The sequence below is a fragment of the Kordia sp. genome, assembly GCF_022447245.1.
In the GTDB taxonomy this organism is placed as follows: Bacteria; Bacteroidota; Bacteroidia; order Flavobacteriales; family Flavobacteriaceae; genus Kordia.
In genome coordinates, this window is sequence record NZ_JAKVBC010000035.1 from 1 (window position 1) to 57,447 (window position 57,447).

The following is a 57,447-nucleotide window of genomic DNA, read 5'->3' on the forward strand; positions in this document are numbered from 1 at the left end:
CACTACGTAACTTAGGTTCTATATATGTACTTTTTGGAGGCATAGTTAAACCTTCGTCAGCAATTTGTTTCATTTCGTCAACGTTCACAGGAACGAGTCCAAAACCAACGGCAAATTCACCAGAATCAATTCGGTTTTTCATTTCAATGACATTGTGTTTGTCATATCCGTAATCAATTCTGCTATCATTTCGTAAGTCAGTAATGCCCAAAATAGGTTTTAAGATAGTAATGAAGAGAATATGAGTGTCAAGCCTACTTAATGAATCTGTAAATTTATAATCTGTTTTTCGTAAGTATAGTGAGTAAAATTCACCATCTAAATACATGCTAAAATGATGTTTTTTAGAAGGTTTATAAAGCTCATGTCCTCGGTTTTCAATACGATATACTTGATCGAGTTTTAATAGAAACTGTTCTTTTGATAAACCATTCAGGTCTTTAATCAATCGGTTAAACTCATAAATACGTAATTCAGATTCAGGAATTAAGTAACTCATAAATGAATTGTAGCTTTCCGTTCCTGAATGTGCATTATTTTCACTTTTAGAATCTACACTTAGTAAATATGAAGAAGCTGAACGATGATGTCCGTCCGCAATATAAATATCGCCCATGCGCGTAAATTCTTCTTGAATCACTTCAATGTCAGATGCATCATTTACCAACCACAAATAGTGTGTATCTCTATAGGTAGTAGTAAATTCAAATTCGGCGCGTGTTTCTGTATATTTTTGTAAAATGGAACGAATAGTATCAGAATCTGGATAGGTTAGGAGTACAGGTTCAGCATTGAAACCTACCGTTTTTAGGTATTCTTTAAAAATTTGTTCCCTGTATTCTATTGTATCTTCATGTTTCTTGATGACATTATTTTTATAGTCTTCGGTACTGGCCGCAGCCACAATTCCTGTAAATACTTGCTGCTCACGATTTACAACTCTATAAATATAGAAGCATGGTGATTCATCTTGGACAAAAATACCATCTTCTCTAAATTCCAAATAACGATTGCGCACTAAGCCATAACGCTCTTTTCCAGAAATTTCTTTGTGGTATTTGTAACCAGGATTCACAATGTGTAAAAACGAAAACGGATTGTAATCCAAACGTGCTTCGCGTTCGTCTTGTGTATAACTTTGGTACGAACGTGCCGCCACAAGACTTACTTTATCGCGTGTTGGTCGTACTGCTTTGAATGGTTGTATTTTTGCCACGTTACTTTCTGTTAGATTTGATAAATTTAGTAGGATCTAGAAACCCTTTCGTATTCTTACTATATCCGCCTCCGATTTCCATAAAAATATCATCGCGAATTTCTAAGTGTAAATGCGCATAATAGACGCCATCGGCATTACCGATAGTTCCAATTTGCATACCTTTTGTCACAAAGCTACCTTTTTTTACAGAAATTTTGTCACAATGCGCATATAAGGATTCGTAATAATTGCCCTTGTATTTGTGAACCACACGAATCACATTTCCCCAACCACCGCCATAGTCTTCAGCAAAAGTTACATATCCATTTCCAATTACGTAAATAGGATCTCCTAAAATCGGAATTTCCGCCACCTGTTCCGTTCCAATCGTCTCCTAAATGATTGTTTACCGTAAATTTTTGCGCATTGTAATAGCCTTTTGCATCTGGTTTCCCAACTGGAAAGTCAAAACCTTTGACAATATAGTTAGGATTTTTTTTGAATAGGGAATCAAAAAAGACAAACGAATCTTTCGATACATTTGTCTTTTCTTTGTGATTTTTGGACACGCTTTTTTGCTCAGTTTGTTTACAACCAAGCAAACATAAACATAGTATTAGTATAAGTTGCTTCAAGCGTTTATATACGTTTTGAATTTTTTGAAATCGTCTTCCGAATAAAAAATATTATGAGGAATATATGTGTATTTTATTTTTGTCACATATACCAACCAATAATCTTCTTTGATAATTACATTCTTTAGTTCGCCCATTCTCCAAGAGGAACTTTTACCATTGCTAGTAAGTTGTAATGTTTCGTCATTAAACTGTACTTGTGTTTCTGAAAAAAACGGTTCTAAGTTTTTTACAAACGTTAGAATTAAATAACTAAAACCAAGTATAACAAGTGCAATCAAGCTATATAAAGCTATCAAACGCCCAAGTTGCCAACCTAATAATAAGGTCCACACAATTAAAAATGGTGATAGTTGTAATAAGCTTCTTCCAAAAATAAAAAAGAAGATTTTTCGATACTTTTTACTCGTCAGTTGATACGTTTTGGTATCAATCATTAGCTAAACATTTTTGCGACTTTCTCCGCTTTTCTACTTTCTGCATAATCATAAAATCCTTCTCCAGATTTTACTCCCAATTTACCTGCCATTACCATATTTACTAATAATGGACACGGTGCATATTTTGGATTTTTGAAACCTTCGTACATTACATTTAAGATAGATAAACATACATCTAATCCGATGAAATCTGCCAATTGTAAAGGTCCCATTGGATGTGCCATTCCTAATTTCATTACGGTATCAATTTCTTGAACACCAGCAACGCCATTGTAAAGAGTTTCAATAGATTCGTTGATCATTGGCATTAAAATACGGTTTGCCACAAATCCTGGATAATCATTTACTTCTGTTGGTACTTTATTCAATTGCTTTGAAAGTTCCATGATCGTATTTGTTACTTCATCAGAAGTATTGTAACCACGAATAATTTCAACTAATTTCATGATCGGTACAGGATTCATAAAGTGCATTCCAATCACCATCTCAGGGCGAGAAGTCACGGCAGCAATTTGTGTAATAGAGATCGAAGAAGTATTGGTTGCCAAAATGGTGTCCTCTGGACATAATTCGTCTAAGTCTCTAAAAATTTTCAGTTTTAAATCTACATTTTCCGTAGCAGCTTCTACGACCAAACCTGCATATTCTACACCATCTTTTAAACTTGTAAATGTGGTAATATTGCTTAATGTATTTTGTTTGTCTTCTTCGGAAATTTTTTCTTTAGCGACCATACGATCTAAGTTTTTCGTAATGGTTGCTATTCCTTTGTCTAAAGAAGATTGAGAGATATCTATTAGTTGAACTTTAAAGCCAAATTGAGCGAATGTATGCGCAATTCCATTGCCCATAGTTCCAGCTCCGATAACAGCTACATTTTTCATATTTTATAGTTTATTTAGTCTGTAATTTTAGTTTTTTACCATCTGTTGGACAGTAATTCCAGGTCCCGTTGTATAGTTTTTTGTCTTTAGGACATATTTTCTTTTCTACCATTGAACTTAAAGGAAGCGGAAAATCAAATTCTTCTGTATTTAGGATTACGGTAAATTTTCCTCTACTTAAGGGATTGGCAATCAGTGAGCCGTCTTTAGCTTTTTTGGGAAAAACATGAAATTCCATTTGTTCTCCAAATTGTCCAAACATGTCAGCCATCATTGGTTTCATCATTGATAATACAGCTCCATATTCTTCGGGTATAAGACTTTCATCAACAGTGTTATACGTGTTTCCGTTATTATCTTTGATTTGAATTTTAGATGTTTTCCTAGCCTCAAAACCTCCGAATGGAAGCATTTCAGTATTGATAATACAGACTAAGGTAAAAGCTTCAAAAGTGGCAATCATCTCATCAGCGTAACTAGAGTTTGCCATGCTACTATTTTCTAGTGAGAGCTTCCAATATTCGGTAGGAATCCACCAAATTATTTTAAAAGTTTCTTTATCCTTTTTAATGATCTGTACATTTTTTATCAGTGCAGATAAATTTACTTTTTCAGCAGGAACTATTTTTTCTTCCTGAGAAAACGCAAACGTTATCGTAAATAGACAAAGACACAGGAATGTATTTTTTAGTGTTGTCATTGCAAATTATTTCTTGAATGTATCTATAATTTGAATTGCAACACGTAAGGCTTCTGTTCCTTGTTCTAAAGAAACAATTGGTGAAGTATCATTATGAATGGCGTCAGCAAATGTTTCCAATTCGTCTAAAATGGCGTTGTTGCTATCAATATCAGGGTTTTCAAAATAGATTTGCTTTTTAACACCTTCTGCATTTTGAAGAATCAATGCAAATTCATCTGCTTCTTTTGGCGCATCTTTCATTTTTACAACTTCAACTTTCTTCTCTAAGAAATCTACTGAAATGTATGCATCACGTTGAAAGAAACGACTTTTTCGCATGTTTTTCATGGATATTCGACTTGACGTCAAATTGGCAACACAGCCATTTTCAAATTCCAAACGCGCATTGGCAATGTCAGGTGAGTTGCTAATCACAGAAACACCACTAGCATTGATTTGTTTCACTTTAGAATCTACCACGCTTAATATGGCATCAATATCATGAATCATTAAATCTAAAACCACAGGAACATCTGTACCACGCGGATTAAATTCAGCTAAACGATGCGTTTCAATAAACATAGGCGAGTTGATCTTATCTTTTACCGCCGTAAATGCAGGATTGAAACGTTCTACATGTCCTACTTGCCCTTTTACATTGTATTTTTTTGATAATACAATTAACTCTTCAGCTTCAGCAACTGTGTTGGTAATTGGTTTTTCAATAAAAACATGTTTCCCTTTCGTAATGGCTTTTTTTGCACATTCGTGATGCGAAAGCGTAGGAGTTACAATATCAATTACATCTACAGCATCAATTAAGGCATCAATAGTTTCAAAATAGGTATATCCAAATTCGGCAGCAATTTGCTTTGCATATTCAGGATTTGCATCATAAAAACCGACTAGTTCGTATTTGGAAGATTGTTGTAATAAACGAAGATGAATTTTCCCTAAGTGTCCAGCACCTAAAACTCCAGCTTTAAGCATAAAAAAAGTGTTTTGCACAAAAATAATTTATTTTTCTAAAACGCTTAGATTTATGACAAACAAATCTGTTGGAATATTGCTTTTTTTAGTAAAAACGTCTGTGATTTTTTATTTTGACTAAAAAGGTATTCGTAATCAATTAGTTGTATTTTTAGTGAATTATTTGTGTTGATAGATAAAAAATACTGTTATTTTTGCGACAAGATGAAGGATACGTTTAAACATAAAGGCATGCGAAATCAGTTAGCACAAGTGGTTGCTAACAAAGGAATTACTGATGAGAAAGTATTGAATGGAATTCGAAATATTCCACGTCATTTGTTTATGGATTCAAGTTTTGAAGATCATGCGTATCAGGATAAAGCTTTTCCAATTGGTGCCGATCAAACCATTTCACAACCGTATACAGTAGCTTTTCAAACACAATTGCTAAATAGAAAAAGGTGCAAAAATTTTGGAAATTGGTACAGGAAGTGGTTATCAAACAGCTATGTTACTCGAATTAGGTGCAAAAGTCTACAGTATTGAGCGCCAAAAAGAACTGTTTAAACGTACCAGCTTATTTTTACCAAAATTAGGATATAGAGCGAAACGACTCATTTTTGGAGATGGTTATAAAGGATTGCCAGAAGAAGTGCCTTTTGATGGCATTGTGGTCACCGCTGGCGCGCCATTTGTTCCAAAACCTTTATTAGCACAGTTGAAAGTAGGAGGAAAGCTTGTGATTCCTGTTGGTGAAAACAATAAGGTACAAATCATGACTTTATTCATTAGAACTTCAGAAAAGTCATTTACCAAAAAAGAATTTGGAGAGTTTCGTTTTGTGCCGATGTTAGAAGATAAAAACTAAAATCTATTGTGTATTTTTGAAGTATGCATGACAAAACTGATATACCATACTTCAACGCCATGACTATAACAAAGCAAAAGCAACGATTATTTTTTTATTTTTTTCTACTGTGTGTAAGTCAAGTTTTTGCGCAAACTCATAGAGCTAGAGATTTAGGAATTCCTTTTGATGGAACTCCAGGAGCTTACAATGCTATTACAGATGTTAAGGGTGTTTTGGTAGGGCATTCTACGATTATATCTGGAAAAGGAAAAATTAGCTTAGGCAACGGTCCTGTAAGAACTGGTGTTACAGCAATTTTTCCTGCTGGAAAGAAAAAAAAGCCTGTATATGCTAATTGGTATGCGCTCAATGGGAATGGAGAAATGACAGGAACTACGTGGTTGACAGAATCTGGTTTTTTGGAAACTCCAATTATGTTAACCAATACATTTAGTGTAGGAACAGTGCAAAAAGCAACTTTGCAATGGATGGTAGATTCCTCGTGGAGTTCAGAGGATTGGTGGTGGGCATTTCCTGTGGTAGCCGAAACTTATGATGGATTCTTAAATGATATTTATGGATTTCAGGTAAAAGATACACATGTATTAGAAGCAATTAAAAATGCTTCTTCAGGTGTTATTGCTGAAGGAAATGTTGGTGGCGGTACAGGAATGATGAGTTTTGATTTTAAAAGCGGAATTGGGACTTCGTCAAGAATATTAAAATTTCCAGATACTACTTATACTGTTGGAGTTTTGGTTCAGTCAAATTTTGGACATAGACCACGATTTAAAATCGCGGGTGTTCCAGTTGGAGAAGAATTAAAAGATACATTACGTGTAGACTATAAAGCTCCGCCACAATTTAGAAGACAGAGCGGCGATGGTTCTATTATTGTTGTTGTAGCTACAGATGCTCCCTTGTTACCACATCAGTTAAAAAGAGTTGCACAACGAGTTCCACTTGGAATTGGACGTTTAGGAGGAATAGGTGCAAATGGTTCTGGAGATATCTTTATCGCGTTTTCTACAGCAAATCAAAATGCGTATATACGAAAAGGAAAAACAGAAGTAGAAGTTCTTTCAAACGATTGGATGAATGATATTTTTGATGCAACAATTCAAGCTGTTGAAGAAGCTGTAATTAATTCAATGATTGCAGCTGAAACAATGGAAGGAGTGAATGGAAATAAAGTGTATAAACTACCGCACGAGGAAGTCATTAAGATATTAAAGAAGTACAATCGTTTACAGATTGAATCAAAAAAGAATTAATTAAAACTCTTTTTAATACGCTCTAAGTTACGCTTGTTATCTCTATCCTTGATCGTTTCACGTTTGTCATGAACCTTTTTACCTTTAGCTAAAGCAATGGATAGTTTTGCCAAGCCTTTTTCGTTTAAAAATAAACGCAACGGAACTATGGTTAGTCCTGCATTTTTGACACTTTTGTGCAGACTTCTCAATTCTTTTTTATTCAAGAGAAGTTTACGAGTGCTTCTTGGCTTGTGATTGTAGTGTGTACCAAAAGCATATTCTTCAATATACATATTTACCACAAAAAGTTCGCCGCGCTCATTGAATTCACAGAAACTTTCGGCAATAGAAGCTTTACTCAATCGAATGGATTTAATTTCCGTTCCTGTGAGTACAATTCCAGCCGTATACTTATCTATGATTTCGTATTGAAAACGCGCTTTTTTGTTTTGTATGTTGATGTTTTTTTGCATGAATTGCCAAAGTTACTAACATTTCTTAGAATCACAAGTATATCTATAGCTAAGCTTTAGCAATTCCAAAAAATATCTTTCAATATACTATGACTTTTGTCATTTTTATCCGAGAAAGTCGCACATACATTTGTACTATAATTATTAAATAATAGACTTATGAAAAAAGCAGTATTCGGTGTTTTTTTATTGTTAGGAATTGTTCAACTAACAGCACAGGAAGATGTTCAACCACAAGATAAAAATACGTTTAAAAAATGGCAAGTGCGCGCACGTGTGATTTCTATCATACCAAATGAAAGTGCTTCTATAGAAGCTATTGGAGGCGATGTTTCTATTTCTACTGCCTATGTTCCTGAATTGGATTTTACTTATTTCTTTACGGAAAATTGGGCGGCTGAATTAATCTTAGGAACGGCAAATCATGATGTTGAAGCTATCAATACTGCTGGAGGGACAATTGATTTGGGTGATGTTTGGTTATTACCTCCAACTTTAACGTTTCAATATCATTATCCGATAGGCGATTTTAAGCCTTACGTAGGAGCTGGGGTGAACTATACCATTTTTTATGGTGCTTATGAAGGTCCTATATTAGATAATATTGATTATGATAATAGTTTCGGATTCGCTTTTCAAGCAGGATTTGATTATGCACTAAATGATACATGGTTTTTAAATTTAGATATGAAAAAGATATTCATTCAAACAGATGCTACTGTTAATCCAAATGCAGCACTAGGAGCAGATATCGATATCAATCCTTTGGTCATAGGATTCGGTATTGGAATGAAATTTTAATTGTTTGCACATAGTTTGGGAAATGAAAACGCCGCTTTATAGCGGCGTTTTTTATAGTAGTTTTTAAAGACAAGGATTAATTTACTGTCAATAATTGTACTGTTTTTGAATCTCCAGAAATGGTAACTATGTACAAATTACCGTTGTTATCATCTTTAATAGGTTCATAATTTTCTCGTTGAATCAAGCGATTTACAAAGTTTGGTGTTGTATTGCTATGTCCAACAATTAGCACGGTTTGTCCTTTGGTTTCTTTTAAAAAGTCATCCATTTTTATTCCAAAAGGATTATACGTTTTTATTTCTAACTCGTGTGCTTTTGCTGTTGGTTTTGCCGTTTGTTTTGTTCTATTATAATTTGTAGAATACACAGCATCAAAAGGTACTTTTTTAAAGACAGAAGCCCAATATTCAGCTCTGTTGTGTCCTTGTTTTGTTAAATCAGGATTTTTATTGCTTTTATCAGAACGATCTTTCTCTGCATGGCGAATTAGATAGTATACGGAAGTTCCCGTTTCTCTCTCTTTTTTACTTTCTTTTCCTTCTTGAGCAAAACAGTTTACTACTAAGAATAAACTCAGTACAAATAGAATATTTTTTTTCATTAGGTATTTGTGTTTTTTGATTAACTAATAGCAAGCGCAATTTCGATCATTTCTTTGAACGTTTGCGCTCGTTCATCTGAAGTTGTGGTTTCATGTGTTACCAAACTGTCAGATATTGTGAGTAAAGATAATGCTTTTACTTGAAAACGCGCTGCTATGGTATATAAAGCTGAAGTTTCCATTTCTACACATAAAACGCCATATTTTGCCCATTTTTTATAATAGTCAGGATCTTCTTGATAAAAAATATCACTTGTTAAAATATTTCCAGCTTTTACAGGAATGTTTTTGTCTTTTGCAGTAGCAATGGCATCTAAGAACAATTCGACATTTGCAGTAGGAGCAAAATTTTCACCTTGAAACGGTAAATGGTTGGTGCAACTATTGGAAGAAGCAGACATTGCCACAATAATATCACGAATTTCTACATCTTTTTGATACGAACCAGCACTTCCTACACGAATGAGTTTTTGAACATCATATTCGTTGATAAGTTCATGTACATAGATAGAAATTGATGGCGCTCCCATTCCTGTTCCTTGTACAGAAACCGGTTTCCCTTGAAAAGTTCCTGTATATCCAAACATACCGCGAACGTCATTGTATAAAACTGGATTTTCTAAAAATGTTTCTGCAATCCACTTGGCACGAACTGGATCTCCTGGAAGTAAAACTGTTGGCGCAATATCGCCTTTTTTTGCATTGATATGTATGCTCATAATTAGTAGCTGTTTTGTGATGGAGTTCTTGTAACAATAGCAATTCCATTGGAAGTTCCAATACGAGAAACGCCTGCATTAATATATTTTTGAGCTGTTTCATAATCGCGAATACCGCCAGAAGCTTTGAGTTTTGCTTTTCCGTTTACGGTATCTTTCATAAGCTTGATAGCTTCTAAAGTAGCACCGCCCGTTCCAAAACCAGTAGATGTTTTTACAAAATCGGCTCCTGCATTTACGGCAAGTTTAGATGCTTTTACAATTTCTTCATCCGATAGGTAGCAGGTTTCTATAATCACTTTTAAAGTCAAATTTCCAGCAGCTTTTTTTAGTTGTCTGATTTCGTCTTCGACTAAATTTTCTTTCCCAGATTTTAGCCAGCCCAAATTGATCACCATATCAAACTCGTCAGCCCCATCGTGTTTGGCTTGTTGTAATTCAGCTATTTTGGCTTCAGTACTCATCGCACCAAGCGGAAAACCTATTACGCTACATACGCTTACGGTATCACTTTTGGATAGAAAATCTTTTACCAATGCTACATGACAACTATTTACACAAACAGAAAAAAAGTTATGTTCCAACGCTTCTTCACAGAGTTTTTCTATATCAGGAATTGTTGCAGTTGGTTTTAACAATGTATGATCTATGTGACGGCTAATGTTCATGAACTTTCAATTTTAGGTAAAGATACTTAAAAAGCAAACTTTGAAAACTGATAATTATCAAGAAATACTCACCATTCGTAAACTTTTTACACGTTCGTCAAAATGCGACTCTGTTACAGGAAGTTGTACTTGTTCAAATAAAGATAAAAACTGTTCATTGTGTTCATGCGCTTTTCCTTTTAATACATTAAAATGCACAAAAGAACTCCACATAACAGCTTTCAATTCAGTTTTGGCTTCACTATACATACGAATTTCTACCAATAGTTGTTTCTTTCCGTATTGCAATAATTGTGATTCAATAGTTACAGTTTCCATCACATTGGCAGGACGTATATAAGCAATTTGATGCGAACCAACTACCCATGTTGTACCTGTTTTTTTAGCATTTTCGAAGATATTTAAATTGTAATGTTCTATTAATTGATCTTCTCTTGCGTTAATCAAGTAATCTAAATATTTACTATTGTTAAGGTGATTTAACGGATCACAATCTTGGAATCTGATTTTGGTTTTGCTGGTTAAAATTTTTGGTAATTCGGTCATAATTCATGTTGTTTTTAAAATATACCAATCGGTATATTTATAGTTAAAAAAATAGTTTTATGCTCTTAGTTCTTTTTCAATCATGTTATCAATTTGATCCATGGTGTCTTTAATATAAAAATCATCATCCATGGTATATGCCATAAAAATGGCGCCTTGAATCATTGTTTCCATACGTTTTGCCGTATGCATAGCATTCACTTTAGTACTGATTTCTCCGAGTTCTATTCCTTCTTCTATAATTGTAGCTAATTGATCTTGAATGCGTTGAATAATGGTTCGTACCTTCTGTAATAGTAACGTATTTTGGTTATTCGCGTCCACGCCTACATTTAAAATTGGACAACCACCCATTTTGTTCGTGTATAAGTAATAGTTGCGATAAAAATCGGTCATTAAAAATAATTTTCTAATAGGAGAATCACTTTTGTCCATGTGCTTTACAATTTCTTTCAATAAAAGCTTTACCATAAACTTAAACGAAGCAATTGCGAGTTCTTCTTTATTTTTAAAATTCCCGTAAATCGCACCTTTTGTCAAACCAGTGGCTTTGGTAATATCAGAAATGCTTGTTGCAGCATATCCATTTTGATTAAAAATAGGTGCAACAGTTTCTATAATAAAAGCGGCGGTTTTTTCAGCTTTTGTGATCATACTTCAAAGGTATATAAAAAAATATACCGATCGGTATAAAATATGTTTTTATTGTAAAAACGTAGCCGAAGTGTAGTTTCTGTGTGTAGGTAAGTGTTTGGTTTTTAGCGGGTTTATATGTAATTAACTTAAGTTATATATCATGAGAAAAAGAAATTTAACAAATAGATTGGAGTTAAAAAAGAAAGTAATTGCTGCTTTAGATGCTACAAAACTCACAGGAGGCTTAGTGAATGTGAATACAGAGGAACCAGATCCATTAACACATAACAGTTTGTGCCCAATTTAAACATGTTCGTGTACAGATCCAAAATTTGATAATTGTAAGCCTGTAAGTGTTTAACGTATTTCATTGTTAAATGCTAAATCTATCAATATCAAAAAAAAGAATTTACATGTAAAGTTGCGTTTTAAAAAGCATAAGATTACTTCATTTAACTCCAAAACAGTCATAGAGGAATAGCCTATATTCCACCAATCACAGTAGAGAAGGATGTTTGCCAACCTTCGGATATATGTTCTGATAAAGAAACCTGTCCTTATCATTGTATCATTATGCGAGAAGATGCTTGCTATACATATCCGATTATAAGTTGTACTCCTGATGGTTGTGGATCGATGGTTAATTGTCAAATCTAAAAAAGGACACCATGAAGAAAAAGAATTTTGATACAAAGTTGTATTTGGGAAAGCGTAATGTTGCTTCTTTTTATAGGAAAACATTAAAAGGAGGAACTGCAAACGCAGCAGATTGTGCGCCACCTTCCCATCAATGTGGAACAAATAATTGCGGATCAAATAATTGCGATACTAATAGTTGTCCAACCGTAGCAACTTGTTTTGCAGATGCCGCTTTGAGTTGTACGCCGAGAGGTTGTGGAAACACACTTTTTAATTGTTAAAACTGAATTATATCCTACTATAATTAAATATTTTGAGTTAGTTAAGGAAGAGATAGAAGTATGTATTAGTTCATGCTTCTATCTTTTTTGCTTTATTATTGATACATTCAAATTTGCAAAACACACTTTATTTAAGCTTCCATTCTACAAGTACTAATGATAATATAACATCATTCCAAAATTCAAAACTAGCAAGCCTTGGTCTTACAGGAATAATACTTGTTGGAATCCATTCAGATCCTCCGTTTATGTTTATTAAAGCCTCATAGGTTAATTGCTTCTCAAAAGGATTTTTTACCGTCAACATCATATTAGTATGTTTTTTGCCTTCAACGTTTTGGATAAATTCTAGTGTAATTGTTTTTTCAGGGTTAACATTCTCTGTAACTACTTTCATAGTGTGAATAGAATCTCCCTTAATTTCTGTTTCAATAAAAAGCTTTTCAGAAGGATATATTTGAAGGATTTTATCTCTGACAAAGTATGGAGACTTTGGTACTTCTTGTTGATAGAAATTTATAGTATCTATGGCTACTTTTAAAGTGAAAGCTTCTCTATCTGGCTTTTCGTTTTGAGCTTTTGCGAATACGCTGAAAATTAGAAATAGACTGAAAATTATTTTTTGCTGCATGGTTTGGTTATTAATGTTTAGTAATAAACTTCTTAAAGTTATGGTTATTGTTGTAGATAGAAAAATTACTCTTAATCAAAATAGCTTATAAAAATGTAGGTTTTTTTATGCTCTTTGTCATGCCATATATAGCATTCACTGTAAGTATGGTTTAGGAATTTAATTTGGAATACATAGTTTGTATGTTGTTAGAAGGCTTTTTAAACCAACTAGGAGTACCGAACATTTCCTTAATAGATTTTATACCATAATAAAATTGGTTGTTTTCTTTTCTGATTGATTTTAATAGGGAATCTTTAGCAATTATTTTATTTAAAAAGTGTTGATCACTTTCACACATCATTCATAAGCTTTCGGTATAAAATATTGCTTTTTTTTTTGCATTTTTAATTGAATCTGGAGGAATGAATCCAAAAAAATATTCAAAATTAGAAACGAATTGTTTCTTGTCTTCAGGATTATAAGAGTAAAGCAACTAGAGAGTGTTGCTGTTAAACAAATTACAAAGATATTTAATAGTATTTTAAATCTTTTCATCACATTAATTTATTAAAAAATAATATAAACGATAAATAGAATTAATGAAGAAACTTTTTTAACAAAAAAAAAAGAACGGATACGATTTTAGCACTAATACTGAACAATTTCTTTTACAAATTTTAACTTTTTCCATTAAAATAAAGCCTTTCCTACGACGTTTTAGTATTGAATCTTGTAGTTCAGGAGATATGAATATTTCCTGTCTTTGTCAGTAAACATCAAGAGCAGCTTTTTTGCGAGCTGCTCTTGATTACTTTAATTGAATTTTATGTAAACTTCTTATTAGTTTTCAATCAAATTAGTCTGATTTCTAAATACCAACTCATCGTTGAATTCATCTAGTAAAATGATACTCTCAGCAGACACTTTTCCACTTAGAATTTCTTTAGATAATTCATTCAACACTTTTCTTTGAATGACACGTTTTACAGGTCTAGCTCCAAATTGTGGGTCAAATCCTTGTTGTGCTAAGTATTGAATGGCTTCTTCAGTAGCATCTAAAGTAATTTGCTGTTTAGAAAGTCTTTTTGTCACGCTTTTTAATTGCAAACGCACAATTTCTTTGATGTCGCTTTGCGTTAATGGTGTAAACATGACCATATCATCAATACGATTAAGAAACTCTGGTCGTATTGTTTTTTTTAATAAGCCTAAGACTTCTACCTTGGCAGCTTCTGTAGCACTAAACATGTCTTGCATTGCCTTGAATTTTTCTTCGATGATATGACTTCCCATGTTAGATGTCATAATAATGATTGCATTCTTAAAATCGGCAACTCTTCCTTTGTTATCTGTCAAACGACCTTCATCTAATACTTGTAATAGAATATTGAAGGTATCTGGATGTGCTTTTTCTATTTCGTCAAGTAAAACAACCGAATATGGTCTGCGTCGGACAGCTTCCGTCAGTTGTCCACCTTCATCATATCCCACATATCCTGGAGGCGCACCAACTAGTCTGCTTACAGAATGTGATTCTTGATATTCGCTCATGTCAATTCGTGTCATGGCGTTTTCATCATCAAACAAATAAGAGGCAAGAGCTTTTGCCAATTCCGTTTTTCCAACACCTGTCATTCCTAAGAAAAGGAACGAACCAATTGGACGATTGACATCTTGCAATCCTGCACGACTTCTACGAACTGCATCAGAAACTGCAATAATGGCTTCTTCTTGCCCAACTACACGTTTGTGTAATTCTTTTTCGAGTTGCAATAGTTTTTCGCGTTCACTTTGCAACATTTTAGTTACTGGAATTCCTGTCCATTTGGCTACAACTTCAGCAATATCTTCGTTGGTTACTTCTTCTTTAATGAGTGCGTTTTCTTCTTGTGTTTCTAATTCTTTTTGCAACACATCTAATTGTTGTTGCGCTTCTTTAATTTTCCCATAACGCAATTCTGCTACTTTTCCATAGTTTCCTTCGCGTTCGGCACGTTCGGCTTCTGCACGATAATTTTCTATGGCTTCTTTCGTTGCTTGTACTTGATCTACTACATCTTTTTCAGATTGCCATTTGGAGAAAATTTCATCGCGTTCCTCTTTCAAATTTGCCAATTCTGCATTTAATGATTTCAATTTTGCCTCATCGTTTTCACGTTTGATCGCTTCAATCTCAATTTCTAACTGCATGATACGTCTGTCTAACACGTCCAATTCTTCAGGTTTTGAATTGATTTCCATACGTAATTTAGAAGCAGCTTCATCGATCAAGTCAATGGCTTTATCTGGTAAAAATCTATTGGTAATATAACGTTGCGACAACTCAACGGCTGCTATAATTGCTTCGTCTTTGATACGTACTTTATGATGTGTTTCGTATTTTTCTTTGATTCCTCTCAGAATAGAAATTGCACTTTCCGTATCTGGTTCGCTTACGGTAATTTTTTGGAAACGACGCTCTAAGGCTTTGTCTTGTTCAAAGTATTTTTGATATTCATCCAATGTAGTTGCTCCAATGGCTCTTAGTTCTCCACGAGCTAAGGCAGGTTTTAAGATGTTTGCTGCATCCATAGCACCTTGTCCGCCGCCAGCACCAACTAGTGTGTGTATTTCATCAATAAATAAGACAATATCACCATCTGCCGAAGTTACTTCTTTAATCACTGCTTTTAAGCGTTCTTCAAATTCACCTTTAAATTTGGCTCCAGCGATTAATGCTCCCATGTCAAGCGAATAAATTTGTTTGTCTTTTAAGTTTTCAGGGACGTCGCCTTGTATGATTCTATGTGCCATTCCTTCCGCAATAGCTGTTTTACCAACACCAGGTTCACCAACCAAGATCGGATTGTTTTTCGTTCTACGCGAAAGAATTTGTAAAACTCTGCGGATTTCTTCATCTCTACCAATCACTGGATCGAGTTTTCCGTCGTTTGCCAATTGGTTCAAGTTATTGGCGTATTTATTCAGCGAGTTATAGGTGTCTTCCGCCGTAGCAGAAGTTACACGTTCACCTTTGCGAAGCTCTTGAATGGCAGTTTTTAATGCTTTTTCAGTAACACCTTGATCTTTTAAAATCTGTGCTATTTTACTATTCGATTTAAAAAGAGCTAATACCAAATGCGAAGTTGATACAAATTCGTCATTCATTTCTTTGGCAACAATACTAGCATCTGTCAAGGTTTTTCCAGTAGCAGGAGATAGCATAATATTTCCGCCACTGACTTTTGAAAAACTATTGAGTGTACTTTCTAATATTTGAGAAAGTAGTGTAACATTTACATTGAGTTTCTTTAATAAAAAAGGCAATACATTATCATCAACATCCATGATGGCTTTGAAAAGATGTTCATTTTCAATTTGTTGATGACCGTATGTTTGCGTAATAAGCTGTGCTTGTTGTACAGCTTCTTGTGATTTTAAAGTATAATTGTTAAAATTCATAGCGTTCGGTTCTGTAATTTTATAGTAATTTTGCAATTGTTATTCCAATTGAGAATACAAGACAAAATGGCGGTTAATGCTAGTATTTGTAAGACATTTTGACATTTTTGCAAGTTTTAATAAAAGCATACGACCGATACTTTAAATTTACAGATACTTATGGGAATATTCAATAAATTATTTGGTAGTTCTAAACCTTCAGAAGCTCAAGAACCTTCAAAACTACAATGGGCACGATTGACAGATATGTCACAGTTAGACACTATTGTTGAGGAATCGAAAACAATGCCAGTTGCTATTTTTAAGCATAGTACACGTTGTGGAATTAGTAGAATGGTGATTAATCAGTTTCAAAGTACTTATGATTTAGAAGAAAATCAAATGAAAGTATATTATTTGGATTTATTGAGTTTCCGTCCAATTTCACAAGAGATTGCAGCGCGTTTCCAAGTATGGCATGAGAGTCCACAATTAATTGTAATAAAAAATGGAATTACGGTAGCACATGCTTCTCACAGTCAAATTAACGCAATTCCACTAGAGCAATTTGTGTGATTTTTCTTTTTTAACTTTTTAAAATTAAGAATTAAGAGTTTTTAAGACAGATTTTAGGGGCTGTTTTGTGCATTTAATTTACATCATTCAATCAATCAAAATTCGTTCTTAAAAATTACTGCCGATGGAAACTACCATTAATATAAGGATAATGCTTTTTTTTGGCATTTGCCATACAAGCCTTTGCACTCGGAATTTTATTTTTCTTAAAGCGTAAAGGTGATCGCGTTGCCAATAGTATATTTGGCGTTTTTTCGTTACTATTTTCTTATAATCAGTTTTTTAACTGTCCATTTTGGTCTGCTTACGACGGTTATTATATAGGGACATGTCGTTTACCAATTTTATTACTTGGGTTTGTTATGGTCCTTTGATGTATATATATTTAAAACGAGTACTTAATAAAAGCCCGTTTACTAGGCGTGATTTATGGCATGTAATTCCTTTAGTTTGGATCTTTTTTGTCTTTGGAAGCTATTATTTTTACTGATAGAATTGAAACATGAAATTGATAGTGCAAATTCACATGCAGATTATGTGAATTGGTGGCTAATTCCGAGACGATATTTGGTAGATGTTTTCACACTTTTAATGCTGGTATATGCAGCCAAGTATTTTTTCTGGAACTTTAAAGATTCCTTTTATAAAGTATCAAAATAACGGTTTGTCTTCTTCGATTGCTGCAGAAATGAAAGAAAAGTTGATTTCTTTAATGGAATCTGATAAATTATTTTTTGACAGTTTGCTTATGCTGGATGTATTATCGTCACATTTGAATTTGTCACGACATCATACGTCACGATTGATTAACGAACATTTTCAGGTAAACTTCTTTGGGTTTGTCAATAATTGTCGGATTGATGAAGCAATTCGACTTTTGCAGGATAAACAAAACGATTTGAATATCAACGAAATCATCTATGCCACCGGATTTAACAATCGGACTTTGTTTTATAACGCATTCCGAAAGAAAACGAGCATTTCACCTAAATCGTATTGGAGTCAGAATAGGCTAGCCTAGATTGTTTTTTTACACAGTATTTAACTATAAAAACACAGATACAAACTATTGATAGAGTTTGTATCTGTGTTTCTACTTTAATGACAATCACATTTTACTTTGATGACAGCAGCGGCACATTTCCATTCGGGATAGCCAGAACAAACTTTGATATAATAACACCTTGGATTATTGTTGCTTGGTAGATTTACTCCATTTAGAATTTCTCCTTGCCTTGTTTGATCAGTTCCTAAAAAGTCATTTCCATAACTGTAAGTTGCCGAAAGTTGTTGGAGATTTAATTCCTGTGGCGCTTCTACTTGAAACCATTTTCCTCATTCATATTTTTGAGGTCTATCCCAATTAGTGTAATCAAATTCCTAAACATCCATATAATAATTTTCTTCACACGAAGTATCACTTGGGTTTATAAGTATTTTTGCTGGACAAACTTCTGTAGGAATTTCAGGATTAGGGATAATTCCGTTAATTGTAAAAGAAGGTGTAGCCTCTTGTCTGGTGACATTTATAATACCAGCATTTTCAGAAGCTTGAATACTCCAACTCCAAAAGAAGCCTCTTACATCAAGTTGTATATGTGCTCTGTAAACTACTGATGATACTTGAAAATTATCATAAAATTTATTGAACCAACAACTACTAGAAGTGAATCTTCTTGTAGAGATTACATTATTGTCTTTGAATATTTTCACAGTCCATCGATATCGATTTCTTCCCCAACTTCTTTATGGACAATTGGGATCATTATTTCATGATACTCCAAGTCTTACAGTTCTGCTGGCTCCACAAACATCTATATTTGCGTTGCTAAAAGAATTTGTGCCAGGTTCGGACCAATTAAAACTAAGGTTTTGTGCATGTGAAGTAGTTGTAATCGAAAAAAGTAATGCTATTGTTATAAGTTGTATATATCTCATAATTGATTATTTAAAAGTTATTATTTAAAACTGAATTTTCAATTTGCATGCTTGTTAAGTGTAAAATTCTGATTCAAATATATTTGAGATATATAGCCAACATAAGAGTGACTTGATTCTGCGTTGACTTCAATTGATGAACGGTTGAATAAAGGAATGAAAGCAAGTTTTATAGAATGATGTGTGAACTAAAAAAGGCAAAAGTGAGTAAAACATACTCACTTTTGCCTTTTTGGTTGAAGTTAAAATATATGGTTAACGCCTAAATTTATTCCGTGTAAGAATTGCTTTGAGTCTTGCTTTTATATCTTCTCCAGAATCATAAATCATTTGCTCATTGCTTGGAAATGGTACAGCTCTCACAGAAATTAAATCGCGATAACTATCATCTAAAGCCCTTCTATCTCCGTCAAAATCTGCATAAGCATGTTCAAAAATAAACTCTGTACTAATAGGAAAGGCTTCAATTAATTGTTTTGTTCTGTAATCAACATAACGAACTTGTCCATTGACTTGTGCAGCTTTGAATTGTGTAAACTCATAGAGTTCGCAACGAATGGTTTTGAATTTATCAACTTTGATATCATTTCCAAGACTATCTTTTCGCACATTTCCATTAGCATCAAGTGCATATTTCCAACCATCTTTGATTTCTTTTTCTTTGATGATTTGTTTTTCTCTGATTTGCTCAGGTGATACTTGAATGTCTCTAAAATCAAGTATCAATCCAAAATCATAGCTGATTTTTGCAATTTCTGTTCCATGATATACCGTCCACAGATCATTCAAACCATACGTATTAAAGTTCAATAAATCATCTTCTAAACGTCTAGGAATTACTTTATCAGTTGCATTATTGAGTGTTACGAGTACAAAATCGGTTCCTTTTGCATGCGCTTCTTGTATGAGTTGGCGCACATTTTTATAGTTTGGTGAAATTTCATCAATATATTGCAAATCTTCAAAAGCTTTGCGGTATGCAAATTTGTTACTTCCGCTTTCAAACATTAATGAAGAAACTTTGTTGTATAAGTGTTCAGCCAGTTTGTTTTTGGTGCTGATGATTTCTTTAGAATAATTGTTCATTTTAAAACGAGCATTTCTTCCTTCTTCCAAAATAGGTAGTGGAAGTAATGGTTTTATCAATTCTTGTCTGTTATCCAACCCGATATAAATGTTATAGAGGATTTCTAATTTTTCTGGATTTCCTTCTTTTTCTAAGAATTTGATTTCCTCCAAATCGCGGGCCACAGCTTTTGAATATGCCGTTTCTAATAAATGCACAAATTGCTGTTTACGCTTTCGCGTTTTATTCTTCTTAAGCTGATTGATAGCATTATTGATTACTAAGTCATAATTCCCGGTATTTAATGCTTCCTGTGTTTTTTTTACACCGCCTCAGGCGATTAGCAATAAGGCGATACAAGTGGTAAGTAGTAATTTTTTCATACGCTATATGTTAGGTTTTATAGGTATATACAATATGAATACCAAACTCTCAAAAATACATTGATTTTTTAAAAAATAACTATATAACGTATAAAACCCACGGTATAAAACAAATAGAAAAAATACAGAAAAAAGACCGAATATAAATTTGTCAACCTTTATCGGTTGGGATGTTTTTACAGACTTTTATGATTTGCTTTATGAAAGAAATAAACGGCCATTTATATCGAATAGGGGAAGCTGAAAAACTAATAGGGTATTCATTATTAAAGTATTACATCATGAAAAAACAAGAGTTTAAGTCAAATTTTACTTTAAATAAGTCTGTGATTTCAAATTTCGAAACTTCGCAAGTAAAAGGAAGAACTATAGGAATTGAATCTGTTGACAGATTGAATTGTGAAACAGAAGATTGTGTGACGCAGGATTGTATTACCATTTTACAAACCAATTATTATCAATGTCCAAAAACAACATGTTAACATAAAAAATATCAAGTAAATAAATTTTAAAGCTAACCATCATCAAGAAAAAAAGATAGAAAAAACGTTAAAGATTAATAAATCTAATATTACAAGTTTATCAGACAAAAAAATGGATATGTTAAAAGGAGCATCTGCAGTACCACAATTGTGTCCAACATTCATCCCACACCTTTATTTAATTACCTATCGTTCTTGCACCTATTCGGAAACGTATCGTACGTGTCCAGCATAAAAAAAGTAATTTAAAAATCATTATAACCGAAACATTATGAAAAAACAAATCAGAAAATCGTCATTGCAAATAAATAAATCAACTGTAGCTCATTTAATACAAGGTCAACTTCGAGTAGGAGGAACATATACTTGTCACGGGCATTCATGTTGTCCAGAACCAACACAGGATCCGACATATGCTAATACTTGTGCAAATACCTGTGCATACACTTGCGGATTTGTATGTGGTGAAGAAACTATAGATCCAAGAAGATGTCTTGAGACTATTAGAACTTGTCCAGCATAATGAAATGTTTGTTCCGCCATAGTTAAGTATTAGATTCATAACATTATAGAAGAAAATTACTAAACTCATCATGGTAAATTAAGAAAGCTGTGATAGTCAAACTATACTAAGAAGCTAGTAGATTCATACAAAGGCGAATCTACATTTTCCACCTCAGTATTGGCAGGATTGTATGCTACTATTAATCCCTCAGAGTATACGACGAATGCTTTATTACATGTATTATTTTAATTAATTTAACTATAGTTGAACAGCATCAGGCTTCGGTCTGGAGCTGTTTTTTGTTACAATATTATTCGAAACTAAACTTTTAGAGTAAATTGCAGTCAAATTTTTATTGCATGTGTGATCCACTTATTTATGTACTTCTTGGTTTAGTTGTTGGTTATATTGGAGGTTTTGCAGGAATTGGCGGTGGTCCGTTTTTGGTATCTTTTTTAGTTTTATACTGTGGAATGTCACAATTAGCGGCGCAAGGTAATGTACTTACGATGATGTTGGGACCTATGAGTTTATTAGGTGTGATGTCACTGTATGGATATGTAAAACAACAATGGCTCAATATTGCTATCGGCGTTATTTCCTATTGTGTATTCTCGTATTTTGGAGCGGTGTTCGCCTTTTATATTGGGGAAACGGACTTAAAATATTACTTCACAGTATTATTAATTTTTATCGCATTATTGCAATTTAGATCTTACTTAAAGAAAAATTCTAAAGCAGCACATAAAGATCATATTTCTGTTTATTGGATTGCGCTTTTAGCAGCTATTACAGGAATTTTAGGAGGCATGTTTGGTATTGGAGCAGGTGTACTGATGGTGCCAATTTTGATAGGAGTTTTTAAATTTAAAAAAGAATATGCACGTGCTTTGAGTTTGGCAATTTTGATTCCACCTGTGAGCTATGGAGCATTTTTAAAATATAATTTTGAAAATCCTGTAGATTGGCAATTGGTAGGTATTCTTTTTGGAACCTATTTTATTGCTAATTTTTTTGGAGCCAAAATGGGAAGCAAGATTTCAGGAAAAGCTTTTACACTTATTTATGGCATTATTTTACTTTCGATAGCTATCATTTATTTGGTATAATTACTGCTATGAATAAATTTTACGGATCTCAATACTATAAATAGTTTTAACTACTATAAAAAACAGCAGTTTTTTCTGATAATTACTATTTTTTTTCACACATGGTTTTGAATTATTTTAGATTGATGACCATTACTTGCGATTATATTATTGGTTATTGTATTGCTTGTTGGTGTTGTTACATGTTTTAGTTTTATGCAACCAGATATTTTTTCAGGAAAAAAATCATTCCGTATTTTAAATACCGCAAAAATGGAATGTTAGAATCTTTTACACTTGAAATGAAACAACAGCTAGAAAGTTTAATGGAAACTGAAAAGGTATATCTAGATCATACACTTGCACTTAATACACTTGCAGATTTGCTGTACCTTTCCAAGCATCACACTTCGCAAATTATCAATAAATATTTTCAATCAAATTTCTTCGAATTTATTAATAATTATAGTAAGAAAGAAGCTATTGCATTAATTTCTGATACTGCGAATAACATGAATATTAATGAAATTATTGATGCAACAGCATTTAACAATTATTCTTAATTTTATAAAGCTTTCAAAAAGAAATCTGGCATGACTCCAACTTCATACGTAAAAAAGATTTCCGAAGATTTATAGTATTTTTTTAAACGCTTTGTCAATCCTTGTCGGCTCATGTGTCATTTCTTAGACTTTTAACTTCCTTTGATCGGCATTTGTTAATGGACAAAAACATTCGCAATAGCGGAACCCGAAAAGCTGATCGAGTAGGGAATTTACTTTAATCTTTTATTATTATGAAAAAAAAAGTATCTCAAACAATTTAGCATTTAATAAATCAGTAATAGCTGAATTAAGCGATAAGACACAGTAAAAAATTGTAGGAGGATCAACAGTTTTAACTTCAGTTTTAGTCGCAGCTTGTGGAACTATCAATCCATTAAATTGTAAAATGAGCGCATATTGTGCTCACTAGTTTTAATTATTTTAATTACTATGTAAACGATTCTAAACTGTAGTTTGGAGTTGTTTTTTTAGTAAAATTCATTATCAAAAAATCGCAAGAAATAAGAAAGCAAATTCTTTAAAAGAAATTATTTAATTTTAAAAACAAACCATTATGAAAACTCAAAAATCATTCAAATCATTAGGACTTAAAAAATCACAAGTAGCAACCTTAAATGCAAAAGCTGTAAATGAGGAAGAACAATTCCACATTCATCTAGAGGTTCATTAAATCCCTTAAACTATACAAATAGTGCATTTTGTTATTAAATAATTATGATTAAATAGATATATAATTTAATTATAAAAAAGGTTGTCTAAAAACAATAATTAGACAACCTTATTTATGTAGTAATAGTTTTTTGTTACTTTTTCTTTGGTTCAAAAACGGGTAGTAATTTTGAGCTTACTTCTCCAAAACCAATACGAACATGATCATTTTTACAATGCCCACGCATAGTTACCGTATCGCCATCGTTAATAAATGTGCGTTCAGAACCATCATTTAATTTCAAAGGATTTTTTCCAGCCCAAGTCAATTCTAGCATAGAACCATAAGAATCTGGTGTTTTACCAGAAAGTGTTCCACTTCCCATCATATCTCCAGAATTTACAGGACAACCGTTTACCGTATGATGTGTTAACTGTTGTGCCATGTTCCAGTACATATATTTAAAATTAGAACGAGAAACAATCGTTTCTTCACCGTTTTCAGGTGTAATTCCAACTTCTAAATGTACATCATAACTTTTCTTTCCTGTGTACTGTAAATATTCTAATTGTGGTTTTAATGGCTTTGGTGTTTCTACTCTAAATGGTTCTAATGCGTCCATGGTTACAATCCAAGGAGAGATTGACGAAGCAAAACTCTTTCCTAGGAAAGGTCCTAATGGTACATATTCCCATTTCTGAATATCACGTGCACTCCAATCGTTGAATAGTACGACACCAAAAATATAATCTTCTGCTTCTTCAATAGGAATTGGTTCTCCCAAATGATTAGCATCTGTTGTGATGAACGCCATTTCCAATTCGAAATCTACACGCTTTGAAGGTCCAAATACTGGTGTATCTGCTCCAGCAGGTAATGTTTGTCCTTGTGGACGGTGAATTGGAATTCCAGAAGGAATAATAGATGAGCTTCTTCCGTGATATCCAACAGGCACATGAAGCCAGTTTGGCATCAATGCGTTTTCTTTTCCTCTAAACATTACACCAACATTTGTTGCATGTTCTATACTTGAATAAAAATCTGTGTAATCACCAATTTGTACAGGCAATTGCATTTCTATTTCATCTAAAGTGAAAATAACGGTGTTTCTATGTTCTGCATTGTCGCGTAAACTTGCATTGTCTGCATCAAAAATGTCTCCAATACGGTTACGTACCAAACGCCATGTTTTCTTTCCGTCAGAGATAAAATCATTTAAACTATCTTGAAGGAAAATATCATCAGTTAAGGGAATTCCATCAAAATATCCTAATTGATGTAATGCGCCTAAATCAATGGCGAAGTCTCCAATTCTAGTTCCAATCGTAATTACGTCATCTCTTGTAAGAAAAACTCCAAAAGGTATATTTTGAACAGGGAAATCACTATTCTCAGGAACTTCTAGCCAAGTTCTTCGGTTGGGATTATTGGTTGTATCTGGCATAGTTGTGTGGAATATTTATAATTTTAAGGTTTTTTGTTATTTCTAGTCAAATATATGAGTTTTCTATATGAGTTATGGAATCTAAATCATATTTTTGGTTTTTATTAACATAGAGTCAAAACAATGCAACGCGACGAACAAATTTTTGAATTAATTCAAGCAGAAAAAGAAAGACAAATTGAAGGGTTAGAGTTAATCGCTTCTGAGAATTTTACAAGTGAGCAAGTAATGGAAGCAGTAGGTTCTGTATTAACAAATAAGTATGCAGAAGGGTATCCAGGAAAGCGTTATTATGGTGGCTGTGAAGTCGTTGATGAGGTAGAAACTATTGCTATTGAACGTGCGAAAGCATTGTTTGGAGCTGCTTATGCAAATGTACAACCACATAGTGGAAGTCAAGCAAATACCGCAGTTTTTGCAGCATGTTTAAAACCTGGAGATAAAATTTTAGGATTCGATTTGTCGCACGGAGGTCACTTAACACATGGTTCTCCTGTGAACTTTTCAGGAAAATTATATACGCCAGTATTTTATGGAGTAGAAAAGGAGACAGGTGTATTGAATTATGATAAAATTCAAGAAATTGCAACCAAAGAGCAACCAAAAATGATCATTGCTGGTGCTTCTGCATATTCAAGAGATATTGACTTTAAACGTTTCCGTGAAATTGCAGATAGTGTTGATGCATTATTATTAGCTGATATTTCGCATCCTTCAGGATTGATAGCAAAAGGAATTTTAAATGATCCTATTCCACACTGTCATATTGTTACGACAACTACACATAAAACCTTACGTGGACCACGTGGAGGATTGATCTTAATGGGGAAAGATTTTCCAAATCCTCTCGGAATTACCTTAAAGAATGGAAAATTGCGTAAAATGTCTTCATTATTAGATGGAGCTGTATTCCCAGGAAACCAAGGTGGACCATTAGAACACGTTATTGCAGGAAAAGCAATTGCTTTTGGAGAAGCACTAACAGACGAGTTCATGCACTATATTTTACAAGTACAGAAAAATGCACAAGCTATGGCAGCTGCTTTTGTTGCAAAAGGATATAATATCATTTCTGGAGGAACGGACAATCATATGATGTTGATTGACCTTAGAAATAAGAACATTACAGGAAAAGAAGCTGAAAAAGCTTTAGGTGTAGCTGATATTACAGTGAATAAAAACATGGTTCCTTTTGATGATAAGAGTCCATTTGTAACTTCTGGAATTCGTGTCGGAACTGCCGCAGTTACTACAAGAGGATTAAAAGAAGACGATATGGCATTGATCGTAGAATATATAGACGAAGCCATTACTAATTTTGAAGATGAAGGAAAATTAGAAAACATTGCATTCAAAGTAAATACAATGATGTCTGATAAACCTTTATTTCAAGCTTAAATTATAAAATACTTACAACCGTGTGATTTTTTAACATAAAATTAAGATTTATTATATTTGTTTCTATCAAAAGCTGCAGATATGAAACGAGCCATATTTGGCGGTTTCCATCAGAATTCAATACTTATTAAAAAATTGGCAGATGAAAAATTACACGATTGTACTCTTATATTTTCTATATTTCCCATTAGTACAAGCGCAAATACTCTTTGAAGAAAAAGCGGTTGAGTTGGGAATAAATATTACTGGAAACTTTAGTGCACAACTTGGAGGTGTTAGTTTTTACGACTACGATAATGATGGTTGGGACGATATTACTTTTGCCAGTAAAGGAGATTTTCCAGTTCGATTTTTTAAAAATAATGCAGGAACTTTTGTTGAAGAAGCCTTCAATATGACTGTGACTGGACATTCCAAACAAGTCTTATGGGTTGATTACGATAATGATGGTGATAATGATTTGTTTGTAGCACGTGAAGATGCAGCAAACAAATTGTACAATAATGACGGAAACTTTAACTTTACGGATGTTTCAACGATTGCGGGAATTCCAGATACTGTTTTAATCACTTTTGGAGCTTCTTTTGGAGATTATGACAACGATGGTGATTTGGATTTGTTTTTGAGTAATAAAGACGATGCTAAAATTATTCCGAATAAGTTATACAGAAATAACGGCGATGGCACTTTTACTGATGTTTCACTCACAGCAGGAATCAGTAATGTAGGTCATTTATCCTTCTGTTCTTCCTTTTTTGATTATAATAATGATGGCCATTTAGATATTTACATTTCTAATGACCGATTTTTAAACACCAATATTCTTTATAAAAATAACGGAGATGGCACGTTTACAGATGTAAGCTTATCTTCTGGAGCAGGTGTTGCTGCAAATGCAATGTCTACCACAATTGACGATTATAATTATGACGGATATTTAGATATTTATGTGACCAATACGGTAGAAGGAAATCATTTATTAAAAAACAATGGTGACGGTACTTTTACAGATATTGCCACAAGTTCCGGTACTATTTTTAATAGCATCGGTTGGGGCGCAAATTTCTTTGATGCTGATAATGATACCGATATGGATTTGTATGTATGTAGTATGGTGAACAATACTGCTTCTGGATTGTTGACTTCTGGTTTTTATGAATGTGATACTGGATTTAATTATACCGTTCCAACAACAGCAGGTTTTACCAACGATACATATACAAGTTTTTCTAATGCGATTGGTGATATTAACAATGATGGTTACCAAGATTTTGTAGTGGTAAATCAAGCACCAGAAAACCATACTCTGTGGAGAAATACTGGTGGTTCTAATAATTGGTTAAAAGTAAAACTAGAAGGAACTGTAAGTAATAGAAACGGAATAGGTTCTTGGATAGCAGTAACTATTAATGGGCAAACAATGTACCGTTATACTTTGTGTGGCGAAGCATTCTTGGGACAAAATTCTGCAACGGAAATTTTTGGAGTTGGAACAGAAACTAACATTGATGATTTGACTATTTTTTGGCCAAGCGGATTGGTTGATAATATAAGTAATGTAACCGCAAATCAAGTAATGAATGTAGTGGAAGGAAGTACGTTGAGTATAAACGAAGAAAACGCCGATACATTCAGCGTTTACCCAAATCCGGCATCGGATTATATGATGATTGCTACCACGATTTCTGAACCGTATACAATTTCAATTTTTGATAGCTTGGGAAGAGAAGTATTTGTTCAAAAGGAACAAAATAAACTCGCTAGAATGGATGTTTCTTCACTTGCTAGTGGACTTTTCTTTGTAGAGATTCGCACCGAAACTACCAAAACTGTTCAAAAAGTGGTCATTCAATAATTTTATCTTATCCTAGTGGATGAATATAAATAAAGCGTAATACCGATAATACAAGTAATCCCACTCCGAATATCACTTTAAAGGGCATTAGTTTTTTAGAAATACTTACAAGTGAATCACCAACTTTTGGAACTTGACTTAATACATGAGTTAGTAAAAGCAATCCAGAAACCATAGCAGCTAAGTCATAAATAAAATGTCTATCATTAAAGCCAAATATTCCTAAAAGTTCAAAAAGTCCCAAAGCTAGAACAGCTCCACCAATAAGTGTTGAAAACGGCATCAGTTTTTTGGCAATATCGTTGAAGAAATTGCTTTCTCCATCCAATTTATCTAATGCCGTAATTCCAAGTAGAATTCCAGCACCTATTCCTGCGATTTTGATTAATAGTAACATCATGTCGTTAATTTTTTTGTTTAATTGTTTTTTGTATGTTAATAAGTTCTCCTAAATATACGTATAAAAAAAGAATCATAAAATAGCGAACTAGTTTTATGATTCTTTTCGGTGTATTGTATATTTTTTAGCTGAATGTACTAATCATCATCAAAAGTAACATTGTTATAGGCACCGACGTCAGAAGGATTTGTTCTAGGATTTCCTAGAATATCATTTTGAACTTCAGGAGCACTTGAGGTATTTCCAATACCAATGGCAGCAGAGTTTTCTCCTATGTTGAATTCGTTATTGTCTATGTTTTTATATTCTACAGTATTTGAGTTTAATAGTAACGTAACAGCATCAAAAATGGTATCGTTTGAAAAATTGTATAATGGATCATTTGTAAAACGATTTTGAAAATCGTCAAACTTAATCAAGCAGTTTGCAAAGTTATATTCCAACAAGACCATGGAATCATTTGGTGCTTGATCAAACAACAATTCAATACTATTACTTCCATCGATAATACAGTTAGAAAAATTAGCTTGTTCTAAATCCGCAGTAAATATAGTTCCATTACCAACATCCAAATAGTTGTCTATTAAAATTGTTGGAAGTGTTCTAAAGCTATTAGTCCAATAGTTGGCAAATGTACAATGTCTAAAGGTATATTTTCCTCCTAAGTTCAAATACATAGAGGATTGCCCTGCACTTCCAATGACAGAATTGTTTGCTTCTATATGCCCTGTACGTGCTAATAAGCCAACAGTAGCACTGTTATGAATTTGAGAATTATTTAACGTCAAGGTTGGACTATCGGTGCCATCGTTATTGTCTGATAATATTCCAACTGATGCATTTTTTATGGTTGCGTAATCCATTTTGTTGTTGGTGCTTCCATCAGTAAACCAAATGGTTCCCCATTGTCCTGGGATATTGGCAAAATTGGGTTCTAGACGATCACCTTCAAAAATAACTTGGTTTTCAAGATCTTCCGTTGTACTTAACGCTCCGTTTACTTGCAAAGAGCCCATGTTTCCAACAATCAGACCAGAATCTGCATGAAAATGCACACGTGCACCAGCTTCGATATTGAGTACTTGATTTTGTCCAACGGCGGCATATCCATAGATGACATACGGTTTTTCGTTGGTCCAATTTAATTCAGAATCTTCCAAAAAGAATCCTTCTACACGGGTTTCATTACCTTCATCGTCTACGCTGAGTAATAAGGTTTCAATTGTACCATCATCAAATTGTTGTGGATAGAGGAAAATAGCATCTTGTACCAAAGTAACCAATTCTACTTTTTGTTGATTGTTTCCAGTGTCAAATTCAATAGCATCAGTGTATAGAAACTGATCGCCACTTGAAAAATCGTTGATGTCTAAAGTAGTTTCAACGAAGACAAACATACTATCATTTGCTAATAATTCTACATCTTGAAATACTTTTCCAGCAATTCCATCTACATTTAAGCGATATCTTGAATTTTCACCTTCTCCCAATTGAATGGTCGGAATACGAATATCGTCGTCACTTCGGTTGTATACTTTTAAATTGTATGTGCTAGAACCAATATTGGTAAATACAGTATCTAAATACACTGTGTCTTTTGAAAATTGAAGTTGTCCAGAACTCGGAACTGTTACAAAGTCCTTTCGGCAAGAGCTCCAAAGTATTATAGTGGTAAGAATTAAAAACGAGTATAAAAGTTTCTTCATTGTACAATTTTAGTTGTCAGATATCGTTTGTAGATATATGGTGTGGTAAAAATATAACTTTTTGAAGTTCTTATTATTGTTTCAGAGGATTAATTTTCTTTGAGATTTATAAAAGATTAGGAAATCACATTTTTTTTTGAAGGTTCCGGAAATCGGAATTTCAATATCTTGATGTATGTATAAAACCGTTCCGCTAATAGACTTTATTTTATTTTTATTGACAATATTCAGTTAGTCGTGTTTTTCCATAAACTTCTCAGCCACAAGTGCTTTTTCTATGAGTGGACGCTCATCTTCGGCTTTTATAGGTCTTGGAATGAGTTGGTACAACAGATCGATTTCTGTCACTCTTGCTTTTCCAATTCGATAAGGGGCTTTGCTTTTTTCTGCAAAGTTGATTTCCTGCTTATTATAATTTAAAGCTTTTCCATGTTCTTTGCGATTTCTGTACAATATAGTAATTCGGCTAAGCTTTTCCCTAACTCAGACATAATTGTCAGTGTGTTTAATTTGGTCAAGAATTTCATCATATTGTATAAAGAATACTATTAGTACTTACATTTTTTTGTTGTGTTAAAAAAATAACACAGCTTAATTTGTTGGTGATATAACCTTCGTTTGAGTTTGGTACCTTTACTGTTTTAGCTAAGAAAATAAATTTTTAAATAATTTTGAAACAAGTAGTGTACTTGGTAACACTTTCATGATGAATGAGAGCATATATAATTTTTATAAAGAGCGCAGGATTTTTTGTGCGGAAAGGGTATTTTTATTGTAGAATACGCATATTTTTGCTGTGTTCTAAAATCCTTGATAGGGTCCGAATTTTAGGAAAGATTGAAGTACTCTTGACTTTGAACGGAATCCTTATTGGTTTCACGAATTTTTTGAACTGAAGAATTAATATCTGATGTTGCTTGTATTTGACACGGTGCAGACTGCATAAGAAGTAGAACTACAAAAAGAATACTTTTTTTCACTGATAATAATATGGTTGGTGTCGTATAAAAGTATCGAAACTTATACAGAAACATAGATTTTTACATACAATCAAAGTAACTTATTCTTTCTTCTTTTTGGTCTTTTTTTTAAATTTTTTTAGACTTTCCTTTAAAGCATGAATTATAGTTTTATTATCTTCCTCAGTAATAGTGGCGATATCGTCTCCATGTACAGCAATTGCGGCTCCTCCGAGATGTTTTCGTTCTACGGCATATCCTGCAACAACTAAGACTTCTTCTAGAGGTTCTCCAGGTTTTAGTGTGATTTTATAAGTTGTTTTGTTAGCTGAAATTTTGACGTCTTGACTTTCATATCCAACATAAGAAACGATGAGAGTATCTTTTACTCTTACTCTTAATGAAAAGTTTCCATCAAAATCAGTACTTTTTTCCGTTGAAGAGTTTTTTATTTTGATAGTTGTACCTGGAAGAGGTAAATTCATTTCATCTAAAATTAAACCTGATATGTGTACGCTATCTTTTTGAATCTTGTTTTTTTCTTTTCTATGAAGCGAACCAATATGCAATCGGGTAAAGTTATAGGTATCTAGTTGTTTCGTTTTAGAAATTTTTTCAGTCATTTTGGGTTTGCTTTGTGAAAAAGCCGTCATTGGTAACAAGAGTGTTACAACATACGATAACCAATGGTTTCGCTTTTTTCTATCGACGATAAGTTTTCTATTGATTTGTGAAACATGAAAACGTCCACATAAATTCCCCTGAGTGCTAAAGTGTTTTATAATTTCTCCATCGGAACTTGCTGTAAAATCAACTACTTCTTTGGAACATACCTTGCAAAACTAACCTTTTTCAGTCGGAGTCATTTTGTTCCAGTCTTCATGATAAGGTTCTGGAATTTGTATCTGTATTTTTGGATGTTTCATATGTACATTAGTTGTTTTTAGCTTGCCTCGCGGCTTTTCTAGCGGCACGTTCTTTTCGACGTTTAGCACGTTTTTCTTTCCATTTTTTTCTTTGAAATTCGAAATAGTTCTTTGTACGTTGTTTTAATGCCTTGGTTTCTTCCGTTTCAATATGAGTGGAATGATACCCATTACTATCGCAAGAATGATATCCACCAACGACAACGACTTCTTCAAATTCACCACTTGGATTTAGTTGAATTTTATAATTAGACGTATCTTCTTTTATGCGAATCTCCTGATTTTTATAACCAACGTAACTAATAACCAGCGTGTTTTTTACATTAGCTGGGATAAAAAAGTTTCCATCAAAATCGGTTGTTTTTCCTGTAGTGGTACCTTTTATTAGCACAGTTGCTCCAGGCAGTGGCATGCCTGTATCATCCGTTACAGTGCCATATATAATTCTGGAGTTTGAAGACTGCTGCTGTTTTAGAGTTACGCGGTTTACTTTTGCATTAAGAGCATATATGTCGAGTCTTTTAAACTTTAAGGAATCTACTTGTGTTGTCTTTGCAGCTTTTTTCTCATTAGATTGAGTTTGTTGTGAAAATAACGTCATTGGCAATAAAAAAGTGGCTGCATACGATAACCGATGATTCCGTTTTTTTCTGTTTGCAATCAGCTTTCTATTCAGTTGTGAAGCATAAAAACGTCCACAAGCATTTCCATGATTATTGACATGTTTTATAATTTCCTCATCACTTTTGCTTGTAAAATCGACAACTTCTTTTTTACAAGCTCGGCAAAACTTACCTTTTTCAGTAGGAGACATGTTGTTCCAGTTTTCATGACATGGTTCAGAAATTTGTAGTTGTAGCTTAGAATGTTTCATACCAAATTATTTTTTCGTTTGTTTTGCTGCTTTTCTTGCGGCACGTTTCTCTAACCACTTTTTTCGTTGAAAAGCAAAATAGTTTTGTGTGATTTTTTCACGTTTAGTAATTTGCTTCTCAGTTGATTTTGATACTTTCTTTGTGAATTTACTTCTGTATCGATCTTTTGGGCTTGTCGTAACTACTTCACCAAGAAAATCGCATACTTCAACGTTTAAAATTACATAATTAGTAACCTGAGTTACTTTGACAGTTTTTGATCTGAATCCAACATAGGCAAAAACTAAATGATCACCTTTTTTAACTTTAATCTTGTAGTTTCCATCCCAATCAGCGATTGTTCCTTGGTTAGTCCCCTTTATGTAAATAGAAGCTCCTGGAAGTGGCATTCCACTATCATCCATAACCGTTCCTTTTACATTAATGCTATCATTTTGCATATTAGCATCTAATTGTGCTTTTCTTTTAAGCGAACCTATGTTTAGTGATTTATATTGAGGAGGAGTAGTTAATTGTTCTGTTAAGGTTGTTTCATGCTTAGAAGATGTACTTCCTTGTGAAAATAATATCATTGGCAATAGGAGTGAAGCTGCATACGATAACCAATGATTACGCTTTTTTCGATCTGCGATTAAGGTTCTATTGAGTTGCGAACCATGGAAACGCCCACAAATATTTCCGTTGTTAGATAAGTAGCGCAATACTTCTTCGTCAGATTTTGCAGTAAAGTCTACCACTTCTTTAGTACAGACTTTACAAAATTTTCCTTTTTCTGTTGGAGACATTTTGTTCCAATCTTCATGACAAGGTTTCGTAATTTGTACAGTGATTTCAGGATATTTCATGATGGTTTACGCTTTTAATTACAATTCAAAAAAAGCACATATCTTATAATAGAGAAACCAGCAATGAGTAAATGATCGTTTTGGATGAGTTAACTTTCATGCATAAAAAAACTCCTTTACTTCAATTACAATAAAGGAGTTTGAAAAATGTATTTATTCGATTATAAATCTTTTTCAATAAAGCTAGAACCACTAGTAGCTGGTGTTAATTCGCCTCTTGCGTCTTGAAATACTTGTAGCGTAAAACCATTTGTATACGTAGGTAACATATACGTTAATACTGGAATTTGTTGTGTAGGAGATACTACTACAGCGGCTCCTGCATTTACATTTCCGTTATAATCTACGGTGTATTTCTGTTGCCCAGAATCGTATTTATATGAAAAATTTCCGTTACTTGTTGATTGACTACTTGAAGTGATAGTTCCACAAAATGCTGACATAATGATGAGGTTTTAAATGATTAATATTAGTTAAGGTTTATGGCTCAATTTTTCCTGACGTCATAATGAACAAATTGATACAGTTTAAAATTAGGATGCATGCTGTTACTATAAAAGATAGCTTTTACCTGAATTACAATAGGTGTTTACTGTATACCAAATACCTAGAAACACGTGTGGTTAGATGTTTAATTTACAGTACTTTAGTGTAAGTCTTAAAACTATTAATTATGACTTCATAACCAATTGATAATTTTGAGCTAATAAGTACTACTTGAGTATCTGTATTGACAGAAAATTGGCAAAAAGAGAATTTTATAAAAGCATTTTTGTTTCATAAAAATGATATAGCATGTTTGGCACAACATAGGGATGTTGTCTGTGTGCGTTTTTATATTGGTATTATTAAAAATGAAGATGGAAGTGACGAACCAGATATGATTGTTGTTGGCGTAAACAGCGATAACGAAGATATCATTTATGATGATACCGTAACTAAAAATGAGCTTGTTATCAGCGGTATTTATGACTTTGAATTACCTTGTCCAAAACTTTGTGATCCAAAGCGTACTTTATTTAATTCAAATAGTGACACAGCACCAGCCAATGCTAGAGGAACAATGAAAACAATACAACATTCTACAGAAGATGATTTCGTTATTAATTTAGCAATAATCATTGAAATTGCACGGTTATCTCTACTACTGCCTTTTTTGGCGGTAGTATTTCGGTTTAAACGTTTTACCAAACTATTTTGAACCTAGTGTATACTACTCATTCTTGCTGCCATAGTCTCTTATAGTCCTTATGTATTATATCAAAATCGGTTGAATAATATATATCTACTGCATACATATACTGTTTTAGAATATACAGGTTGGAGTCTATTTTTTTATCAATTATTTCAAAAACCAATCGTAAAAAAATAATATTAGGTTCACTTATAGTATTTGTCATTTTCTCAGTATTAAATACAATGTATTGGCAACCTTTGGAAATGTATAATTCCTGTGGTAGGTCTATAGAAGGAGCATTTTTGTTATGTATGACAATTGCTTGATTTTATAAAGTTTTTGTGAATCGTAGAATTATACAATTGGAATCACATCCTATTTTTTGGATTCACGCGGGTGTTTTAGTGTATTTTTTAGGCTCATTTTTATTATTCATTTCCAATAACTTTTTATTAGAATCAACCATACAAGAGTTTTTTGAAGCTTGGGCATTACATGGACTATTCTTAATAATTCACTATCTTTTCATAGCGATAGGAATATGGTTGATAAAGTACAAGAAGGAACTTCTCTAATTTTATATGTGGGCATGCTATGAATGTTTTTTTAGCTATTGCTATTGTTGGCTTTGTTCTTATTTACAAAAGACGTTTGCTAAAACAGCAAATGAAGTTACAAGAACAAAAAATCATACATCAACAACAACTATTGCAAAGTGCCATCAAAATCCAACATGAAGAACGAAAACATTTTGCAGCAGATTTACACGATGAAATTGGTGGTGGAATTTCTAACATTTTATTGAGCGTAGAAAGCATTAAAAAAGAACAAGCAGCGCCACCAGAAATTATTTCAAAATCACAACATATACGTGATCAACTGAATCATTTGTTGCAAAAAGTCCGCGAAATATCATATAACATTATGCCGCCAACTTAGGAAGATTTTGGATTGCATAAAGCCATTAGCGATTTGTGTTATTCCATATCAGAATCTAGTAGTTTGAAGATAAATTATGAGTGGAATGGCGATGCACAACGACTGGATTTTTCTCAAGAATTAGCTCTTTATCGTATCATCAAAGAAATATTGGTAAATGCAGTAAAACATGCAGAAGCTACCACAATTACAATCAATATAGAGAATACTACAGATACTTTTAAATTATTCGTAAAAGATGATGGAAAAGGATTTGATGTGGAAACAACTCAAAAAGATGCAGGACTGCGAAATATTAAAGATCGCACATTAATTTTAGGAGGAAAAGTATACATATCTTCAGAAATGCATTCTGGTACAACCATACAAATAGATTTTAATAAGCAAAACTCATGATAAACATAGCAATAGTGAACGATTACAAACTCTTAAGAGAAGGTCTGAGAGTCATTTTAGATGAAAAAAACAATATAAAAATCATCATGGAGTCTTCTAATAGGCAAGAATTTTTGGAAGCGCTGCGCAATACTATTGTAAAACCTGATATTGTACTATTAGATATTCGTATGCCAGTTCTGGATGGTTATGTAACAACAAAATTTATTTCAGAAAAGTATCCTGAGATGAAAATTATTGTCTTAACAATGCATTGAAAATGTAATGGAATATGACTACTCTTTCAACAATAAAATTACCAAAATTATGCGTAAAGTGATGATGTATAAAGGAAGAGGAGTTTTAAAAAGTGTTTCATACGATCTTACAGAACGAGAAATAGGAGAGAATTGATTCATCAGCTATCGTACCGTAGAAGGACATCGCAAAAAACTATTAGCAAAACTTAATGTCCGAAACACCGCAGGTTTGGTGGTATTTGCATTATAGAATGAAATTGTGAAGATTTAGGTCATGCAATAATGGCTTTTGAGTCATTTTAAACTCATTTATTCTAGTGTTATTACTGATACTCTTTTGAGTGTAAAGAAAAGATGAAACCAAGATTTTTATAATTATTTTTCAATGACTACAAAAATCTTGTATTGTGAGTTATTTAGTATAAGCTATCTCCATTTAGTTGCATAAAAATACAGTATAATCAAACCAGTCACAATACTTACCGTAAGAATACTCTTTTTGAAGTTCACAAGGAATACCAGTTTCACAAAAGCCTGTTCCTCCTTCACATGGAGATTCACAGGTTTCTCCACCAACTATTTTTCTAGCATCAAAATTTGAAATTGCTTGTTTGTTTAATTTTAATCCATTTAATTTTTTTGTGTTTCACAATAAATAAAGTTTTAATGAATTTGAGGTTGATAAATCTAATAAAAAGATAAGGTTGAAGAAATTTTATTTGTGTAAGATTTATAAATTTCAAATCATTTTTTGGAAAATAAAATGGCGCAAAAAAAGTCATTATTGTATTCGTAAAACTTGAAGTTTCGCAGTATTTTCGATCACAAATTTATAAAAGTTTCACAGCGTGTTTCAAATACAAGAAAAAAATAACATCATAGAAATTTTAAGCGATCATATGAAAGCATCTGCTTCTATTAACTTGGATGAAGGTGCACGCTTGTTTGATCTTAGATTAAACGATCGAACTATCATTTCTGAATATGAGAATTTCCCATACAATCATTCTTCCGCATCGGCAATTTTATTTCCCTTTGCCAACAGAATTGAAGACGGAACCTATACCTTTGAAGGCGAAACCTATCAAATTCCATGTAATGAACCCGAAAAAAATAATGCTATTCATGGATTGTTATATACAAGAACGTTTGAAGTATATGAACAAAAAATCTTTTCAAGTGCTACCATCATAACACTTCGCTATCAACATGATGGGACTTCACAAGGATTTCCTTTTCCATTTGATTTTTATATAACCTATACATTTGCAGAAACAGAGTTAAATGTAAAAATGAAAGTTGTCAATACAGGTACAAAAACATTTCCGTTTACCATTGGTTGGCATCCGTACTTTAATTCAGAAAACTTATATGAAAGCACGATCGATTTTAATGGTGAAGAAGAATATACCACAACCGACGATCGAAGTCTCACTAATGGTACAAAACCACATGAGCTGCGCATGCCTTTTCAATTAAAAAATCATCCGTTTGATACGGCATATAAAATGCTTGATGATACGATTGGATTCAAAACACCAACGTATAAGCTAAAAATTACAGGCAACGCCAAAAAGAATTATGTACAATTTTACACACCAAAAGATAAAAGTATCATTGCCATAGAACCTACTGTTGGACTTTCCAATAGTTTTAACAATGGCATTGGTTTACAAACTTTAGCTCCAAACAAAACCTATGAAATTGCTTGGAATGTCGTGGTTGAGAAATTATAAATATAAACTGAAAAGCATTACACTAAGCGGAGTCGAAGTGCTACTTCTCCATAATCTCAACCTCAAACATTTTATCCCAGTATTTACCAGTAACAAAGTAAGTTTTTGTTTTTGAATTATACGCAATCCCATTAAATACATCTGTAGTTGGTAACACTGTTGTTTTTTCTTTTAAACCTCTAAAATCAACAATTCCTTCCAAAGCACCATTCTTAGGATTAATGATCATTATACTTGGGTTTTGATAGCTGTTTGCATAAATCTTCCCGTTGATGTATTCCAATTCGTTAGATTTTACATAGGTACGCTTATTATCACATACTTGAATAGCGTATTCTTCTCGTAATGTTTTCGGGTTTAAAATCCAGATTTTCTCTGTACCATCACTTTTATAGAACTTTTCTCCATCGGTACATAATCCCCAACCTTGTCTGCTTTTTTGATATGAAAAAGTTCGGATTTGCTTTAAATTATCAGGATTAAACACAAAACCTGTATTCGCTTGCCAAGTAAGCATATATAAAGTATCGTTCAAAACAGTAATACCTTCACCAAAATAGCGACGATCTAAATCAACTTTTTGATACACTTCACCAGTTGTATAATTCACTTTACGTAAAGAAGACTGACCACGTTGTCCAGTGCTTTCAAACAAAGTATCTCTAAAAAATTCTAACCCTTGTGTATATGCTCCAGTATCGTGTGGATACGTGTTGACAATTTTATAAGTATAAATTTTAGGCTTGCTATTCGATAAAACGGTAATATTCTTTACTACTGGAGCAATTTTTCCGCCGCCATACGTAACTGTAGCTTTTAATAATTGCTTTCCTAATAACATGTCTGTAGGAACTGACGTTTCTAAAACAGAAGGATCTGAACTCGAATTTTCCAATTTTTGATCGTTCAAAGTATACTCAACGGATTCAACAGGACCATTATTTACATTAATTAACGTTGCTTTTAAAGCAGCATTTAATTGGAATTTGTCCTTTTTACCATCAATTTTTAAAGAAAATTTAGAAGGTGTTGGTTTTTTTTCGCTTCCGCAAGAAAAAATAGTCAAACTTAAAAATGTGATTATGAATAGCTTATAAAACTTCATTAGACTGCATTATTTTTATTGAGCTAAAGTATTAAAATCAGTTTAAAAAATCATTGCTTAAATGTAAAAACATTTTATCTTTGCAGCGGCAAGTCCTACACAACCAGCTCCTGTTGAATCCTCCAGGGCGGGAACGCAGCAAAGGTAAACGGTCGTAGCGGTGTGATGTAGGTAGCTTGCCTTTTTTTATGCGCTAAAGTCAAAGATCATAAATTAATTCCATAGACTATTCATAAGAAGTTCAAATTTGAGTAATGAGACGAGCTTCTGTATATTACCTCTCTATTATCAAGTCAAGTCTTTATTTCTCCTTTTTTTTAAGCATATTTGTAAAAAATTAACCAAAACCAAAACGAATGTCAAAAGTTGTATTGATTACTGGTGGTTCATCAGGAATAGGAAAATCTATTGGAATCTTATTAGCAGAGAAAGGTCATACTGTATATGGAACTAGCAGGAATCCAGCTAAGTTTAAAGATTTTACAGCTTTTAAATTAATCGCCTTGGATGTGCGTGATACAGAAACGATTCAAAAAGCGGTTTCTACAATTATTGAAGCTGAAGGACGTTTGGATGTATTGATTAATAATGCAGGTGTTGGAATTACGGGTCCGATTGAAGAAACACCAGACGAAGAAATCCACAAAGCTTTTCAAACCAATTTGTACGGGCCAATTGCTGTTATGAAAGCAGTATTGCCACAAATGCGCAAACAAAAAAGAGGTCATATTGTAAACGTGACTTCCATTGCTGGATATATGGGATTGCCCTACAGAGGAATTTATTCAGCAACCAAAGGTGCTTTAGAACTAGTGACAGAAGCCATGCGAATGGAAGTGAAAATGTTTGGAATTGAAATCGCGAATGTTGCACCTGGAGATTTTGCAACCAATATTGCTGCTGGACGTTATCATACACCAGTTTATGAAAATTCACCATACAAAGAGGTTTATGGAAATATGCTCAAAGAAATGGACGCACATGTTGATGGTGGTTCGGACCCAAAAATAATGGCAGAAGCGGTTTTAAAAATTATTGAAACTAAAAAGCCTAAAATTCACTACAAAGTTGGTGCATTTATGCAGAAGTTCTCTATTGTATTGAAACGTGCGTTGCCAGATAAAGTATATGAGAAAATGTTGATGAACCATTATAAGCTGTAACACTTACAGTTGTATATGTAAAGATAGTATTGTGTTACAAACTTTAATTATATGCAGCAAAATTCAAATACTTTTTTACTAGAATCAAAATTAAAACGATTAAAAATTTCATTTTCAAAACAAAATGGAAAGCTAATTATTGCCCAAGCTAAAAGAGATTATACCGTTTTAATAGCGTTGATATTTTTTCCACTCTTTTTAGGCACAAGTATTTTATTGTTTTTAATTTTTAGTGATGAAGAAACACGCCAATTATATACCACCAAAGTATACTTAGGAGTTTTATTTTTATTTTCTGTGGCAGTTGGAAGTTTTGTCCGTATGCGTATCAAACAAAAACAAAATAAAGCGATAAAAATCTTAGGTTACAAGGAAATTATCATCAAGACGAAAGAACATTCACACCGTTTTGATGCCAATACGATTGAAAAGTTTGAATATTCTATAAAAAAGGCAGAAGAAGAAGTCTATTACGGTACACTTTTTTCAGTTGACACAACAGAACAAAAACATGCATTATTAGGACTTGAGGCAGAAACTGAGCAATATTTACTAGATGATATGCATTGGTTTATAAACTATTTTACAGAACATGTACAATTAAACGTATAAATGCTTACGATGCTTGCAAAAAAAATATTTCCAATACTATTCCGCACGTTGTTGCTGGTTGTATTTTTGGTGCAAGTATCTTGTTCTCCAGACATCAATTCGATTCCTCCGCAACATCTAAAAAACGGTTTGCAAGCTACAACATTACCATTTTCGACCTCGTTACATACTACTAGTTTTCACGCAAATATTGTATATGGTGATGACGCACGCAATGGGTATGACTTTTTTAAACCGAATCAAAAAGAACCTTCTTCCTTATTAATAATGGTTCATGGTGGCGGATTTGTCAACGGAGATAAATCTAAATATTACGATTCGTATAGCTATCGAGGATTCATCAATAGATTACTCGAAAAAAATATAGCAGTTGCAACAATCAATTACAGATTTGTTGATCCGCTTGAAGATAAAGGAATTCTGAATAGTTTACATGATGTAAAACGCGCATTACAACACATGCGTTTTTATGCAGACAGCTTACATTTTAACAAAAAAAAGGTAATGCTATATGGAAGTTCAGCAGGATCTGCAGCAGCTATGTGGATAGGCTTTGGAGACGATAGAGCTATTGAAACTTCAAAAGATTTAATAGAAAGAGAATCTACGCGAATACAAGGATTAGTTGGAATTTCTACACAAGCCAATTATGACATCGCTGAGTGGCATAAAACCGTATTTTCATACTTTCAAAAAGAAGGATTTACGGCTGAATCTTTGGAAGAATTGATAAAAGAGTATCGTATATTATTGTATTATGGCATTCAAAATAAAGCTGATTTAGCTTCAGAAGCCACAAAACTATACCTTCAACAAACCGATATGTTAAGAATGTTATCAAAAGATGATCCAGCATTTTATTTGCAAACAGATCAGTTTTCAGGTGCTGTTCCAACCAATATGAGCGAAGTTTTCCATCATCCATTACATGTAAAAACAATTCAGCAACAAGCTGAAAAAGAAGGAGTTGAGGGAATGTATAATGCACCACAAATAAATTTGGATACTACGGGAGGTGAAACTTATGAAGCATTCATTATTCGTACGATTGGAAATTAATTTCATACATTGCAGGCATGCGCATTCATATTATATCCTTTCTGTTTTTCATCATTTCTTCAATAGCTATACAAACTAGTGTAGAGAAAGAGATTCTTGGGAAGTGGCAATTTGTCCAAGCATCTGAAATTATGCAAAAGAATGGACAAGAAGTATCTAAAAATATAGAAGTTAAAAACCTCGACGATCCATTCATAAAAAAAGATGTCATCCTTTCTTTTCAAGCTGATAATTTTATAGGTTTTGAAATAGGAGATTTTATAATGTATGCGAAGTATACAATTAAAGATTCAGTACTTACTATCGGAAAATATAAATATGGGATCTTAAAAGTTACGGAGGATAGGCTGCTTTTAAAAACAACTACGGACTCTTCACAACGCATCTTTCAATATAAAAAACGAAACTTATAGGTGTAAAAATATGCTCAAACTATAATGTAACGTTCCCTATTTTTTCAATACATATTTTCTATAAACCTTTATGTATGAAATACTTCATTGCAATATTAATTATTACTATTTCCATATTATCCGGAATGTTCTTTGAATTACCACTTTGGAGTTATATTGGACTTACTATATTATTGTTTGTGTTATTCCTAATTTGGGAATTCACTGTTTTGAAACAGCATTTTAGTGGAGGTTTTCAAATGAAGAGCCATAAAAAAACTATTGGACTTATGAAGTATCTTGGAATGATTCCGTTTATGACTTCTGTTTTTTTTGAAGATAATTATAGGAGTAATATGGATAGTTTTCAGTATGGTCTTTTATTCTTTGTGATTACATTCGTAAGCATTGATATTATAGTATATATACTTTATAAATTTAGAAAACCTGTAACAATTCATATAGATAAAGATGTATTGGTATTCAATAATCGCTGGCCAGAAAAGCGTGATTTAAAAAAGCTTAATTATATTGGAATACCTTCTTTTACTGGAGAATTAGAATTAGGTTTTATCAAAAAATCAGATGTTAGATTACCATTTAAAGAATACAAGCCTGACGAATTTAGACGTTTTTTAGAAATACTTGTTGAAAAATCTGAACACAATGTATATCTAACCGAAGATGTAGAGAAAAAGTTTCCAGCTTCCTTGTTGAAGCTTCCAAATTAATGTAAACATCGTAAGTTACCATTACTACACTAGAACGTGACATCTATACATGTTTTGGTAAAATTCTCACAAGTTTTCGCGTACTTTGATATAACAAAGAATCATTGTGTATAACAATTACATCATACTACTGTCTTTACTATCATAAAAACAGTAGCATACTTTGAAATTTGTATTGGGAAAGCCTGCGTTATGCAGGCTTTTTTTGTGAAACTAAATCTTGGTGAAATTAGTCAAGTGAGTTGAAATTCTTCTTTATAAAATATCATACATAAAATTATTTTTTACTTTAGAAGCCAATGAAAAAGGGACTTCTCATTTATGAGTACAACACAAAACGACAAAAATGTAGTTAGTACATTGATTCATAATTCAATACGAAAAATTTCGTGGCGCGGGCTACAAAAAGTGAGTATACTGATTCTATTTTCTTTAGTTGTAAATCATTTAATAACCCGCGAAAGTTTCCCTGGAAATGATGAGTATACTTTCCCTATGGAAGGTTTTTTATCATCCATTGGTTTAGGAGCTATCATAGGATTGATAGCTCATTTTAATTTTAAATTTCACAAGAAAAAATACTCTTCCAAAAAGATAGAAGTCGCTACAATTGCACGTTTTTTAATATCTACTTTAGGATATATCATTTTAGTTTACATTCCTACATATATAATATTAACACTATTGACTGGTGGAGATCTTGTTTTCTATTATTTCTTAACAGGCTTACTACTTACATTATTAATAAGTGCAATTGGAGTTAGTGTATATTATGCCTATGATATTTACGATTTGTACAAATTGTCTATCAAAGATGGCGAAATAGCTATAGAACATGGCGCCAAAACAACATTGCTCACCTATGAAAATATTGCATGCTTTTTTAGTGCAAACAAAATTGTATATGCCGTGCAAAATGATGGTAAAACCATTGCGACAGATTTTACACTAAATGCTTTAGAAGAAAAAGTAAATGATCAATTATTTTTTAGAGCAAATCGACAACTTATTGTGCATCTAAATTCCATAGATCAAATTGAAAAAATTGAGAACGGAAAGCTACGTGTTCGATTAAAATCATCAATCCAAAGTACAGAAATTGGAGAAATTACGATTAGTCGTTACAAGCGAAAATTATTCATGGATTGGTTTGAACAAAAAACCTAAAAAAACAAACGACTATTCAGTAGTAAATTTGTTACCATTCAGTAAAAGTAGTAGTATTTATAGGGTTTTTCAGGGATAAAGTTCATTACTTCGCTTTGAAATTAAAATCGAAAAACAATGAATACACAGACTTTTAAAAACCCACTTTTCCCTTTTATTACAACTATTTCTGCCTGCTTTATTTGGTATGGACCTTTACGATTAGGCTATTTTACAATGATCGTTGCAGCCTTAGTTATTGTACTTGGAAGTTATGTCCAATACAAAGGAAAACTATTTTCTTCTTTAGGGTTTCAACGAGAAAAATTCACCTCAAAAAACATAGTGCTTTTTGCACTTTTAGTAGCACTCATACTTTTCCTATTTTATACTTTTATCTTAGTTCCTGGTGTTGAAAAAATAATGGGTGTTCCAATTGATTATTCAGGTTTTGAAGAGTTTAAATGGAATCTTCCGGCGTGCTTAATTGCCTTACCTTATATTTGGGTTACAGCAGGATTTGGAGAAGAAATTGTCTTTAGAGGTTATTTTATGAGGCAATTTACAAGGCTTTTTGGAGAAAGTAAGCTTAGTATCATCATAAATATCATTGTATTTGCCTGTTTTTTTGGCTTCTTACATGCATATCAAGGAATTACTGGACAAATTGTTACGGGAGTAATTGGTGCTTTGTTAGCAACCATATTTTACCTTCGTAAATATGATTTATGGTTTGTAATTGCAGTACACGGTTTCTTTGATACAATTGCACTGATTTGTGTCTATTTTGATTTATTATAGGATAGGAGAAAACAGTGTAATTTTTTATTTAAATGTTAATAACTCGCGTACTATTCTCTCAAACAATTTCTTTTTCACATCTGATAATGTTGTAATTTTACCCCAAATTGCGTTCAAACTGAAAACGCTACAAAACAGAAAACACAACTTTCAAATATTAAAATAGATAACAAATGAAATTTTTTATTGACACGGCTAACTTAGATCAAATTCGTGAAGCACAAGCATTAGGTATTTTAGATGGTGTAACTACAAACCCTTCATTAATGGCAAAAGAAGGTATTATTGGTGCCGAAAATATCTTAAATCATTACAAAGCTATTTGTGAGATTGTTGACGGACATGTTTCTGCGGAAGTAATTTCAACAGATTTTGAAGGTATGGTAAGAGAAGGAGAAGCTTTGGCTGCTTTAAATCCTCAAATCGTAGTAAAATTACCAATGATTGCTGACGGTGTAAAAGCGTGTAAATATTTTTCGGATAAAGGAATCAAAACGAATGTAACTTTAGTGTTTTCTGCAGGGCAAGCTTTGTTAGCAGCAAAAGCAGGAGCAACGTATGTATCGCCATTTATTGGTCGTTTAGATGATATTTCTACAGATGGTTTAAACCTAATCGCAGAAATTAGAATGATTTATGATAACTATGCTTTTGAAACGGAAATTTTAGCAGCTTCTGTATGTCATACGATGCACGTAATTGACTGTGCTAAGATTGGTGCAGATGTAATGACAGGACCATTAAAGTCAATTGTTGGCTTATTGAAGCATCCATTAACGGATATCGGTTTAGAAAAATTCTTGGCAGATTATAAAAAAGGAAACTAAAGAAAACTTTCAACACTAATATATAGAAGCGTTATGGACATTTCCAAGACGCTTTTTTTTATGATCTTTATTTTTTGACAATTTATGATTAAGTTTAGTCATAATCGTACATTTCTTCTCCATAGATTTTTCTTATAATTGCTCTATAATACAACTAACTTACTCTTAGCCAAACCCTAAACCTTTTACCATGAATAAGTTCTGTACAATATATCTTTCTGCTTGCCTGTTTGTTTTTATAACTGCTTGCTCAGAAAAAACGAATATTCAAACAAATAGAATAATGAATCCAGTCAAGAAGCCTAAATTTGAAACACCTATATCTACAGAAGTTGCACAAAAGAAAGCAGATTCTATTGTTGTATTAATGTCACTTGATGAAAAACTTGATTTGATAAAAGGACATAATAGCTTTTTTATTAAAGGTTATGAAAAATATGGAATTCCAAAAGTTTATTTATCAGATGCTTCACAAGGAGTACACATTCGTGAATCTTTTCTAGGGTTAGATTTATCAGATTACGCATTGCCAAAATCTGTGGCATTCCCAAATACTTTATGTTTAACAGCGACTTGGAACCCTAATTTAGCTCACGATTATGCAAAGAGTATTGGAGAGGAATGCAGAGCAGGAGGAATTGGAGTACTACTAGGTCCAGGAATGAATATGTATAGAAATTCACAAAACGGACGAAATTTTGAGTACATGGGAGAAGATCCATATTTAGCAGCACGTGTAGTTGAACAATATGTAGTTGGTGTTCAAAATACTGGTGTTATTGCAACATTAAAACATTTTATTGCAAATAATACAGATTATAGGCGTAGAGCTTCAAACTCAGTAGTAGATGAGAGAGCATTACACGAAATTTATATGCCAGCATTTAAATCGGGCGTAGATGCTGGAGCGCAGGCTGTGATGACTTCTTACAACTTAATTAATGGAGAATGGGCTGGACAAAGTGATTTTGTAATCAATCATTTATTACGTGACGAACTCGGTTTTTCGAATCTAGTAATGTCAGATTGGTGGAGTATTAATGATTGTAAAGCTTTGATAAATTCTGGTCAGGATTTAGAAATGCCAGGAGGAGAATCCATGACAAACTTAAAATCCTATGTTGAAAATGGAGAAGTAGCTATTGAGAAAATAGACTTGATGTGTATTAGAATCATTAAAACTCTTGCGCAGATGAATTTTTTGGATGCGCCAATTAAAGACAATTCTTATTTTGAAAAATTTGATCAACATGAACAAGTTGCATTACAAACGGCTCGTGAGGGAATTGTATTATTACGAAATGAAAATAATGTATTGCCAATTACTAAAGATAGCGACAAAAAGATACTATTGACAGGAATTTATATAGATGAAATCATTTATGGAGGTGGATCTGGTGAAGTAAAAGGATATAATAAAGTAACGATGTTAGATGCTTTACAAAAAGTATATCCAAATCTTACTTACAAATCTGAAGCAACAGATGAAGATTTAAAAGGTGCAGATGTAGTTATTGTAAGTGTTGGGACGTGGGATTGGGAAGGTTGTGACCGAAGATTTGCACTGACAACTGAACAAGAAGCATTGGTTCAAAAAGCTTCAACATTAAATAACAATACAATAGTTATCGTGAATTCTGGAGGAGGAATTCGAATGAACGATTGGAATCATGTCAAAGCAATTGTATACAATTGGTATCCTGGGCAAATAGGGAATGTAGCACTTGCAGAAGTATTGACAGGAGTTACTAATCCAAGTGGAAAATTACCAATGACCATAGAAAAAGAATTCAGTGATTCTCCAGCATACGGATATGTATCAGAAGAAACCTCTTTTTTAAGTGATCATAAAAAATACTTAGATACAAGTATTCCTGAATCAGAATTGAATCGTTGGAGTTTTGATACAAGTATTGATGAAGCAAAAGATCTTTTATACGATGTAGAATATAAAGAAGGTGTATTGGTAGGTTATCGTTGGTACGACACTAAAAATATAACGCCGTTGTTTCCATTTGGTCATGGTTTATCCTTTACAACATTCAAATTAGACGATGTACAACTTTCTTCTAACGAAATTGCAAAAAGCGAAACTCTAAAAGTTACGGTTGAAGTAGAAAATACTGGAAAAGTAAATGGAGCAACAACAATACAGCTTTATGTAGGTGAAGAAAAAGCAACGATTATACGTCCTGTAAAAGAATTGAAAGCCTTTAAAAAAGTATGGTTAAAAGCAGGAGAGAAGAAGTCGATAGATTTATATCTAGAACAAGACGCTTTTTCATATTGGAGTCCACACACAAAGAAATGGGAAACAAACGCTGGGAAATTTAATATATACATTGGGCAATCATCTGCAGCTATTGAGGCAGAAACTAAAGTAACAGTGCGTTAGTAATTACAGAAAAATAAATACATAGATTTAGGAATAGTGTAGCAGCTATTCCTTTTTTTATAGATAATGCACAAGTAAGAATCCTTAAAATCCAAAGATTGAGGTTCTCTAACCTAAATTGGACATGCAAATGATACTACCAAATAAAAATAAAAAATGTGTGTATCAAAGTATAATGGAGAAATGTACAATTACTTTAATTGATCTTCTAAATTAGTGTCGTATATATTAGCAAAAGCATCTACAATATTACCACTGCGATCTGTGATAATAAGTTTATTGATGCTAATTAATGCAAAATCACGAAGTACGTTCTCTCTTTTGCCTACACGGTATTGCCCACTTTCTGGAAATTCAAATTCTTTTACTTCTTTCTTCCAACGTTTATGATTTTCGTCTAAGCTGATACCTACAATATTCAAATTAGGATACTGTTTGTCAAGTGCTTTGATTTTTTTAGTAATCAAATACTTATGGCGTTTTTGAGACGAAGTCCAAAAGTAAAACAACGTTTTTCCACGTTTGGAATTCAAACGATTTACAGGAATGCGTGCATGTTTGTCATCATACACAAAGATTTGATTTGAAAAATTATTCCCAGATTGTAAACTCTTAATTCCATTGTGAAGACTGGTAATTTCTTCTTTTGATTTACTATCGGTTGCTACAGTTTGATACATTTTAAAGAACTCATTATTCTTTATAATATCTTCTGTATTATTCCTAAAATACGAATACGCAGTATAACGAAGCAGTTCGTTTCGCAAATACGGATACGTTACTAAACTGTCAATAAGTTTCAATTTATTTTTATTATACGTCAAAGAAGTATTCAAAGGTTTATTACCTTTCCAAGACTTCTGCAAGCATTCGCTGTACGAATAATTGTTGATATATTGCATAATATATCGTGCATACGGACGATAATAACTCATCGTAGAATCGTTCATATCTACCTTTGACTTATACTTGTAAAAATTATCTGCAATTTTGAGAGTAGAATCTTCTTTCTTACGTCTGTAAAAGCTATTTTGATAGGTTTCACGATATCTAAAGTTTCGATATTGAATTGCTTTATCCGTAAATGTTTTAAAAGCTTTGGAAATATTTGGATTCGCTGCCAAAAATTTACGCTGTTTTTCTAGTTTAATACCTTGAAGCGAATCTATTTTATTGAGAAATTGTTCACTATCTAATCTTGTATATTGATAAATTGGACGTTCATGACTGGCATTCAACAAATACAATTCAACATAAAAATTGTTTTTTTCAGCACCTTTTCCAGTAAAAACTAGCGATTCATCAAATTTAAAAGTATTCAAACGCAACAATAAACTGTCACCTTTTTCTAAATAGATATATTGATATTCTGGATAGTGATAAAATTTATACAATCCGTCTTTATGGTTTTTCAATTTTGCCATAAAACGGTTGTTATCATCTAGCTTTAAGGAATCTACGAATTCGCCTTGGTGATAAAGAACCACATATTCATCACCTGGGTTTATAATTTCTCCACCAAAATAAACGACATCTTCTGCGCTTGTTTTCTTCGAGTCACTACAACCAAAGCAAATTAATATGAGTAATAATTGGGTAAAATATTTCATAGCAATTTGGTCTCCACATTCCGATTTTAACAAAACTAACCATCACAAATGCAATACGGTGTTAATAGGCTGTTAAAAATATCTGTTAAAACGTTAAGACTAACCTAAGTAAAATTCGTTGTAAATCTTAGTAATATTCAATCTAATTCTTACTTTTGCGCAATATATAAAAAAGTTTAAAAAACGAAAAGAATGTTATCTGTATCTAATCTATCAGTGCAATTTGGTAAACGTATCTTATTTGATGAAGTAAATACAACGTTTACAACAGGAAATTGCTATGGTGTTATCGGAGCTAATGGCGCTGGTAAATCCACTTTTTTAAAAATATTATCTGGAAAGATGGAACCTACTTCTGGGCACGTACATTTAGAGCCTGGCAAACGTATGTCTGTTTTAGAACAAGATCACTTTGCGTATGACGATCTTCCTGTATTAGAAACTGTAATTATGGGGAACAAACCTTTGTTTGCTATAAAAAAGGAGATGGATGAAATTTATGCAAAAGTAGATTTTTCAGATAAAGATGGAGAACGCGTTGGAGAGTTGCAAATTGAATTTGAAGAAATGAATGGATGGAATGCCGACTCTGATGCAGCAGCTTTGTTATCAAACTTAGGAATTTCAGAAGCCAATCATTATTCGTTGATGAACGAATTGGATGGTAAACAAAAAGTACGTGTGTTATTGGCACAAGCACTTTTTGGAAATCCTGATGTGTTGATTATGGATGAGCCTACGAACGACTTAGACTTTGAAACAATTGCTTGGTTAGAAAATTTCTTAGCAAACTATGACAATTGTGTTATTGTGGTTTCGCATGATAGACACTTTTTAGATGCAGTTTGTACACATATTTCAGATATTGATTTCGCAAAAATAAATCACTACAGTGGTAATTATACATTTTGGTACGAAAGTAGCCAGCTAGCGGCAAGACAACGTGCGCAACAAAACAAAAAGGCAGAAGAGAAAGCAAAAGAATTGCAAGAATTCATTCAACGATTTAGTGCGAATGTGGCAAAATCCAAGCAGGCGACTTCTCGTAAAAAAATGTTAGAGCGATTGAAAGTAGAAGATATCAAGCCTTCTAGCCGTCGTTATCCTGCAATTATATTTGATAGAGATCGTGAAGCTGGAGATCAAATTTTAAATGTAGAAGGCTTAAAAGCTAGTGTTGATGGCGAAATATTATTTCAAAACATTGATATCAACTTGGCAAAAGGAGATAAAGTTGCGGTTATATCTAAAAACTCACGTGCTACTACTGCTTTCTATCAAGCTATTAACGGTAAAATTGAAGCTGACGCAGGAACGTACAAATGGGGAATTACCACATCGCAATCGTATTTACCAGTTGATAACTCAGAATATTTTGACAACGACTTAACATTGGTTGATTGGTTACGTCAATGGGCAACAACCGAAGAAGAAAGAGAAGAAGTATACGTTCGTGGATTCTTAGGAAAAATGATTTTCAGTGGAGAAGAAGCGTTAAAAACAGCACGTGTACTTTCTGGAGGAGAAAAAGTTCGTTGTATGTTATCGCGCATGATGATGATGAGAGCAAACGTTTTAATGCTTGATGAACCAACAAACCACTTGGACTTAGAAAGTATTACAGCATTCAACAACTCTTTAAAAAACTTCAAAGGAACAGTGTTATTTACAACGCACGATCATGAGTTTGCACAAACTGTTGCCAACAGAATCATTGAATTGACGCCAACAGGAGTTATCGACAGATATTTAACGTTTGATGATTATATGAACGATAAAAAAATCAAAGAGCAACGTGAAAAAATGTACAGCGTAGGTGTATAATTCACAAAAACTATATCATTAAAAAGTCCCTTGAAATTGTTTCAAGGGACTTTTTTTGTTTCTAACTTCTTAGTTTACAGGAATAAATAGAAACTATTGTTTGTATAGTCACAAGTGTGTGTTTCTGGTGGAGGCGGACATTGTAACGTACAAAATACTGAACATAAATTGGATGTTCTACTAGTTTCACCTTTTAATTCCTCAGCTCCTAAATTTGAAACTGCCTTTTTGGAAAGCTGTAATGATTTTACATTTCTTTTTGTTGTTATTAAAAGATTTATGGTTTTTAACTTTCTTTAGATTAAGTAGTTAAAAGATAAAAAAAAGAAATATAAGTTACATTTTATAGATTTCGATATGTATGTAGTATTGGTGTGTCAAATAAATATTGACAAAAGCACACATATATCTATAGAAAATTCACTGTAACAAGTAAGGATAGTGTGTATGAAGTTTGTTAAAGTGATGGATTGACTTCAACTTTAAAATATAAAAATATATTTTTTCAGATAGTGATTTTAAGGAAGTCTACAAATTCCACTATAACACTTATAAGGATAGTCACAAGGCTTATCATCTGTGCAGAAGCGCGGCAAACCTCCAACAATGTTTCGTTGTCCTTTTTTATTAATAAAACTAAATCCGTCAAGATTTGAAATTTTATCTAACATAACTTACTTTTTTTCATGAGGTTTAAAAGTACAAAAAAAATATGTATAAAAAAGTAAGTTTATTCTTTATTCTTATCTGTATGCTTGTAGTTTTAAAATGCCTGAATTTGCGTAAAGTATTTTATGTCGAATGTAGTATTGCTCGCCATCTAAAATTAATATTGTGTCATCTCCAATAGTCTCAATACTCCAAATGTCTTTTTCAATCTATCTTTTCTCGTTCCCACATCGTGTATGTCTTGGAAGTGGTAAGCTAAATGATTGATTGCAGTTGAGTTTAAATTGAAAATTACCTTTTTTATATCTTTTAATATAGGAAAAGATAATATGATTATCAGAGCTAGAAGTTTTATACCAAGTGTAATCTACTAATTTTTCTGTGTTGATTTGACCAAAAGCAAAAGTGCTGAAAAATAGTAAAATATAATGTAATTTCATGGACTATCTGAACACAAAAATAACACCAAGAATTATCAAATAACTCATATAGAAAAGTAAATTATGATTTGTCACTATGAGGAGTTTACGACGCGTTAGTCTGTTTCCAATAAAAATCGTATTTTCTTGGAATAAGATTGCTTCACTACGTTTTCAATGACGAATCAAAAATAATTCAATTAAAAAAACGCTTCCTACAATGACAAGAAGCGTTTTAAATATTATATTTTGAGTACAGTGAACGGAGTCGAAGTGTACAGTAAAAAGTTATCTCAATTCAGCACCTAATTGTTTCTCAAAGCTTTGCTGTAACTTGTTCATGATCTTGTCAATTTGTTTGTCTGTCAAGGTTTTATGTTCGTCTTGAAGTGTAAAACTTACAGCATAACTCTTCTTTCCTTGCGGTAAATTATCACCTTGATATACATCAAACAAGTTTACTTCTTTCAATAAATTGCGTTCACTTTGTTTGGCAATATTATGAATTTCAGCAAAGGTTGTTTTTTCATCAATTAATAAAGCGAAATCTCTACGAACTTTAGGAAATTTAGGAATGTCCTTGAATTTTATTTTTCTATTTTTTACAACCTGAATTACATTGTCCCAGTTAAAGTCAGCGTAAATTACTTGTTGTTTGATATCGAAAGATTTGGCAACTTTACGTTTTACAATCCCGAAGTCAACCAATTTAATTTTTCCTAAACTCAAGCTAATTCCTTCCGAAAATAAATCGTTCTTCACGGGAGCAACTTTTAGTGAGTTGATACCCAAACGCGATAAAATAGTCATTACAATTCCTTTAGCGTAGAAAAAGTTCGTGACAACAGGTTTGTTTTGCGTCCAAGTTTCTGCATTCGTGTTTCCTGTGATGAATATAGACAAATGCTTATGTTCTTCACGGTTTTCTTCACTGTATGCATGATAGGTTTTTCCAAATTCGAATAATTTTAAATCACCATTTTTTCGGTTGATATTATGCGAAATTGATTCCAATCCAGAGAATAATAATGATTGTCGCATTACGGATAAATCGTTACTCAACGGATTCAACATCGTAACATTATGTTCTGCTTTTAACTGTTCTGAAAGTTCAATGTAAGAAGCATTTGTCAATGAGTTTGACATCATTTCATAGAATCCTTGAGATACTAGTTGATTTGCCACTACATTTTGCAACTTATAATCTTCAAATCGTGATGTGTTTGAAATAGAAGTATGCCACTTTTCATCAAATTTGATATTGTTGTAGCCATACACACGTAATATTTCTTCAATTACATCAGCTTCACGTTGTACATCAACTCTGTAAGCAGGAATCGTCAATCCTAATCCAGCATCTGTTACTGAGTTAATTTTAATCTCTAATGATGATAAAATATTTTTGATTGTTTCTCTCGGTAATTCTTCTCCAATTATTTTGGTGATGTTTTCAAAAGAAACACGTACTTGAAAATCTTCAATTTTAGTTGGGTAACTATCAGAAACATCACTTGTAATTTCTCCACCAGCCAATTCTTGAATCAATAGTGCAGCTCTTTTTAATGCATATTTTGTAATGTTTGGATCAATTCCACGCTCAAAACGGAATGAAGCATCTGTATTCAATGCGTGACGTTTCGCTGTTTTACGCACAGAAATAGGATTGAAATATGCACTTTCTAAGAAAACATTTGTAGTATTTTCAGTAACACCAGATTTTAATCCACCAAAAACACCTGCAATACATAACGGTTTTTCAGCATCACAAATCATTAAATCATCCTCATGTAATTCACGTTCAACTTCATCTAAAGTTGTGAATTTTGTTCCAGCTTCTAATGTTTTTACAATGATTTTGTTTCCAGAAATAAAATTCGCATCAAAGGCGTGTAATGGTTGTCCTAATTCGTGTAAGACATAATTAGTGACATCAACCACATTGTTTTTTGGAGTCAACCCTATCGCTTTCAAACGATGTTGCAACCATTCAGGAGAAGGTTTTACTTGAACTCTAGAGATTGTCACACCACAATAACGAGGCGCTAAGGTTTTATCTTCAACCTCTACATCGATTTTTAAAGTTCTGTTATCGACTCTAAAACTACTTGTAGAAGGTGTAATCAATTCTAAGTTGGTATCTTGTTGCAATAAACCAGCTTTTAGATCTCTAGCAACTCCGTGATGACTCATCGCATCAGCTCTGTTTGGCGTCAATCCAATTTCAAACACCATATCATTTTCAATATCAAATACTTCACTTGCTGGTGTTCCAGGAACGAGTTCTTCATCTAAAATCATAATTCCATCATGACTTTCTCCTAAGCCAAGTTCATCTTCAGCACAGATCATTCCGTTAGAAACTTCGCCACGAATTTTCCCTTTCTTGATTTTAAAGCCTTTTCCTTCAGCATCATATAAAGTGGTTCCTACTGTGGCAACGGGTACTTTTTGTCCTGCAGCAACATTTGGTGCGCCACAAACAATTTGTACAGGTTCTCCATTTCCTAAATCAACGGTAGTTACTTTTAAGCGATCTGCGTTTGGATGTTGTACACAGGTTAAGACATGTCCAATAACGATGCCTTCCAATCCACCTTGTACAGATTCGTATTTTTCGATGCCTTCAACTTCTAACCCTAAATCCGTTAAAAGATCACCTGTTTTTTCTGCTTCCCAATCAAGTTGAATAAATTGCTTTACCCAATTGTATGATATTTTCATTCGTATAAGTATTGAATAGTCCGCAAAGATAAAATAATGCGGTAAGCTGACAAATAACTTTGTATGAAAGATGGGTTAAATTTAGATATGCTTTTCTTCTGGATTTTTAGACCGCTCTCGCTGTTAGAACCAAGATTGCTTCGCTGCTAGATTTTAGACATATTTGATACGTTCATTGCGAGAAGCCTAGTGACGCGGCAATCTACTTCTTTGTGAACCAGATTTTTGTATGGAATATTTCCTAATTAAAATTTATTATTTCTTTTTTATAATCCCAAAGCCATAAGTTCTATCAGATAGATTGGCGTAGTAAAAATAACTTCCATCATCAAGAATATCTAAAATCTTCACTTCCATTTTCTGACCTATAAGATATTGAGATTCAGGTTCTGTTAATTTCATATGTGTAAGTGTGTAGGATGAAGAAGAAGTCCATTCAATCTTATAAACAGATCTAGAAGTTTTATCTTTTTCAATCTGTTTTCTCTTCCTTCTTATTATTTTAACATCCTTTGCAGTTTCGGGAGATATGTAGATGAATTTACCTCTTTCAAACTTTTCTTTACAGTTAATATGAGTTGCTTTTAATGATTCGTATTTCGAATTTACTAGTTTAAAGCTATATTCAAAACATTGATTTACAAATTTGCTTTCAGGATAAAAATCAAATTGTTTTCTGTATTCGATAATATAGTTGATATTTTCTTTGTTTTTGTAGGTGGATTTTTCAGGGATTTCAGTAACTGAAGTAGTTTTTCCATCTTCTCCTATACATATTTCAACATATAAGTATTCTACATAATCTACATCATCTACAAAAAAATATTGCTGAATTTGAGAGAAAGCAAAACATGATGTTAGTAAAAAAAATAAAAATAATGTTCTTCGCATGAATTAAATGATTAATGAAAACAATTTAAGTAAAAAAAATAAAGGCGAAGCATTTCTAATTTGTCTAAAAATCCAAAAAAAACAAAGTAGTTTAAGAGATTCCTGTCTCCGCAGGAACAAGTCTAAAAGTTAAGCAGCCTAAAATATCTAAGAGTAAAATGAGATAAACAAAAATATAAACTTAGATAGTTTTATTATTAGAATTAATCTTCTTCTAAATGCCATTTATCAATATCTAATGATAAGATATATCTAGCGCTATTTGACAATTCGTTATGATACATTGTACTCAATGCAATAATTCGTTTTCTAACCTCTTTATCAAACCATTTTTGATTAAACCCATCAATCTTTCATTTTTTGAATGTTATTGTTTAGTTTTTTGAATTCACTTTTTTTGAAGTTTTTTTCATATTTCATTTTTTTGAGATACTTATGAAGACTTACCCTTTTTCGGACAATTCTAAATTAAACAAAATAGATTACAAAGGGGCTAGCCCCTTTGTAAATTCTCTTAAAACTTCATTAGGGCTTTTTCTGCCTAATGATTTATGCGGATGATATTCATTATAATCTTCTCTAAAGGTTTTATTAAATCGCTCTACATATCCATTCTG

At 32.7% G+C, this 57,447-nt stretch carries 58 protein-coding genes, 1 other RNA gene and 1 pseudogene; 31 read left to right on the forward strand and 29 right to left on the reverse strand.

Going from position 1 to position 57,447, the window contains the following annotated elements:
* The 7 genes from MK119_RS19320 to MK119_RS19350 form a co-directional block, all read right to left on the reverse strand.
* On the reverse strand, positions 1-1,216 hold a 1,216-nt coding region (locus tag MK119_RS19320; RefSeq protein WP_290682359.1), incomplete at its 3' end, for a DUF1015 domain-containing protein.
* 1 nt (position 1,217) lies between these two features.
* Complete coding sequence (locus tag MK119_RS19325) at positions 1,218-1,571, reverse strand: M23 family metallopeptidase (RefSeq protein WP_290682362.1); 354 nt, start codon at positions 1,569-1,571, stop codon at positions 1,218-1,220.
* Entirely contained in the window at positions 1,504-1,767 is a 264-nt protein-coding gene (locus MK119_RS19330) for a hypothetical protein (protein ID WP_290682365.1), read from the reverse strand. The genes MK119_RS19325 and MK119_RS19330 overlap by 68 nt, the downstream gene beginning before the upstream one ends.
* A gap of 62 nt (positions 1,768-1,829) precedes the next feature.
* Positions 1,830-2,270 (reverse strand): YcxB family protein, encoded by a 441-nt coding sequence (locus MK119_RS19335; RefSeq protein ID WP_290682368.1) that lies wholly within the window; start codon positions 2,268-2,270, stop codon positions 1,830-1,832.
* Positions 2,270-3,157: a 3-hydroxybutyryl-CoA dehydrogenase gene (locus MK119_RS19340; protein WP_290682371.1), complete on the reverse strand. Its 888-nt coding sequence runs from the start codon at positions 3,155-3,157 to the stop codon at positions 2,270-2,272. Before MK119_RS19340 ends, MK119_RS19335 begins: the two co-directional genes overlap by 1 nt.
* 10 nt (positions 3,158-3,167) lie before the next feature.
* Positions 3,168-3,857, reverse strand: a complete 690-nt coding sequence (locus MK119_RS19345; RefSeq protein WP_290682374.1) for a hypothetical protein — start codon at positions 3,855-3,857, stop codon at positions 3,168-3,170.
* A gap of 6 nt (positions 3,858-3,863) precedes the next feature.
* Entirely contained in the window at positions 3,864-4,829 is a 966-nt protein-coding gene (locus MK119_RS19350; RefSeq protein WP_290682378.1) for a Gfo/Idh/MocA family oxidoreductase, read from the reverse strand.
* Positions 4,830-5,033: 204 nt separating this feature from the next.
* Between MK119_RS19350 and MK119_RS19355 the strand changes: the two are divergent.
* Positions 5,034-5,679: pseudogene (locus tag MK119_RS19355) on the forward strand (protein-L-isoaspartate(D-aspartate) O-methyltransferase).
* Between the two features lie 59 nt (positions 5,680-5,738).
* Positions 5,739-6,935 (forward strand): P1 family peptidase, encoded by a 1,197-nt coding sequence (locus MK119_RS19360; RefSeq protein WP_290682381.1) that lies wholly within the window; start codon positions 5,739-5,741, stop codon positions 6,933-6,935.
* Here the strand turns inward: MK119_RS19360 and smpB are convergent.
* Positions 6,932-7,390, reverse strand: coding sequence for an SsrA-binding protein SmpB (gene smpB, locus MK119_RS19365; RefSeq protein ID WP_290682385.1), 459 nt, complete (start codon positions 7,388-7,390; stop codon positions 6,932-6,934). The genes MK119_RS19360 and smpB overlap by 4 nt on opposite strands.
* 159 nt (positions 7,391-7,549) lie before the next feature.
* On the opposite strand from smpB, the gene MK119_RS19370 reads away from it, so the two are divergent.
* On the forward strand, positions 7,550-8,191 hold the full coding sequence (locus MK119_RS19370; RefSeq protein WP_290682388.1) for an OmpW family outer membrane protein: 642 nt from the start codon (positions 7,550-7,552) through the stop codon (positions 8,189-8,191).
* Positions 8,192-8,267: 76 nt separating this feature from the next.
* Here MK119_RS19370 and MK119_RS19375 read toward each other — a convergent pair whose 3' ends face one another.
* Genes MK119_RS19375 through MK119_RS19395 form a run of 5 tightly spaced genes read right to left on the reverse strand, consistent with a single transcriptional unit; the run spans position 8,268 to position 11,382 of the window.
* A complete protein-coding gene (locus MK119_RS19375) occupies positions 8,268-8,795 on the reverse strand; it encodes a phosphoglycerate mutase family protein (RefSeq protein ID WP_290682391.1) in 528 nt (175 codons plus the stop codon).
* Between the two features lie 20 nt (positions 8,796-8,815).
* On the reverse strand, positions 8,816-9,514 hold the full coding sequence (gene deoD / locus MK119_RS19380) for a purine-nucleoside phosphorylase (protein WP_290682394.1): 699 nt from the start codon (positions 9,512-9,514) through the stop codon (positions 8,816-8,818).
* Between the two features lie 2 nt (positions 9,515-9,516).
* Positions 9,517-10,182 (reverse strand): deoxyribose-phosphate aldolase, encoded by a 666-nt coding sequence (gene deoC, locus MK119_RS19385; RefSeq protein WP_290682397.1) that lies wholly within the window; start codon positions 10,180-10,182, stop codon positions 9,517-9,519.
* 57 nt (positions 10,183-10,239) lie between these two features.
* A complete protein-coding gene (locus tag MK119_RS19390) occupies positions 10,240-10,728 on the reverse strand; it encodes an acyl-CoA thioesterase (protein ID WP_290682400.1) in 489 nt (162 codons plus the stop codon).
* A 57-nt stretch (positions 10,729-10,785) separates the two neighbouring features.
* Positions 10,786-11,382 (reverse strand): TetR/AcrR family transcriptional regulator, encoded by a 597-nt coding sequence (locus MK119_RS19395; RefSeq protein WP_290682403.1) that lies wholly within the window; start codon positions 11,380-11,382, stop codon positions 10,786-10,788.
* Positions 11,383-11,524: 142 nt separating this feature from the next.
* On the opposite strand from MK119_RS19395, the gene MK119_RS19400 reads away from it, so the two are divergent.
* Both MK119_RS19400 and MK119_RS19405 read left to right on the forward strand, forming a co-directional pair.
* The gene (locus MK119_RS19400; RefSeq protein ID WP_290682406.1) at positions 11,525-11,671 is read left to right on the forward strand and encodes a hypothetical protein; all 147 of its coding nucleotides are present in this window, start codon (positions 11,525-11,527) and stop codon (positions 11,669-11,671) included.
* 361 nt (positions 11,672-12,032) lie between these two features.
* The gene (locus MK119_RS19405; protein ID WP_290682409.1) at positions 12,033-12,284 is read left to right on the forward strand and encodes a hypothetical protein; all 252 of its coding nucleotides are present in this window, start codon (positions 12,033-12,035) and stop codon (positions 12,282-12,284) included.
* Positions 12,285-12,411: 127 nt separating this feature from the next.
* Here MK119_RS19405 and MK119_RS19410 read toward each other — a convergent pair whose 3' ends face one another.
* Together MK119_RS19410 and clpB are read right to left on the reverse strand one after the other, a co-directional pair.
* Positions 12,412-12,915, reverse strand: coding sequence for a hypothetical protein (locus MK119_RS19410; protein ID WP_290682412.1), 504 nt, complete (start codon positions 12,913-12,915; stop codon positions 12,412-12,414).
* A gap of 822 nt (positions 12,916-13,737) precedes the next feature.
* Positions 13,738-16,338, reverse strand: a complete 2,601-nt coding sequence (gene clpB, locus MK119_RS19415; protein ID WP_290682415.1) for an ATP-dependent chaperone ClpB — start codon at positions 16,336-16,338, stop codon at positions 13,738-13,740.
* Between the two features lie 159 nt (positions 16,339-16,497).
* Between clpB and ytxJ the strand changes: the two genes are divergently transcribed.
* Entirely contained in the window at positions 16,498-16,893 is a 396-nt protein-coding gene (ytxJ, locus tag MK119_RS19420; protein WP_290682419.1) for a bacillithiol system redox-active protein YtxJ, read from the forward strand.
* A gap of 601 nt (positions 16,894-17,494) precedes the next feature.
* Complete coding sequence (locus MK119_RS19425) at positions 17,495-17,914, forward strand: helix-turn-helix domain-containing protein (RefSeq protein ID WP_290682422.1); 420 nt, start codon at positions 17,495-17,497, stop codon at positions 17,912-17,914.
* A 359-nt stretch (positions 17,915-18,273) separates the two neighbouring features.
* Here MK119_RS19425 and MK119_RS19430 read toward each other — a convergent pair whose 3' ends face one another.
* Both MK119_RS19430 and MK119_RS19435 read right to left on the reverse strand, forming a co-directional pair.
* Positions 18,274-18,606, reverse strand: a complete 333-nt coding sequence (locus MK119_RS19430) for a hypothetical protein (protein ID WP_290682424.1) — start codon at positions 18,604-18,606, stop codon at positions 18,274-18,276.
* A 480-nt stretch (positions 18,607-19,086) separates the two neighbouring features.
* Positions 19,087-20,115: a hypothetical protein gene (locus tag MK119_RS19435; RefSeq protein WP_366512843.1), complete on the reverse strand. Its 1,029-nt coding sequence runs from the start codon at positions 20,113-20,115 to the stop codon at positions 19,087-19,089.
* A 446-nt stretch (positions 20,116-20,561) separates the two neighbouring features.
* Here MK119_RS19435 and MK119_RS19440 point away from each other — a divergent pair, with 446 nt between their 5' ends.
* The 4 genes from MK119_RS19440 (at position 20,562) to MK119_RS19455 (ending at position 22,918) form a co-directional block, all read left to right on the forward strand.
* Positions 20,562-20,762 carry a hypothetical protein gene (locus MK119_RS19440; protein WP_290682426.1) on the forward strand — a complete coding sequence of 67 codons (201 nt, stop codon included), beginning with the start codon at positions 20,562-20,564 and terminating at the stop codon, positions 20,760-20,762.
* 271 nt (positions 20,763-21,033) lie between these two features.
* The gene (locus MK119_RS19445; protein ID WP_290682429.1) at positions 21,034-21,285 is read left to right on the forward strand and encodes a hypothetical protein; all 252 of its coding nucleotides are present in this window, start codon (positions 21,034-21,036) and stop codon (positions 21,283-21,285) included.
* A gap of 341 nt (positions 21,286-21,626) precedes the next feature.
* A complete protein-coding gene (locus MK119_RS19450; protein WP_290682432.1) occupies positions 21,627-22,376 on the forward strand; it encodes a sulfite exporter TauE/SafE family protein in 750 nt (249 codons plus the stop codon).
* 257 nt (positions 22,377-22,633) lie between these two features.
* On the forward strand, positions 22,634-22,918 hold the full coding sequence (locus MK119_RS19455; RefSeq protein WP_290682435.1) for a hypothetical protein: 285 nt from the start codon (positions 22,634-22,636) through the stop codon (positions 22,916-22,918).
* 806 nt (positions 22,919-23,724) lie between these two features.
* On the opposite strand, the gene fahA is transcribed toward MK119_RS19455, so the two are convergent.
* On the reverse strand, positions 23,725-25,014 hold the full coding sequence (gene fahA / locus MK119_RS19460) for a fumarylacetoacetase (RefSeq protein WP_290682438.1): 1,290 nt from the start codon (positions 25,012-25,014) through the stop codon (positions 23,725-23,727).
* 123 nt (positions 25,015-25,137) lie between these two features.
* On the opposite strand from fahA, the gene glyA reads away from it, so the two are divergent.
* Both glyA and MK119_RS19470 read left to right on the forward strand, forming a co-directional pair.
* A complete protein-coding gene (gene glyA / locus MK119_RS19465) occupies positions 25,138-26,412 on the forward strand; it encodes a serine hydroxymethyltransferase (RefSeq protein ID WP_290682441.1) in 1,275 nt (424 codons plus the stop codon).
* 142 nt (positions 26,413-26,554) lie between these two features.
* A complete protein-coding gene (locus MK119_RS19470; protein ID WP_290682445.1) occupies positions 26,555-28,267 on the forward strand; it encodes an FG-GAP-like repeat-containing protein in 1,713 nt (570 codons plus the stop codon).
* 7 nt (positions 28,268-28,274) lie between these two features.
* Here MK119_RS19470 and MK119_RS19475 read toward each other — a convergent pair whose 3' ends face one another.
* The 7 genes from MK119_RS19475 to MK119_RS19505 form a co-directional block, all read right to left on the reverse strand.
* Positions 28,275-28,667 carry a hypothetical protein gene (locus MK119_RS19475; protein WP_290682448.1) on the reverse strand — a complete coding sequence of 131 codons (393 nt, stop codon included), beginning with the start codon at positions 28,665-28,667 and terminating at the stop codon, positions 28,275-28,277.
* Between the two features lie 137 nt (positions 28,668-28,804).
* Positions 28,805-30,373, reverse strand: coding sequence for a hypothetical protein (locus MK119_RS19480; protein WP_290682451.1), 1,569 nt, complete (start codon positions 30,371-30,373; stop codon positions 28,805-28,807).
* A 231-nt stretch (positions 30,374-30,604) separates the two neighbouring features.
* A complete protein-coding gene (locus tag MK119_RS19485; RefSeq protein ID WP_290682453.1) occupies positions 30,605-30,826 on the reverse strand; it encodes a hypothetical protein in 222 nt (73 codons plus the stop codon).
* A gap of 607 nt (positions 30,827-31,433) precedes the next feature.
* A complete protein-coding gene (locus MK119_RS19490; RefSeq protein ID WP_290682456.1) occupies positions 31,434-31,955 on the reverse strand; it encodes a carboxypeptidase-like regulatory domain-containing protein in 522 nt (173 codons plus the stop codon).
* Positions 31,956-32,265: 310 nt separating this feature from the next.
* Positions 32,266-33,132 (reverse strand): carboxypeptidase-like regulatory domain-containing protein, encoded by an 867-nt coding sequence (locus tag MK119_RS19495; protein ID WP_290682459.1) that lies wholly within the window; start codon positions 33,130-33,132, stop codon positions 32,266-32,268.
* A 6-nt stretch (positions 33,133-33,138) separates the two neighbouring features.
* Positions 33,139-33,978, reverse strand: coding sequence for a carboxypeptidase-like regulatory domain-containing protein (locus MK119_RS19500; RefSeq protein ID WP_290682462.1), 840 nt, complete (start codon positions 33,976-33,978; stop codon positions 33,139-33,141).
* A 161-nt stretch (positions 33,979-34,139) separates the two neighbouring features.
* A complete protein-coding gene (locus MK119_RS19505) occupies positions 34,140-34,421 on the reverse strand; it encodes a hypothetical protein (protein ID WP_290682464.1) in 282 nt (93 codons plus the stop codon).
* Between the two features lie 287 nt (positions 34,422-34,708).
* On the opposite strand from MK119_RS19505, the gene MK119_RS19510 reads away from it, so the two are divergent.
* From MK119_RS19510 to MK119_RS19535, 7 genes are all read left to right on the forward strand, one after another.
* Positions 34,709-35,179 (forward strand): hypothetical protein, encoded by a 471-nt coding sequence (locus MK119_RS19510; RefSeq protein WP_290682467.1) that lies wholly within the window; start codon positions 34,709-34,711, stop codon positions 35,177-35,179.
* Between the two features lie 642 nt (positions 35,180-35,821).
* Complete coding sequence (locus MK119_RS19515; RefSeq protein ID WP_290682469.1) at positions 35,822-36,094, forward strand: histidine kinase; 273 nt, start codon at positions 35,822-35,824, stop codon at positions 36,092-36,094.
* A 63-nt stretch (positions 36,095-36,157) separates the two neighbouring features.
* Positions 36,158-36,490, forward strand: coding sequence for an ATP-binding protein (locus MK119_RS19520; protein WP_290682472.1), 333 nt, complete (start codon positions 36,158-36,160; stop codon positions 36,488-36,490).
* Positions 36,487-36,747, forward strand: a complete 261-nt coding sequence (locus MK119_RS19525) for a response regulator transcription factor (RefSeq protein ID WP_290682475.1) — start codon at positions 36,487-36,489, stop codon at positions 36,745-36,747. Before MK119_RS19520 ends, MK119_RS19525 begins: the two co-directional genes overlap by 4 nt.
* 7 nt (positions 36,748-36,754) lie before the next feature.
* Positions 36,755-36,883 carry a hypothetical protein gene (locus tag MK119_RS19530; RefSeq protein WP_290682478.1) on the forward strand — a complete coding sequence of 43 codons (129 nt, stop codon included), beginning with the start codon at positions 36,755-36,757 and terminating at the stop codon, positions 36,881-36,883.
* A gap of 3 nt (positions 36,884-36,886) precedes the next feature.
* A complete protein-coding gene (locus MK119_RS24405) occupies positions 36,887-36,979 on the forward strand; it encodes a LuxR C-terminal-related transcriptional regulator (protein WP_366512844.1) in 93 nt (30 codons plus the stop codon).
* Between the two features lie 598 nt (positions 36,980-37,577).
* Positions 37,578-38,465: an aldose 1-epimerase gene (locus MK119_RS19535; protein WP_290682480.1), complete on the forward strand. Its 888-nt coding sequence runs from the start codon at positions 37,578-37,580 to the stop codon at positions 38,463-38,465.
* 40 nt (positions 38,466-38,505) lie between these two features.
* On the opposite strand, the gene MK119_RS19540 is transcribed toward MK119_RS19535, so the two are convergent.
* On the reverse strand, positions 38,506-39,570 hold the full coding sequence (locus MK119_RS19540) for a glutaminyl-peptide cyclotransferase (protein WP_290682482.1): 1,065 nt from the start codon (positions 39,568-39,570) through the stop codon (positions 38,506-38,508).
* 86 nt (positions 39,571-39,656) lie between these two features.
* Here MK119_RS19540 and ffs point away from each other — a divergent pair.
* The 10 genes from ffs to MK119_RS19590 all read left to right on the forward strand — a co-directional run bounded on the left by ffs (position 39,657) and on the right by MK119_RS19590 (position 48,696).
* Positions 39,657-39,755, forward strand: an RNA gene (gene ffs, locus MK119_RS19545) — signal recognition particle sRNA small type.
* Positions 39,756-39,926: 171 nt separating this feature from the next.
* A complete protein-coding gene (locus MK119_RS19550; protein WP_290682484.1) occupies positions 39,927-40,733 on the forward strand; it encodes an SDR family oxidoreductase in 807 nt (268 codons plus the stop codon).
* A gap of 51 nt (positions 40,734-40,784) precedes the next feature.
* The gene (locus MK119_RS19555; RefSeq protein ID WP_290682487.1) at positions 40,785-41,345 is read left to right on the forward strand and encodes a hypothetical protein; all 561 of its coding nucleotides are present in this window, start codon (positions 40,785-40,787) and stop codon (positions 41,343-41,345) included.
* A 9-nt stretch (positions 41,346-41,354) separates the two neighbouring features.
* Positions 41,355-42,404: an alpha/beta hydrolase gene (locus tag MK119_RS19560; protein ID WP_290682490.1), complete on the forward strand. Its 1,050-nt coding sequence runs from the start codon at positions 41,355-41,357 to the stop codon at positions 42,402-42,404.
* A 17-nt stretch (positions 42,405-42,421) separates the two neighbouring features.
* Positions 42,422-42,817, forward strand: a complete 396-nt coding sequence (locus MK119_RS19565; RefSeq protein ID WP_290682493.1) for a hypothetical protein — start codon at positions 42,422-42,424, stop codon at positions 42,815-42,817.
* Between the two features lie 74 nt (positions 42,818-42,891).
* A complete protein-coding gene (locus MK119_RS19570; protein ID WP_290682496.1) occupies positions 42,892-43,527 on the forward strand; it encodes a hypothetical protein in 636 nt (211 codons plus the stop codon).
* A 321-nt stretch (positions 43,528-43,848) separates the two neighbouring features.
* The gene (locus MK119_RS19575) at positions 43,849-44,694 is read left to right on the forward strand and encodes a LytTR family DNA-binding domain-containing protein (RefSeq protein WP_290682499.1); all 846 of its coding nucleotides are present in this window, start codon (positions 43,849-43,851) and stop codon (positions 44,692-44,694) included.
* Between the two features lie 117 nt (positions 44,695-44,811).
* On the forward strand, positions 44,812-45,474 hold the full coding sequence (locus MK119_RS19580) for a type II CAAX endopeptidase family protein (RefSeq protein WP_290682502.1): 663 nt from the start codon (positions 44,812-44,814) through the stop codon (positions 45,472-45,474).
* Between the two features lie 173 nt (positions 45,475-45,647).
* Positions 45,648-46,301, forward strand: coding sequence for a fructose-6-phosphate aldolase (gene fsa / locus MK119_RS19585; protein WP_290682505.1), 654 nt, complete (start codon positions 45,648-45,650; stop codon positions 46,299-46,301).
* A 283-nt stretch (positions 46,302-46,584) separates the two neighbouring features.
* The gene (locus MK119_RS19590) at positions 46,585-48,696 is read left to right on the forward strand and encodes a glycoside hydrolase family 3 C-terminal domain-containing protein (RefSeq protein ID WP_290682508.1); all 2,112 of its coding nucleotides are present in this window, start codon (positions 46,585-46,587) and stop codon (positions 48,694-48,696) included.
* A gap of 191 nt (positions 48,697-48,887) precedes the next feature.
* Here the strand turns inward: MK119_RS19590 and MK119_RS19595 are convergent, their stop codons facing one another.
* Positions 48,888-50,306 carry a thioredoxin-like domain-containing protein gene (locus MK119_RS19595; RefSeq protein ID WP_290682511.1) on the reverse strand — a complete coding sequence of 473 codons (1,419 nt, stop codon included), beginning with the start codon at positions 50,304-50,306 and terminating at the stop codon, positions 48,888-48,890.
* Between the two features lie 192 nt (positions 50,307-50,498).
* Here MK119_RS19595 and MK119_RS19600 point away from each other — a divergent pair, with 192 nt between their 5' ends.
* On the forward strand, positions 50,499-52,130 hold the full coding sequence (locus tag MK119_RS19600) for an ATP-binding cassette domain-containing protein (protein WP_290682514.1): 1,632 nt from the start codon (positions 50,499-50,501) through the stop codon (positions 52,128-52,130).
* A gap of 1,376 nt (positions 52,131-53,506) precedes the next feature.
* On the opposite strand, the gene pheT is transcribed toward MK119_RS19600, so the two are convergent.
* Together pheT and MK119_RS19610 are read right to left on the reverse strand one after the other, a co-directional pair.
* Positions 53,507-55,939: a phenylalanine--tRNA ligase subunit beta gene (gene pheT / locus MK119_RS19605; RefSeq protein WP_290682517.1), complete on the reverse strand. Its 2,433-nt coding sequence runs from the start codon at positions 55,937-55,939 to the stop codon at positions 53,507-53,509.
* A gap of 255 nt (positions 55,940-56,194) precedes the next feature.
* Positions 56,195-56,830 (reverse strand): hypothetical protein, encoded by a 636-nt coding sequence (locus MK119_RS19610; protein WP_290682520.1) that lies wholly within the window; start codon positions 56,828-56,830, stop codon positions 56,195-56,197.
* Positions 56,831-57,447 lie beyond the last annotated feature (617 nt).

What these genes read in the sequence shown, in the direction of transcription:
- glyA (WP_290682441.1), top strand. Translation starts at nt 25,138, where the DNA reads ATGCAACGCGACGAACAAATTTTTGAATTAATTCAAGCAGAAAAAGAA.
- MK119_RS19450 (WP_290682432.1), top strand. Translation starts at nt 21,627, where the DNA reads ATGTGTGATCCACTTATTTATGTACTTCTTGGTTTAGTTGTTGGTTAT.
- MK119_RS19540 (WP_290682482.1), bottom strand. Translation starts at nt 39,570, where the DNA reads ATGAAGTTTTATAAGCTATTCATAATCACATTTTTAAGTTTGACTATT.
- MK119_RS19340 (WP_290682371.1), bottom strand. Translation starts at nt 3,157, where the DNA reads ATGAAAAATGTAGCTGTTATCGGAGCTGGAACTATGGGCAATGGAATT.
- MK119_RS19560 (WP_290682490.1), top strand. Translation starts at nt 41,355, where the DNA reads ATGCTTGCAAAAAAAATATTTCCAATACTATTCCGCACGTTGTTGCTG.
- MK119_RS19570 (WP_290682496.1), top strand. Translation starts at nt 42,892, where the DNA reads ATGAAATACTTCATTGCAATATTAATTATTACTATTTCCATATTATCC.
- clpB (WP_290682415.1), bottom strand. Translation starts at nt 16,338, where the DNA reads ATGAATTTTAACAATTATACTTTAAAATCACAAGAAGCTGTACAACAA.
- MK119_RS19500 (WP_290682462.1), bottom strand. Translation starts at nt 33,978, where the DNA reads ATGAAATATCCTGAAATCACTGTACAAATTACGAAACCTTGTCATGAA.
- fsa (WP_290682505.1), top strand. Translation starts at nt 45,648, where the DNA reads ATGAAATTTTTTATTGACACGGCTAACTTAGATCAAATTCGTGAAGCA.
- MK119_RS19590 (WP_290682508.1), top strand. Translation starts at nt 46,585, where the DNA reads ATGAATCCAGTCAAGAAGCCTAAATTTGAAACACCTATATCTACAGAA.
- MK119_RS19425 (WP_290682422.1), top strand. Translation starts at nt 17,495, where the DNA reads ATGCAGCCAAGTATTTTTTCTGGAACTTTAAAGATTCCTTTTATAAAG.
- MK119_RS19565 (WP_290682493.1), top strand. Translation starts at nt 42,422, where the DNA reads ATGCGCATTCATATTATATCCTTTCTGTTTTTCATCATTTCTTCAATA.
- MK119_RS19440 (WP_290682426.1), top strand. Translation starts at nt 20,562, where the DNA reads ATGAAAAAACAAGAGTTTAAGTCAAATTTTACTTTAAATAAGTCTGTG.
- smpB (WP_290682385.1), bottom strand. Translation starts at nt 7,390, where the DNA reads ATGCAAAAAAACATCAACATACAAAACAAAAAAGCGCGTTTTCAATAC.
- MK119_RS19580 (WP_290682502.1), top strand. Translation starts at nt 44,812, where the DNA reads ATGAATACACAGACTTTTAAAAACCCACTTTTCCCTTTTATTACAACT.
- MK119_RS19470 (WP_290682445.1), top strand. Translation starts at nt 26,555, where the DNA reads ATGAAAAATTACACGATTGTACTCTTATATTTTCTATATTTCCCATTA.
- MK119_RS19370 (WP_290682388.1), top strand. Translation starts at nt 7,550, where the DNA reads ATGAAAAAAGCAGTATTCGGTGTTTTTTTATTGTTAGGAATTGTTCAA.
- MK119_RS19345 (WP_290682374.1), bottom strand. Translation starts at nt 3,857, where the DNA reads ATGACAACACTAAAAAATACATTCCTGTGTCTTTGTCTATTTACGATA.
- pheT (WP_290682517.1), bottom strand. Translation starts at nt 55,939, where the DNA reads ATGAAAATATCATACAATTGGGTAAAGCAATTTATTCAACTTGATTGG.
- MK119_RS19375 (WP_290682391.1), bottom strand. Translation starts at nt 8,795, where the DNA reads ATGAAAAAAAATATTCTATTTGTACTGAGTTTATTCTTAGTAGTAAAC.
- MK119_RS19445 (WP_290682429.1), top strand. Translation starts at nt 21,034, where the DNA reads ATGAAAAAACAAATCAGAAAATCGTCATTGCAAATAAATAAATCAACT.
- MK119_RS19480 (WP_290682451.1), bottom strand. Translation starts at nt 30,373, where the DNA reads ATGAAGAAACTTTTATACTCGTTTTTAATTCTTACCACTATAATACTT.
- MK119_RS19390 (WP_290682400.1), bottom strand. Translation starts at nt 10,728, where the DNA reads ATGACCGAATTACCAAAAATTTTAACCAGCAAAACCAAAATCAGATTC.
- MK119_RS19335 (WP_290682368.1), bottom strand. Translation starts at nt 2,270, where the DNA reads ATGATTGATACCAAAACGTATCAACTGACGAGTAAAAAGTATCGAAAA.
- MK119_RS19350 (WP_290682378.1), bottom strand. Translation starts at nt 4,829, where the DNA reads ATGCTTAAAGCTGGAGTTTTAGGTGCTGGACACTTAGGGAAAATTCAT.
- MK119_RS19600 (WP_290682514.1), top strand. Translation starts at nt 50,499, where the DNA reads ATGTTATCTGTATCTAATCTATCAGTGCAATTTGGTAAACGTATCTTA.
- MK119_RS19550 (WP_290682484.1), top strand. Translation starts at nt 39,927, where the DNA reads ATGTCAAAAGTTGTATTGATTACTGGTGGTTCATCAGGAATAGGAAAA.
- MK119_RS19360 (WP_290682381.1), top strand. Translation starts at nt 5,739, where the DNA reads ATGACTATAACAAAGCAAAAGCAACGATTATTTTTTTATTTTTTTCTA.
- MK119_RS19405 (WP_290682409.1), top strand. Translation starts at nt 12,033, where the DNA reads ATGAAGAAAAAGAATTTTGATACAAAGTTGTATTTGGGAAAGCGTAAT.
- MK119_RS19505 (WP_290682464.1), bottom strand. Translation starts at nt 34,421, where the DNA reads ATGTCAGCATTTTGTGGAACTATCACTTCAAGTAGTCAATCAACAAGT.
- MK119_RS19595 (WP_290682511.1), bottom strand. Translation starts at nt 50,306, where the DNA reads ATGAAATATTTTACCCAATTATTACTCATATTAATTTGCTTTGGTTGT.
- MK119_RS19490 (WP_290682456.1), bottom strand. Translation starts at nt 31,955, where the DNA reads ATGACTGAAAAAATTTCTAAAACGAAACAACTAGATACCTATAACTTT.
- MK119_RS19555 (WP_290682487.1), top strand. Translation starts at nt 40,785, where the DNA reads ATGCAGCAAAATTCAAATACTTTTTTACTAGAATCAAAATTAAAACGA.
- MK119_RS19515 (WP_290682469.1), top strand. Translation starts at nt 35,822, where the DNA reads ATGAAGTTACAAGAACAAAAAATCATACATCAACAACAACTATTGCAA.
- MK119_RS19525 (WP_290682475.1), top strand. Translation starts at nt 36,487, where the DNA reads ATGATAAACATAGCAATAGTGAACGATTACAAACTCTTAAGAGAAGGT.
- MK119_RS19400 (WP_290682406.1), top strand. Translation starts at nt 11,525, where the DNA reads ATGAGAAAAAGAAATTTAACAAATAGATTGGAGTTAAAAAAGAAAGTA.
- MK119_RS19410 (WP_290682412.1), bottom strand. Translation starts at nt 12,915, where the DNA reads ATGCAGCAAAAAATAATTTTCAGTCTATTTCTAATTTTCAGCGTATTC.
- MK119_RS19475 (WP_290682448.1), bottom strand. Translation starts at nt 28,667, where the DNA reads ATGATGTTACTATTAATCAAAATCGCAGGAATAGGTGCTGGAATTCTA.
- deoD (WP_290682394.1), bottom strand. Translation starts at nt 9,514, where the DNA reads ATGAGCATACATATCAATGCAAAAAAAGGCGATATTGCGCCAACAGTT.
- MK119_RS19575 (WP_290682499.1), top strand. Translation starts at nt 43,849, where the DNA reads ATGAGTACAACACAAAACGACAAAAATGTAGTTAGTACATTGATTCAT.
- MK119_RS19395 (WP_290682403.1), bottom strand. Translation starts at nt 11,382, where the DNA reads ATGATCACAAAAGCTGAAAAAACCGCCGCTTTTATTATAGAAACTGTT.
- fahA (WP_290682438.1), bottom strand. Translation starts at nt 25,014, where the DNA reads ATGCCAGATACAACCAATAATCCCAACCGAAGAACTTGGCTAGAAGTT.
- ytxJ (WP_290682419.1), top strand. Translation starts at nt 16,498, where the DNA reads ATGGGAATATTCAATAAATTATTTGGTAGTTCTAAACCTTCAGAAGCT.
- MK119_RS19495 (WP_290682459.1), bottom strand. Translation starts at nt 33,132, where the DNA reads ATGAAACATTCTAAGCTACAACTACAAATTTCTGAACCATGTCATGAA.
- MK119_RS19610 (WP_290682520.1), bottom strand. Translation starts at nt 56,830, where the DNA reads ATGCGAAGAACATTATTTTTATTTTTTTTACTAACATCATGTTTTGCT.
- MK119_RS19530 (WP_290682478.1), top strand. Translation starts at nt 36,755, where the DNA reads ATGGAATATGACTACTCTTTCAACAATAAAATTACCAAAATTATGCGT.
- deoC (WP_290682397.1), bottom strand. Translation starts at nt 10,182, where the DNA reads ATGAACATTAGCCGTCACATAGATCATACATTGTTAAAACCAACTGCA.
- MK119_RS19455 (WP_290682435.1), top strand. Translation starts at nt 22,634, where the DNA reads ATGTTAGAATCTTTTACACTTGAAATGAAACAACAGCTAGAAAGTTTA.